This window comes from Hymenobacter cavernae (assembly GCF_014641455.1).
Classification (GTDB): domain Bacteria; phylum Bacteroidota; class Bacteroidia; order Cytophagales; family Hymenobacteraceae; genus Hymenobacter; species Hymenobacter cavernae.
This window is the reverse complement of record NZ_BMHT01000001.1, coordinates 632,913-688,061: the sequence shown is the minus strand read 5'-3', so window position 1 is coordinate 688,061 and position 55,149 is coordinate 632,913. Positions and strand designations below refer to the sequence as shown.

Genomic DNA, 55,149 nt, shown 5'->3' with positions numbered 1-55,149 from the left:
GCGACTTCCAGGCCAATGCCCTTGTTTGCGCCGGTTACTAATGCTGACTTCATGGGTTGAACTGATTAAATAGAAGTGAAAAAAATGAACCGGCGAACCCATTCCTACCGGCTGACTATAAGGAATAGCAGTATCCGTGAGACACTTGTCAGTGTCCTGTAAAATGCTCTCTAAGAACATGATGAGCCCTGAAGACCCGACTTGCCCGAGTCTTCTCCCGGAGGCAGGTAGTGCTGCCTTTCGGAAAGCTAGGTGGAGAGTAGCCGGCATGCTTTCCGGGAGCGTACGCGGCATCTGCTTAAGGCATGGGGTCTTAGCTGGTGTTGTTATAAATTGTTGTTTACTAGCAGAGTGGTGCCTACTGGCTCCGTTGGCTCTTCATCTCAATCACCTGCCGATGGGTAGGTAGCTCTTTTGCCAGCCAAGGCGGTTGGGGGATAGCCAAACTGCTTTTTAAACGCATGCGAGAAGTGGGCTAGGTTTTCAAAGCCCACCTCCAAGTAAAGCTCCACAGGCTTTCTTCTTTTTTCTACTAATTGATAATGTGCCAGCGCCAACCGTTTCTGCGTGAGCCAGCGCTGTGGGCTAAGCAGAAAAGCTTTCTTAAAGTCTCGTTTGAAGGTAGTTAGGCTGCGGCCGGTCAGGTAGCTAAAGGTGGTCAGGGGCATATTGAACATATAATTCGCCTCCATGAACTCAACCAGATTGATTTTTCCTGGCTCGGAAAAATCGGCCAGCACCTCGTCGCTGTGCTCGTCGAGGTTGCGCAGGATCTCAATCACCTCCGTTACCTTGACGGCCAAGAGCTTTTCCGGCAAGCGGTGCTCTAGCTCCAGGTAGGGCAGCAAGGAGGCAAAGAGGCTCTGTAGCAGCGGGCTTTTCGAGAAGAGTAGCATGCCGGTAGCAGCCAGTCGGACTGGCGTCGGGATATTCTCCGCATAATAGGCCCGCACAAGCGCCGTGGGCAGCTTCATGACCACAGCCTGATACGCTACGCCGTCTTTCGGATACTTCAGCAGGGTTATGGGTTGCTTTCTGGGCAACAGCAGCGTATCACCTGGCCCGCAACTGAGAGTACGGTCGGCTTGCACCACTTTTAGCTCGCCCGCCAGCACTCCTACCAGGGTATGATCATCCGAGGCTAGCTCTCCTCGGTAGCGCTGGTCGCCTCGACAAGCTACTACCATTTCCGCGTAGCGGTTGAATTGCTTAAATGCCATAGGTACTTGCATCTCAATGTTTGTCAAGTGCCATGCTCCAAGGTGAAGCGCAGCTTGACCATACAAAAGTAAGCAGCCCTCAACCGTCGCGTTTTGTTCAAAAGTCCGAATTTACTTTGCTCAGCAGTCCACCTAGCCATTGCGGGTGCTAGGTAGGAGCGGACAAGGAATTTAGGAAAATACAACAAAGCCTTCGACCCTACGAGCTAAATAGGAGCTCACGCACGACTGTTGTTCTTGCAAGTAAGCTGGCTACGCTTTTGCCGGCGTCAAGTGAGTAGATTACTTGGGTTACTCTCCATCATTCATTCGAGCTGCACTTGAAAACCAAGCTATGCTAGTTCACGGCCCCTTCTTACGGTACTACTCAAATCTTTGCTATAGAAACAACTCGACAAAGATTGACTTCTGTAACAGGCACTGTCAGCTAAAAACAAATCAGCCACCTAGCAGTAATGCTAGGTGGCTGATAATGAATGAGCGAGAAACGAGGCTCGAACTCGCGACCCTCAGCTTGGGAAGCTGATGCTCTACCAACTGAGCTACTCTCGCGGAGGAAATTGGTAAGCCAAAAATACACAGCAAAAATCAAATTGCAACTGCGGAGCTTGCCTGACAAGCGCTAACAGCTCAGCGGGCCAGACCTAGGTTCAGCTTTCTTTCAGCCATTAACGTAAAACTGCCGTGGCCGAAGCGCATTTATGCGACTTATCCACGCTCATCCGCTGCTTTTTATCTTGACTCATGGCTTCTTCCAACCGTAACCGGGGCACTCTTTACCTAGTAGCAGGGCTGCTTTTGCTGGCTGTACAGCTTTACCGAATGCCAGGCTTCTATGCTGATTGGCAGGTGAAAAACCTCGACACGCCCCGCTTCTTTCTTAGCCTGGTGATTCTGGTCGGTGCCTTGTTTATGTTGCGGGCCGGGTGGCGCATGTGGCGGGGCGGCCACACCATCGATTAACGGAAAAGCTAGGTTTTTCCGGCACGCCGAAAGGAGAGAGCCTGTACCTTTGCGCCCTTCTGCCAATATTTCTCTGATGTCTCATCCTCTTCGCATTACCATTGCTAAGCGTACTGCCGCTGTGGCGGCTCAGCTTGCTGCCTTCGGGCGCCAGACGTTTTATGACACCTTCGCGGCCGACAATACGCCGGAGGATATGGCGGCGTACCTGGAGGAAAGCTTCGGAGAGGAAAAACAACTCGCTGAGCTACAAGATCCTAATACCGTGTTTTTGCTGGCGCAAATGCAGCAGGAGCTGGTCGGCTCGGCGAAGCTGCGCTTTGGCTCGAACCTAGGTCTGGCTCCCGGCAAAGCAGCGGATACGCAGGTGGAAATCTCGCGGCTCTACGTGCGGCAGGATTGGATCAGGACGGGGCTGGGGGCGGCGCTGATGCGGCGGATTATTGAAGAAGCTAAGGCAAAAGGTTGCCGCAGCATCGTGCTGGGTGTGTGGGAAAAGAACGAGCGCGCCCTTGTATTTTACCAGCGGTTTGGCTTCAAAATTATTGGTAATACCGCCTTTAAGCTAGGTCAGGACCTGCAAAACGATCTGATTCTGCGCAAGGGTTTGTAGCAAGCCTAGGTAAAGGCTGCTTGCCTTATTGGCCGGTTCACGATGATAAAGCACGGCTGCATTACTTTTGAGCCCGATATACATCAATCTGCTTGTCATGCGCTTGAGTCAGTTCCCTTGTCTGCCTTTGCTGCCCCGCGTGGCCGGATGGCTGCTGCCGTGCTTGCTCGTGGTGGAAGGGTGCTCGTCGGGGGAGCGGTCGGCGGGACCGTTGCCGACCGGCCACTACGAAGGTCCTGTTACGTATCAGGGCACCGAGCAGCGAGTCGTGCTTGATTTGCGGGAAGACGCCACCGGGCGGTTGGAGGGTGACCTGCAGTTTGCCAACAAGGAAGGCCTAGGTTTTCCGGCCGCCAACCTGCGCTACAATGCCCCGATGCTGCACTTCGAGCGCCAAGCCGGCGCACCCGATAACATGATCGTGGAAGCCATTCGGGAAGGTGATTTTTGGCGCGGAACCCTAACCACCGATAGCGCCCAAGCCGAGCTGCTGCTCGTGCGGCGTGGCAAAGCTGACCCGCGCCCTTATGGCACGCAGGGCCTGACCATTCGCTACGGCACGCAAAACATGCGGAGTACGTTGCGGCTTCCCGACGATACCGTGCGGCGGCACCCGGCCGTGGTGCTGCTCCCCGACTCGGCGACGAACCTGAATCAGGTGGCCGATCTGCTGGCCCGGCAAGGATTTGCTACGCTCATTACCCAGCCCGCACCCACTACGCCCGACTCCGCGGCCGGGCAGATGGCGCAAGCCGCCCTTGCCACCTTACGCGCCACGCCCAGCGTCGACACGACTCACGTAGGACTGTGGGTGACAGGCAAAAACGCGCCGAGGGCGCTTGCCCTAGCTACTCGTGGCAAAGCTAGCCCTGCTTTCGTGGTGGTACAGGCCGTACCGGTAAGCTCAGCGGAGGCGCAGCAGCCTTTTCGTGCGCTGGCTCGCCAGCGTATTCCGGTGCTGGCTCTTTATGGCGGCAATGACACGACTGTAGACGTGCGCGAAAGCTCCCGGCGTTTGCGTAGTGCGCTGGGCGGCCGGGCCGCCACGGTGCGGGTGTACCCAAATGCGAACCACAATCTGGCCCTCCCCGGCGGCACCCGCGCCGATGGCAAGTGGGAATGGTCGCGCCCCGCTACTGGCTATGTAGAGGATTTGTTGGCTTGGCTGCGGGCTAGGTTATAAGGCTGCTGTAGCGACCAGCGCTAAAAAGCTAGGTTCTCTAAAACAGCAGCAATCCTTTTTCGCGCAACAGCAGCCACGTTGGCGAGGCCAGGAAGCTTTCGAACGAAAGCCCGGCTACTTTAGCAGGAAACGTGCTGGCCGCTTCTTTCAGCAACACCTTCGTGTCGTAGTCGGCTGTGAGCTGGGTAAGAAGCGCGTGCAGCCACTCGCCAATGACCGGAGCAGTTTTGACCTCGAAATCTTCGGCTTGCTCGTAGAAGGTGAGTACTGCGCGTGCGCCTTTTTTCGCTTGCTCCAACCGCAGCTCCGGCGCATTGCCTAGCCAGAAAAGCCGCAGGTTTTGCTTTGCGAACTCTGGTTTGCCGGGCTCTTGCAGCGCTTGCTGAATGAGGTGGCGCGGTACTGTGGAGCGCGGTACTTTGAAATCAAACCAGAATTGCAGCGGCTCTTGCAAGGCCACGCTGTGCATATAGTTGTACAAGGCTTTGGCGAGGCCGGGGCCAAACTGCTCGTGGTCGGCGCCGGTGGGGTCGTCGTGCCAGAGGTCGTTCCAGGCAAAGTCGCCGGGCTCGGGGCCGACGGCTACCACGTTGTACTTCGCGGGGTTTTTGCCTACGGGCGAGTGCGCCGTCATGGAAAAGCGGTGCCAGTAGCCCGATTGCACAATGCCCGCCCCAAACAGCTGCCGCACCACCTCCAACGAATCGACGGTTTCCTGCGCCGTTTCGGTCGGGAAGCCGTACATCAGGTAAGCGTGCACCATGATGCCCGCCTGGGTGAAGCCATCCGTCACGCGGGCGACCTGCGCGATGGTCACGCCTTTTTCCATTAGCGCCAGCAGTCGATCTGACGCTACCTCCAGGCCGCCGGAAACGGCAATGCAGCCCGCCGCGGCCAGCAAGCGGCACAAGTCGGGCGAGAAGGTTTTTTCGAAGCGGATATTACCCCACCATGTAATATTGACGCGGCGCTTAAGCAGCTCAATAGCCAGGTCGCGCAGGGCCAGGGGAGGGGCGGCCTCGTCCACGAAGTGAAAGCCCGTCTGCCCGGTTTGCCGCACAATCTGCTCGATGCGGTCGACGAGCAGCGTGGCGGGCGCCGTCTCGTAGCGGCTGATGTAGTCCAGCGTGACGTCGCAGAAGGAGCAGCGCTTCCAGTAGCAGCCGTGGGCAATGGTGAGCTTGTTCCAGCGTCCGTCGCTCCAGAGCCGGTGCATCGGATTTAGGACTTCAATAACCGAAAGATATTCGGCCAGGGGCAAATCGGAGTAATCCGGGGTGCCTACCTCGGGGTGCGGAATATCAGCGAAAGGCTGGTTTATGTACTGAACTTGGCCGTTAGTATCCCGCAAAAAGGTTCGTTGGAATTGGGGTGGCGCTTGTTCCGGCAGAACGTCATGCGGAGCCTGTCGAAGCATTTCTGCCGCGGTAGTAAAGGAATACCTTGGCGGGAGAGATGCTTCGACAGGCTCCGCATGACGTTCTTTTTGGCTACCTAGGTATTCCAGCAACCGCAACCACGGCCCTTCACCATCATCAAGCGTCAGATAATCAATGTAGTCGAAGAAGCGCGGCTCCTTGATCTGGCGAAGTTCGGTGTTCGGGTAGCCACCACCCATCAGGGTTTTAGTCTGCGGGCGGAGTGCTTTCACGCGGCCCGCCAAGCGCAGCGCCCCATACAAGTTGCCGGGAAAAGGCACCGTGAAGCCCACCACATCCGGCTGCACACGCTCCACCAACTCATCGAGCAACTCCAGCAGCACCTGATCCACAAGATTGGGCGCGGCTTGCAGGGCTTCGTACAGCGGCTCGAAGCTGGTGGCCGACAAAGCTAGCTTTTCGGCGTAGCGCGAAAAGCCAAACTGCGGCCCCACGGTTTCCTTGATCAAATCACCTAGGTCTTCGAGGTACAGCGTGGCGAGGTGACGGGCCTGGTCGGTGAGGCCCATTGTGCCGAAAGCACTTTCTAGGTCGGCCACGTTGTCGAAGCGGGCAGCTTCGGGCAGGAAGCGGCTGTGGCAGATGCGCGGAGCCAGGGTATTATCCTTGTTCTGCAAAAACCGGATGACCGGCTCGATGGTACTGATATAGCTGCGTTGCAGACGTACCATGCGGCGCGCATTGTCGCTGAGGTTGTAGCCACCCTGTTCAATTTCGGCGAAGATGCGCTTCAGGCCGGCGGCCGAAAACATCTTCAGCACCAGCTCCAAACCTAGGTCGGCCTGCGTAACGGCGTAGCCGCGCCCACCCAAAAAGCCTTTTATATAAGCCGTGGCCGGGTACGGCGTGTTGAGCTGAGTCAGCGGGGGCGTGATGAGCAGGATGCGGAGCGTAGACACGAGGGCACAACAAAAAAGCGGACCACAAAGATACGAAAGCGCTTAGCCAGTGCGGTCGGCGTCCATTCTTATATAGTATAGTGGCAACGTAACCTAGGTTGAGGCTGGTAAAGTTTCCTCCGAGTTGCTTCTGTTTCTTACTGTCCATTGTTCAACGATATGCGAAGCGCAGGCTTCGCGCTACAACTACTTACATCTTCATCCCACTCATCCTCATCAGTGGCGCGTTCAGCCGCACGTACACCTCCGCTGACACCGGCGTTTTGCCATAGTAGCCACGGATCTGATCATCGGGGCGGTACACGCTGCCTTGCGCGCCGATGTGCAGCTCAGGGCCGTGCTGCCCGAGTTGCGTGAAGCGGTAGCTGGCACCTAGGGTCAGGGCATGGATATTATAGATGGGATGCTCGCCGGCAGTGTGCGGCACCTCAAGTTCTTCGGGGTCTTTCTGCAAGAATTCGTAGCGACCATAGAACGTAGGCCGACCTAGGGTAACGTTCGTTTCGGCCAGCACGGCGTGCTCGTTGCCGAAGGTGTAGTGGTTCATGCCCCAGATGAGCGACGAAGCAATGTAGTGGTAGTCGCCCCACTGGCGGCTGTGCATCAGGCCGGCCGTGGTGCGCTGCACGTTTTCGTCGGGGTGCAGCTCCTCCGGGCTTTTCACCCACGCCTGCCCGACTTGCAACGACAGCTCGTTGGTGGGGTTCCACATGAGGCGCGCGGCCCAGGAGTCGGCCCGCGGCCGGTCGAAGCCGTAGCGGTATTCGTTGGGCTCCCGGCCGGTGAAGTTGGAGCCTTCCAGCTTAAACTGCTTGTAGCGCAAACCTAGGGTCGCGACGCCGAAGGTGATGTGCGTGGCATCAACCCAGTGGTGGCCGAGCGGCGCATCGGGGTTGGGCATGGCCGAGATGCGGTGCATGAAGGCCGTTGGCCCCACGGCCGGTTCGCCGGGATAACCTAGGTACAAGGTCATGTCGACATCCTGCGAGAAGGCGTGCGTGTAGCCGACGCTCAGCCCCGAAAACAAATCGTGCGGGTGCTGACGGTCGATCAGCGGGCGGCCTTTGTACGCTTCACCCGATTGAAAGAGCAGCGGGTAGCCGTTCTTGCCTTCCGTGAGTGGGTCGAGCGAAATCATCAGCGTGAGGTTCAGCAGGCCGCGTTGGCCGATGTTACGCTGGGCCATGGTCATAAACCAGTTCGGCGCATCGAAGGTGCGGCCGCCGCGCTGGCCATTTTCACGACCTAGGTTCTGGTTGGTGTAGCGCCCAAAAACCGCCCCGTGATACATCAGCATCCACGGTCCTTTGTGCTGCATCCACATGTACATGGGCGTGGCATCGGGCTGCCAGGCCGTGCCCGAGCCGTTGCGTGACATTGGCAAGTAGCGCGAGTAAGCGTGACTCATGCTATGTTGTAGCTGATTGACGTGCAGTGGACTAGCATGACCAGTTAACGGCATGTCGCCCATCTGCATACCAGCGTGCGAGGTATCGGTGCTCATCGAATGTTGGGGCATCGAGTGCTGCGCAACTGTTTGATGAACAAGGCCTAGACCTAGGATTGTGAAAAGAATGTAGCCGATTTTCTTCATAAAAACGAAGCGGAGTACCCGCCATAAATTTCTCTTGGCAAGTACTCCGCTTTGTAGAAAAAAGATAGTGCAGTATTTCGCTGACGACGTGTAAACTTTCGCTTACCGTCGCTTAGCCAGACCTAGGCTAGCTCATCCAAGGACAAGCGCTTGGGCATCAGCTCGCGGCGGAACTCGCTCACGGAGCGGCCCGTCACTTGCCGAAACTGGTTGCTCAGGTGCTGACCGCTGCTGTAGCGCATCTGGTCGGCAATTTCGCTGAGCGTCAGCTCGCCGTAGCTCAGCATTTCCTTCACGCGCTCAATCTTGAGGCGAATCAGGTATTTCTCAATCGTCAGGTTGGCTGTGCGCGAAAACACCTTGCTCAGGTGCGAGTACGTAGCGGCAAACCGATCAGTGAGAAAAGCAGAAGTCGTGAGTGGCATCCGCGCGGTGCGCAGGTGCTCCAGGTATTCCGCCAGCGAAGCCTTGATCTGCTCGGTGAGCTGCTCGGCCCGGCCCGTAAGCACATCAAAACCAGCCTCCCGCAGCAACGGCGCTACCGCTACCGGGTCGGCGGGCGTAGTCTGGTCGAGCTGGGCCTGACCTAGCTGTACGCTGGTCGGCTTGTAGCCAGCTTGTTCAAGAAGGTGGCGTACCGCCTCGACGCAGCGCGGGCACACCATGTTTTTAATATGGAGCAAGGTTGTTTTCACGGGCGGGGTATGGTTACGGATACTGAGTTAATTCAACCGTTTAGTAGTACCTGATGTTTTAACATTTGGCGCCTTGCGAGTAGCCGACGAGCTAGCCGCAGGACTAGTACGAGACTTTTGGCGGGAAGATGCAGCCGTTATTTCCGACCAGCCTTTGCCGAACCAGTTGGCCGCCGCCCAATTAACAAAGGGTACTACCCCTAAAAATGTTACAGCCAGCAGCCAGAAAAATACGAAAAAAGCGCCAAAAAGTCGGGTGAAGAAGGCGTCGCTGGTGCCGAACAGATAGGCGACCAACAGCAAGGCTAGCCCAAAGCTGACGCTAGCCAACACGGCAGCTCGGCGCAGGAGCATTTGATAAGGAGCAGGAAGAAAGGTAAACCGTAGCATACTGAATCGGTGAATAGCAAATATATTGGTTGCGTGCGGCTTCGCGGAGCCTAGTGCTTTTCACGCGCAAAGCTAGGGGTTCTGGCTAGTGCTCCGGATGGTGAATGATAACCTAGGTTCGTTATCTGGGCTAGCTTTCCGTTGGTGGTCAACCATAAATTAGGGTGTACGCAAAAACCGTTGGGCTGATCAGCCGTAGAGGCTACTTGCAGTTGTCCCTATCCAGTTTTAGCCTCTCTGATTATGAAAACCACACATTTGCTTCGCCCACTAGCCTTTGCTTTTTTGGTGGCCGCAGCTTCGCTTACTGCTTGCAGCACGGGTACCGACTCTGGTGATACCAACGTAGAACGCGGCGCCAGCAAATCGGATGCGCCGATGCAGGAAGGCCCTGCCAGCGCAGGATCTGACTCTACTACCGCAGGCTTGCGGCCCGATTCGGTGCAGCACCCTACCGGCAAACAACTCTACGACCACGCCGCCGATGCCCACGACCGTGACCGGGATGGTCTTGAGGATGAGCCTCAGAACCCAACGCAGAAGTAATCAGCGACCGAGCATCTACTACGCACAAGGCCTCTTTCCGCAATGGAAGAGGCCTTTTTAGTAAACTATTTGAGAATGAAGCTAGCCACTGCTTTTTACCGCCAACCCGACGTTGTACAAATCGCCCGTGACCTGTTGGGTAAATACCTGTTTACCAACATTAATGGCGTTATGACCGGTGGCCGCATCGTCGAAACGGAAGCGTATGCGCACATCAATGACCAGGCCTGTCACTCGCACCTAGGTCGCTTCACCAAGCGCACCCGCGTGATGTACGAAGCTGGCGGCGTGGCCTACGTTTATCTGATCTACGGCCGCTACGCTTTGTTCAACATCATCACCAACGAGGCCGGCAAAGCCGATGCGGTTCTGATTCGGGGCTTAGAACCCGTGGAAGGCATCCCCGAAATGCTCCTGCGCCGCGGCCTCCCGACAGTTTCCCCCAAGCTCACCGCTGGCCCCGGCCTGCTTACCCAAGCTCTGGGCATCAGCATTCCGCACTACGGCACCGACCTGACCGGCGACCTAATCTGGCTCGAAGACCGCGGCGACGTTGTTCCTGATGAATTGGTGCTCGCCAGCCCCCGCGTCGGAATTGATTACGCCGGTGCCGACACCGCCTTGCCGTGGCGCTTCCGCCTGAAAGGCAGCAAGTGGACCAGCCCAGCGAAATAGGAACGCGCCACGGCGCGTTCTGACATTGGACAACCTAGGTATTCCAGGTGCTCGCACGCCAGAACGCGCCGTGGCGCGTTCCTAAAACTGCTTGGCTATTAATTGCTCTTCTCGCACACGAGCACCATGGGGCGGCCGCGCAGATCAGTTGTAGCAAAAAGGTAAAGGTCGCCGCCTTCGCGAATACCCGTGCGGGCTCGAAAATCAGCTACCGAATCGGGGAAGTTGCGGGTGGTTACGTGCGCTCGCGCTTCCGGACCTAGGTGTGCTCGTAGCGCATCGCCATCGTAGCGCTCAGCGGCAATAATGCGGAAGATGCGGCCCGGAAATTCGGGGCGCAGCACATCAGAGGTGTATAAGTGACTGTGCTGGTGCAGCTTCAGCAGCTCGAAAGCCGTACCGATGCTGCGGAAGCCACCAGCTTTCAGGATGGCGACATTCGGCTCGTAGAGGTATTGTTGCGGCTCCGCGTAGCGCGATATGGCGCGGGCCTCACGGGCTTTGTTCAGCCGGAACTCCTGCTGTTGCCCATTGCGGAGCAGGTTAACCGTGTAGCGCTCCGGGTCCACAGCCGGCTCCGGACCTAGCTCGTACAGTACCTCTTTGCACTCATTATCCACTGACACTACCCACAGGCGGCGCACTTGTTTCAGCTCCAGCAGCGCCTGCTCGATGTCGAGCATAGGCGAGGTCTTGAGCAGCACGCGTTGCGCTTTGTGCAGTAGCAGCGGCATAATGCGCAACACATCCGGCTCGCAGTCCTGCAAGCGGTAGATCTTGCGGGCAGCCGTATCGCGCCGGGCCGGGTCGAGGTAAAGCCAGTCGAACGTCTGATCGGTATTCTTCAGAAAGCTCACGGCATCACTGGCGTGGCAGATAATGTTCGATTGCCCTAACTGCTCCAGATTGTAGCGCACCACGGCTACCAGCGCCGGGTCGCGCTCCACGTAGTGCACCTCCGGAATCTGGCGGGCGAAGTAACTGGCATCTACCCCAAAGCCGCCGGTCAGGTCGGCGAGCCGCTCGCCGCTTACAAGGTTAGCTTTGAAAGCGGCCGTGCGGGCCGACGAAGCCTGTTCCACCGACAAAGCGGGCGGAAAAATCAGGTCGGGGTTGTTGGCCCATTCGGGCAATTTGGTCCGGGCTTTCTGGCGTGCCTGAATCTGGCGCACCAAATCGGGCACGGGCAGGCTAGGAAAACGGCGCGCTTGCAACGCCAATTGAGCGGGGTCTTCGTGCAGGTGATCAGCAACATACTGCCGAGCCGCTGCCGGGAGCGGAAATTCCATGAAATACTCCTACGAAAAAATCGGAAGTTTAGTGCAAACTCCAACGTATTGCAAGCTGTGGCCGGCCAGTAGGAGCCGTGAAGCCAACAGCGGTGGGAGAAAGTCGCCGCAACAAGTTATGATAGCTGGTGGGAAGACCACTATTATATTCTTCCACGGCGCGCTTGAAGTGCTGGTTAGTGTTGCGTGAGATAAAGATGTTAGCGAGCAAGCTAGCCGCGGCCACGCCCACAATCACCTTCTGCTTGTCATTGAAGTACACCTTCGCATCGCCAGCTAGCACCTGCTGCGCATAAAACCCTACTGACCCAGCAAAAACCAGTCGCTCGCCCAGGAACAAGGCCTTCTGCCGACGGTAGCTATTCAGATAACCTAGGGCCGCGGAGTTGCCAGCCAAGTAAGGCCGCAGGCGCTGGCCGAAAAAGCCGGCATTCTGATAATCAGTGCTTTTACCGACGGCAAAGTAGAAGTTAGACTGCTCGCCACCTAGGTCCCGATCTTTATCTTCCGGGCTCAGCGTGATAATGGACTTGCTAGGCTGTGCATTTTGAGCGTGCGCAGCGCCAAAGAACAATAGAAATGGCAGCAAAAAGGTGAAACGGCGGCTGCGCGAAGCCGGAGCTTGAGGTAAGAAATGGGACATAAAAAAGTGGCAAGCGGCTGCTTGGTGTAGCGTAACCGCCGTGATAGAAAGCTCGCTATCAGGGCTCAACAAAACGCACGAGCCTTACGTTCGGATGAGTAGGATATAGTCCTTTTCGAATAATAGCAAAGACGGTGCTAGTCCTGGGCGCGTGATTGTGTCGTTTCGGCCAGCGGGAGAAATGATGGCTGGCTCTTAGCAGAAGAGAATAACATTCCGTACCCAGCTTATGCCTAGCTTATTAAGGAGGCAAGAACAAACTAGCTACCTTTGCAGTTGAATCGCAAAATGCTACTGATATGGTTGAGACAACCTTCGTTCCCTACAAAGTAAAAGACATCTCGCTGGCCGAATGGGGCCGCAAGGAAATTCGGTTGGCGGAAGCCGAGATGCCGGGACTCATGTCCCTGCGCGCCGAGTTTGGCCCGTCGCAACCGCTCAAAGGTGCCCGTATTGCTGGCTGCCTGCACATGACGATTCAGACGGCTGTGCTTATCGAGACCCTCATTGCCCTAGGTGCTCAGGTAACCTGGTCGTCGTGCAATATCTTCTCGACGCAAGACCACGCCGCCGCGGCTATTGCTGCTGCCGGTATTCCGGTGTACGCCTGGAAAGGCATGAACGAGGAGGAGTTCAACTGGTGCATCGAGCAGACGCTGTACTTCGGCGAAGAGCGCCAGCCGCTGAACATGATTCTCGACGACGGCGGTGACCTGACTAACATGGTGCTGAATCAGTACCCCGAGCTAGCAGCTGGCATCAAAGGCATTTCGGAGGAAACTACCACCGGCGTGCTGCGCCTGCTGGACCGCGTGAAAAACGGCACATTGCCCATTCCCGCCTTCAACATTAACGACTCGGTTACGAAGTCGAAGTTCGATAACAAGTACGGCTGCAAAGAGTCGGCGGTGGACGCCATCCGTCGGGCTACCGACGTGATGATGGCCGGCAAGATTGCCGTAGTGGCCGGCTACGGCGACGTAGGCAAAGGCACCGCGGCTTCGTTGCGCGGCGCTGGTGCGCGGGTTGTCGTGACGGAAATTGACCCAATCTGCGCCCTGCAAGCTGCTATGGATGGCTACGCGGTGAAGAAAATGTCGAACGCCATTAAAGAGGCTGACATCGTGGTAACGGCTACCGGCAACTGCGACATCATCACGGAAGAGCATTTCCGTGCGCTGAAGGACAAGGCTATCGTGTGCAACATCGGCCACTTCGATGATGAAATCGACATGGCTTGGCTGAACACCAACTACGGCCACACGAAAGACACCGTGAAGCCGCAAGTTGACCTCTACAACATCGACGGCAAGGAAGTTATCATCCTGGCGGAAGGCCGCTTGGTAAACCTAGGTTGCGCCACTGGTCACCCTTCGTTCGTGATGTCGAACTCCTTCACCAACCAGACTCTAGCGCAGCTGGAGCTGTGGCAGAACTCGGACCAGTACGAGAACAAGGTATACACGCTGCCCAAGCATCTCGATGAGAAAGTAGCTCGCCTGCACCTAGCTAAGATTGGCGTGGAGCTAGATGAGCTGAAGCCGAAGCAAGCGGAGTACATCGGTGTCGATGTACAAGGCCCATTCAAGTCGGATCTGTACCGTTACTAGGTCGCTTTAACTCAAAAAGCCGCAAGAAAAAGCCGGCTCTGCATCGTGCAGAGTCGGCTTTTTTTATGGGCCGGAAGCTGGTGTTACTGGTTTTACATAGACATGGCGCCGCTGAACTCTTCCGTCTGCGTGAATACTTGCACACCTAGCAAATTCCAATTATGCGTCAGAAATGTATGATAACGTAGGTGTCTGCCGCTCTGCTCCAAGAAGCCACCGTTGGGCTGCCAAGTATGACCTACCATGAAGCCAGACACGGTGGCGTACAATCCGCGTGGCCGGACCTTGCCGTTCTCCTGATAATATTCAGCTCGTAACTCCAGCTTATTACTACCACCTAGGTTGATGGCTTGATGTGAACTGGCATTCCCTAAGGGAGCGTCTTTGGGAATGTGAGAAAGTAGGTTACTAGAAGCAATTTGCTGCTTAGTAGATTTTCCGCAGCCGATTAAGAGTAAACCGAATACAAAAAACAGGGCCGTTCCCGAACCTATATGCTGCCTCACCAACTGTGTGGCTTGGAACGAAGTATATAACAGACCTAGCACTAGGGCTAGGTTCAGCGCAGACCAGAGTAAGTTCGTCATCTAATTTGTTGCTTTGTAAGAACTACGAGAAGAAGTGAATACGACCACATGCTAATGGTATAACGAAAGCAATTTATTTAGAAGATGAAAATTACTTAGAGGTGTATTATTAATATCTGACTTGCTTATAAATTATCAGACGTAACTTCTGCGTGGTGCCAGCCAGCATCAAAGTAAAACAGTTGTTTTCTATTATTTCGTCCTTGGTAAGTGATAATGCCTTTACGCGAGTCAAAGGTTAAATTTCCTTGTACCAGATAATCATCCTGCTGTAAGGAGGCAAGCTTATGTAAAGATTCAATCTGCCACCTCTTACCTCGGCGCAAAGCACGATAAAGCTCATTATCCTTACCTTGGTAGAATACTTCTTCTTCCGGCATCATTGGGTTCACTGCCACTGCACCTGCTGTCGGACTTACATCAGGGAGTGCTGCTTTTAGTGAATTATTAATGTTATCAACGTTCTTTGTGTAGCTTACCGTATAGTCATTATTGTTCGGCTTCAATACCCGGATATAATCAATATCCATATGCGCTTTTTTTACAGAGGCATCGTAGTTTTTCATCTGTAAAGTAGCGAGTAACATGCCCGCGCAGCGGTTCGTTGCAACAGCGGTATCATCAACATCATACAGGTGATGGCCATTGAAGAAAAATGACACGCGCGTAGGTGTCCATACCGCAGTATAGGTGTTAAAACCAGCGGACAGCGACGGGCCATAAGGCTTATTGAATATAGCTTCGCTCGCTACATGCGCTGACGAATCTTTTGGCGAAATTTTTCGCCAGTCAATAACATTCGACTGAATAACATTATCAGGATCGGGTTTTAGATTATCAATCACATCAATTTCGGTAGCACTGGAAAGAAACCAGAAAGTGGGCCACACACCATTATGACCATAAGGCAACTTACATCGAATTTCAAACATCCCGTAAGTGAACCCCTGGTACATACCGTCGCAATTGGGAGTGCCATCCATATCAACGATTGACTCTATCTTACCTGAAGCGAAAAGCTTATTGCCGTGCTCACGTGCTTCAGCTTCTGCTAAGCGCTTTGCAGAGAGCCGAAGCAATCCGGTACGGCGATGTTTCCCGTCGGAGCGGAGGGTTACCTGCTCCGGTGCAAAGTATTCATCGCCCCAACCTTGATTAGGATCATTGGGGTTGACGAAGCGCCAGTTCTTCGCTAGCTCTTCTCGCTCTGTATAGGTGAAGTCGTCCCTGAATATTTCATGATAATTCTTGTAATCTAAAATTGATTGTGCTGATAACTTGTTAATAGTAAACAAGTTGAATAGCGAAATTAGATAAAGTGTAATTCGCATAAAGGTTAAATTGAAGCAAGCACTCAAACGGGGTCTGGTGCGCTGAAAGGAGTAAGCGTGAAGGAAATTAGAAGGCGCAAAGGGGCAGAAATCCTGCCACAGGCTACCTTTTCAACCTTCAATTCTTAGTCTAGGTTGTTAGCACAAACCTCATTTATGAGAGAAGTGTGCCTACCTGAATACGTGATTATGCGTCAAGAGCCTAATTGCATTGCTGGTAAAATCCGGATATTTACGGCTCTATGCCTATTCCGCTCTCGGTCGTCATTATTACCTACAACGAAGAACAGAACATTGGTCGTTGCCTGCAAGCCTTGCAGGAAGTGGCCGACGACGTGGTGGTAGTCGACTCCTTTTCCACTGACCGCACCGTTGAAATCTGCCATCAGCATAAGGCTAGGGTAATACGGCACGCTTTCGAAGGATACGTCGAGCAGAAGAACTTTGCCACGGCCCAGGCGCGCTACGACCATGTGCTCCAGCTCGATGCTGACGAAGTATTGACGGAGGAACTACGCCGTAGCATTCGGCAGGTGAAAAATGACTGGCAAGCCGCCGGCTACACGTTGGCGCGCCTCACGAACTATTGCGGCACCTGGGTGCGGCACGGCGGCTGGTACCCTGACCGCAAGCTGCGCCTCTACGACCGACGCTTAGGCAAGTGGGAGGGCTTGCTGCTGCATGAGCGCTACGAGTTACTGCCAGGGCAACAGGTGGCTGACCTAGGTGGTGATTTGCTGCATTACTCGTACGATTCAGTTGAGCAGCATATCACGCAGCTCAACCGCTTCACCAGCATTGCCGCTAACGAGCTAGCGTTACGTGGTAAGCATCAGGTTACGTTGTTTCACCTGCTCCTAAAGCCGTGGTGGAAGTTTGTGCACGGTTACTTTCTGCGGCTGGGTCTGCTCGACGGCTTCGCTGGATTGTGTATTGCTGTTATTTCGGCCTGGGGTGTTTTTCTCAAATTTGCTAAGCTGCGCACCAAGCTACGGCATTCTCCAGCCGCCTCATGAAGACGTTTTTAGTCAGCCGAACCGACGCCATTGGCGATGTGGTGCTTACCTTGCCTGTGTGCGGTCAGCTAAAGCTGCTGGTGCCGGGTTGCCGTGTGGTGCTGTTAGGGCGTACATATACCCAAGCCGTAGCAGAAGCCTGTCCGTGGGTAGATGCGTTTCTGAACTACGACGAGCTAAAGTTGCTAACAGAGAAGGAGCAGTTAACGCGTCTGCGTGCGCTACGCGCTGATGCTGTTCTTCATATTTTTCCTAATAAGCACCTAGCCCGGCTAGCACGAAAAGCAAGTATCCCGATACGGATCGGGACAAGCAGCCGTTGGTTTCATTGGCTTACCTGCAATCGGCTGGTGCGCCTGAGCCGTCGTCACTCACCTTTGCATGAAGCCCAGCTTAATCTGATGCTACTGCAGCCCTTGGGTTATGAACAGGCACCAGCACTAGCTCAAGTGGCTGAGTTGGTACAGTTACAGCCGATGGAGGCGTTGGCACCAGCGTGGCAGCAACTGCTAGCCGCTCGCAGTCCTCAACAGTTCAACATTATCTTGCATCCTCGCTCAAGAGGTAGTGCCCGCGAGTGGGGGCTTGAGCATTTTGGCAAGCTAGCTCAGTTGCTGCACCAAGCCGGCCATCGGGTATTCGTGACGGGTACAGCCGCGGAAGGGGAGGAACTGCGGCCCTGGCTAGGGACGCACGCCGCTCTGCTAGCTGGTGACTTAACGGGTAAGCTGACCCTGACCCAACTACTCGCGTTCATTGCCGCCGCCGATGGCCTAGTAGCCGCCAGCACCGGACCGCTGCACTTGGCGGCAGCGCTAGGACGGCATGCCCTAGGTTTATACCCGCCGATGCGGCCTATTCATCCAGGGCGGTGGGCGCCGCTCGGCCTGCATGCCGAATACCTAGTGTTTGATCGGCCTGATTGCGTCGCTTGCCGAGAGCAGCCTGCTAGCTGTACCTGTATTAAGGCCCTAACACCTAGTCAGGTGTTAGGCCGTATTTTAAAGTGGCAGCGCCTGTCCGTTGCTACTTCCTGACTTCGCATCGTTCGTTTTTCACCTTGTTATGAGTTCATCCTCGCTGGGAGTTGCATTGCGGCAAGCTTACCGAACCGGCTACCTTTCCCAGCACCTGCTTCTGCTAGCGTGCACTGCTGGCGTAATTGGATTGCTCGCAGCTCGTGCATTGGTTGCTCTAAGTCCCTTAGTAGGGCTCTTGGCAGCGGCTACCAACCCAGATTGGCGAGTGGCGCTAGCTAGTTGGTGGCGCAACCCGGCAGCGTGGTTTGCTGCTTTACTTTATGCCGTGCTGCTGGTTAGTGGCTTATATACTGTCGAGTGGGCCGTGTGGCGGCACGAGCTGTTTCGGCAATTGCCGCTCCTTGGTGTGCCGTTGGCTTTTGCCGTTGCAGCTCCCCTGAGTAGTCGCCAACGCTTCCTCGTGGGCTGCACCTTTGTGCTAGGTACAGCATCATTAGGCACGGATACCCTGATCCGCTACCTGCTCACCGCGCGGGAAGTACACGAGATGTTCAATACTGGCCAGAACATTCCGACCATCACGGGGGTGTTCCATATCCACTTCAGCGTAATGCTGGCTCTGGCTTTTTATTTCGGCATCTTTCTGCTGCGCACTACTAATGCCACTCGTCCTTGGCGGTGGCTTTTGTCGCTGGCAGTGTTGCTGATTGTGGTAGTGCTACATATGCTGGCATACCGAACTGGTCTGCTCGTGTTCTACAGCGCGCTGCTGGCTGATGCTATCTTGCTGATAGTGGCCCGCCGTCAATTTGTATTAGGCTTAGGATTGCTCTTGGTATTCGTGGCCTTGCCTTGGCTCGCCCACAAAACGCTTGAGCCGGTACAAGCTAGGGTGAACGGCACGTACTATGACTTAGAGCAATTCGAGTTCAACCACGACATAAACGATTTTTCGCTCTCTAAGCGCCTCGCTGCCTGGCAAACAGCGCAGGCGGTTATCACAGAGCATCCTTGGTTCGGTGTAGGGCTGGCTGACACTGAAATGGCAATGATGGAACAGTATAGCTACCGTGACTTCGGCTTATTGCCGGCTAACCGCGTAATGGTTCATAACCAGTATTTACATTACCTGCTAGGCAGTGGCATAGTAGGACTGTTTGTCTGGCTACTTGTTTTGCTAGGGCCATTAGCGCAACCTAGAGTACGTCGTAACCCGTACGTGATACATTTCCTACTCATTATGGGTGTAGCAATGCTTACAGATTCAATGCTACAGCTTCAGATTGGTTTCAATCTTTTTGTTTTTCTCTATGGCTTTTTGGTAGTAAATGCCGAGCGGCAAGTCCAACTGTTACCAGACAAAATTGCTTAAGTCAGGTTGATGAACCACCTGATTATTTGATCAATGGCTCTTTTTTTACAATTTTAGCCATCTACACCTAGCGCCATGAGCGAATCTCCCGAACGGGTTCCTAAGCTGAGCAAAGAAGAAAAAGACCGCCGGTTCCAAGCCGAACTGATGCCGGTGCTGGATCCTTTGTACAACTTCGCCTACCGCCTTACTCTTGATGAAGACGACGCCAATGACCTCGTTCAAGAGACGTATTTAAAGGCATATCGATTCTTTGAATATTTCGAGCCGGGAACCAACGCAAAAGCGTGGTTGTTTCGCATCTTGAAAAACTCGTTCATCAACGACTTTCGAAAAAAAAGTAAGCAGCCTGCTAAAGTCGATTACAGCGAAATAGAAGGCTACTACAATACGGAAGACGTAGAAGCCGAGGGCGACGTGGGAAGCACGTCGTCGGACATGCGGCAGCAGGCCGTGCGCGACCTCATCGGTGATGAGGTGGCCAGCGCACTAAACTCGCTGCCCGTCGATTTCCGGACCGTCATCATCCTCTGCGACCTGGAAGGGTTTACCTATGAGGAGATGGCAAAAGTGCTTGACATTCCAATCGGGACTGTCCGCTCGCGCCTCCACCGGGCACGAAATTTCCTGAAGGAAAAACTAGAGAAATACGCCAAGTCGATGGGGTACGGCAGCGAAGAAGATGCCGATGCTGCCATGACTGGCGATGACGATAACGACTAAACCATGATTTCATTATGAAAGCTACGTCTACAACACCAACCAACCAGACCGCGGCTGCTAACGGCCCCGACTGTGAACGCGTGACGACAATTCTCGACCAACTCATCGTGGGCCAAGCGCCCAGCGAGGAAGATGAAGACTATTTCATCAACCACGCCGAAGACTGCTCCCCTTGCTTCGATAGCATTGATAAGCAGCGCCTTTTCGTTGGATTCCTGGCGCAGTATGTAGGCCGTAAAGGTGCTCCTAACTCGCTGCCCGATACAATTATGGCGCGGCTTAAGACAGAAATGGCCTAATTTTGCCCGATGCAGGGTAAAATTATCGTGTTTTCGGCTCCTTCCGGGGCCGGCAAAACCACCATCGTTCATCGGCTGCTGGATCGTATTCCGGAGCTAAGCTTTTCCATCTCGGCTTGCACGCGCGATAAGCGCGGCCGCACCGAAGCCAACGGCAAAGACTATTACTTCATCTCCATCGAAGAATTTCAGGAGAAAATCCGCCACGATGAATTCGTGGAATGGGAGGAAGTATACGCCGGCAACTTCTATGGCACGCTTAAGTCCGAGATTGAACGCATCTGGGCCAGCGGCAAGCACGCTATTCTGGATGTGGATGTGAAGGGTGGCTTGAGTATCAAGGAGTTCTACCAGGATCGGGCCTTGGCTGTCTTCGTAAAGCCGCCATCCCTGGAAATACTGGAAAGCCGGTTGCGCACGCGTGCCACCGACTCAGAAGCTAGCATTTCGGGGCGCGTTTACAAGGCTAAGTTTGAGCTGACGTTCGAAGATCGGTTTGACGTCGCCATTGTCAACGACAACCTGGAGGAAGCTTACGCACAAGCTGAAAAGCTGGTGCGAGACTTCCTGGCACAAGCCTCGGGTGCTTTGTGAGTGCGCCGCGTAAAGTAGGATTGCTGTTTGGCTCCTTCAACCCGATTCACAGCGGGCATCTGATCCTAGCGCACTTCATGGCCACGCACACCGACCTAGATGCTGTATGGCTCGTTGTGTCGCCTCAGAGTCCCTTCAAGATCGACCAGGAACTGCTGCCGGAGCAGGAGCGATTCAACTTGGTGCAGTTGGCTATTGCTGGTAATGACCGGCTGCGGGCTTTGGATATAGAGTTTGCTATGCCCAAACCTAGCTACACAATTGATACCCTTGATGCGCTTCGGTTGCAGCATCCTGATCATCAGTTCGTGTTGCTGATGGGCGAAGACAACCTAGGTGGGCTGCCGCGCTGGAGAGAAGCGGACCGAATCTTGGCCGAGAATACCATCTACGTTTACCCACGTTCCGGAGCCACTACGTTGCCTGTTGTACCTGCCCAGGTTCAAATCGTTGAAGCGCCTTTTCTCGATATCTCGGCTACATTTATTCGTAGCTGCGCTCGCGCTGGCAAATCCATCCGTTATCTAGTGCCGGCTGCCGTCGAGAAAGAAATCCTTGAAAAAAGACTCTGGCAGTGACCTAGGTCTTAGTTATACAAAAAGCCCCGCCTGCTAGCTAGCAGGCGGGGCTTTTTTATGGCGCTACCACTTACTCAGATCGTCATGATTTCAGCTTCTTTCTTGCTCATCAGATCATCAATCTTGCTGATGTAGCTGTCAGTTGCTTTCTGCACTTTCGCTTCAGCATCTTTCACGGCATCCTCTGCGGCGCCTTCTTTTAGGAGCTTCCGCAGCGATTCGTTCACATCCTTGCGAATACCGCGGATGCGGACTTTGCCGCTCTCAGTTTCGTTCTTTACCTGCTTCACTAGGTCGCGCCGCCGCTCCTGCGTCATGGGCGGGATGTTGAGCCGAATCCCTTCCGCATCAGACTGCGGGTTAAGACCTAGGTCGCTGTTCTTGATAGCCTTTACAACTTCACTGATGATGTTCTTCTCCCACGGCTTGATAAACAGCGTGCGAGCATCAGGCACTGAGATGTTGGCTACCTGACTTACCGGGGTAGGAGTGCCGTAGTAATCTACACGCAGGCTTTCCAACATAGCCGGCGAAGCCTTACCTGCCCGAATGCGGCTTAGCTCTACACTGGTGTGCTGTAGGGCCTTCGCCATTGATTCTTCCCCTTCGCTTAAATAAAACTGAATTTCTTCGTCCATTTCCTGGAATTCTGAATGTTAAAAGTTGAATGCTGTGCCGAGGATAGTATGGCTCAATAACACCTGGCGCAGCTGTTTAAGATCCAAATGGCTAGGCTTGCCCAGTTGGCGTATCTAGGCTTGACTGTAAGCTGGCTTGCTTTGAGTTAAGCTGCTCACTATCTGAGCTGAACATAACCACGCGCGTGCCAATATCTTCCCCGTCGATGAGCCGTTGTAAATTGCCGGCCGTGTTCATATCGAACACAATAATGGGTAGGTTATTTTCCTTGCACAGCGTGAAAGCGGTCATATCCATCACGTTGAGGCCTTTCTCGATAACCTCATCGAAGGTGATTTCTGGAAAGCGCGTGGCCGTTGGGTCTTTCTCCGGGTCAGCAGTATAGATGCCATCGACGCGTGTGCCTTTCAGTACCACATCCGCCTCAATCTCGATGGCGCGCAGCGAAGCGGCCGAATCGGTCGTGAAGTAAGGGGAGCCAATACCAGCCCCAAAGATGACAACGCGGCCTTTTTCTAGGTGCCGTAGCGCGCGCCGCCGCAGGTAAGGCTCACATACCTGCTGAATGGTAAGCCCGGAAAGCAGGCGGGTTTGTACCCCTAGTACCTCAAGCGCACTTTGCAGCGCCATCGAGTTGATGACGGTAGCGAGCATGCCCATGTAGTCGCCTTGTACCCGATCGAGGCCAAAAGCCGCAGCTTGCACCCCCCGGAAGATATTACCCCCTCCAATTACGACAGCTACCTGCGTACCGCTTTCGGCCGCAGCCTTGATTTCCTCCGCATATTGCATCAGGCGGGCTGCATCAATGCCATATTGTTGCTGGCCCATCAGTGCTTCACCGCTTAGCTTCAGCAGAATTCGATTGTACTTCAAAGTAGAGAGAGTTAGGTGGAGAAATCAGTTATAATGCGGCAAGCGTAGAAGCTCATCAAGCAGATAGCTCACCGTTTGCGGCGTATTTCGGTGCTCTGGCTGAGGCGGAGCAGCTTGGGTAGACTGCTGTTGCGTCGCGATGAATTCCTCAAGTCGTTGCAGGCGCTGCTCAACCATGTCGCGCTGAGCTTGCAGCTCCGCTACCATTGCCTCAAGCTTATCCTGCCGCTGTAGCATTAAAACCAGTAAAGCTTCGAGCTGGGCTAGGCGTGTTTTGTCGGTCATAGCATCCTAGGTTTACTTCAAAGACTGATTGGGGTAGTAAGCTCAGCTAAAGGCAAGTAGCACTTGCCCTTTGTTCACGTTATCCCGCATGACCACTTTGATGGCGCTTACAACACCGTCACCGGGTGCTTTCAGGATGTTTTCCATTTTCATGGCTTCGAGAACCAGCAGCGGGTCGCCTTTTTGAACTGCCTGACCTAGCTCCACTCGAATGTCGACGATAAGACCAGGCATTGGCGCTTTCAGCTCATTAACCTTTTGGGCAGTTGCGCCGGACATACCTAGCCTGTCTAATAACAGGTCGAAGCGGTCTTTGGCATGCAATTCGAGCAAGCGGTTATTGACTTTCAGCGAAAATGCTTTCGCTGTGTAATCCGCGCTAACTACCTCAACCGCATACGACCGATCCTGATAAAGCAAATGGTAGCGCCCTTCCTCTAGTCTGATTAAGTCCCAAGTGAATAGCTGGCCATCAACGGTAATCGCGCCGTCAGATTGGTAATCTATCTCCCAGGTTTTGTGAGACTCAGCGCTTATCTGAAGCATAAAGACGGAGTAAAAAGGTCGCGGAAAAGGGCTTAAAGATAGGTCAAATCTGAAATATTTTCGGAAATTTAGCCCACCTTCCCATAGTGTCTGCTATCATGAAATATTCGGTCCTCGGCATTATTGGCCTGGTCCTCACGTGTCATATAACCGCTCCTGCTCAAACGGTTAAATCTACCAAAGCGACATCAACTAAGACAGCAACCCGTAAGAAAACAGCAACCGTACCTGCCCCAGCCGCATCCGAACCCACTGCTACCACATTAATTGTACCTTCCTGGTTGCCGCCTACTACGCCCGTGCGGCCCGCTGCCACTATCCTTACTGATCTACTTGATACCAAGCTGGATATTCGCTTCGATTGGGCTAAACAACAGCTTATAGGGGTCGCTACTGTATCGGTTCGGCCGCATTTCCATACGCAAAATCAGCTGATTCTTGACGCCAAAGGCTTCGATATCAAGAATGTGCGTCTGCTGACCAAAGGCAAGGAGAAGACGCTCAACTATACGTATGATAAGCGTAAGCTCATCGTTGCGCTTGATCGTCAGTACACACGTACGGAACCCTACCAAATACGTATTAATTATGTAGCTAAGCCCTATGAGCTGGCAGCTGGAGGCAGCGCCGCTATTACATCCGATAAAGGCTTGTACTTCATCAACCCCCTAGGTACAGATAAGAACAAGCCGCGGCAAATCTGGACTCAGGGCGAGACAGAGGCAAATTCCTGCTGGTTTCCGACAATTGATAAGCCTAACCAGCGCATGACGCAGGAAATCACGATGACCGTGGACGCGCAGTATAAAACGCTTTCCAACGGCCTGCTGATTTCCTCCAAAACAAACCCGGACGGCACCCGCACGGATGTATGGAAGCAAAGCCTGCCAGCTGCTCCCTACCTGACGATGATAGCTGTCGGGGACTTTGCCGTAGTAAGCGACAAGTGGTGCGATAAGGAGGTAAGCTACTACGTAGAACCTAGGTTCGAGAAAACAGCCCGCGCCGTATTTGGCCGCACGCCCGAAATGATGGAGTTTTTCTCCAGCAAGCTAGGTGTGGCGTTCCCGTGGGAAAAGTATTCGCAGGTAGCTGTCTACGACTTTGTATCGGGGGCAATGGAGAATACAACGGCTACAACGCATCGTCAGGAGGATACGCAGCTCACCCAGCGCGACTTGCTCGACCGCGACGATGATGCCACAATTGCGCACGAGCTGTTCCACCATTGGTTCGGTGATTATGTTACGTGTGAATCGTGGTCGAACTTGCCGCTCAACGAGTCATTTGCTGACTACGCGCAATTTCTGTGGGCTGAACATAGCAAAGGCGCCAATGAGGCTGCCCTGGAGCAGCAAAAAGGCCTGGGCCAATACCTCTACGAAGCCCAGAGCAAGCGAGAGCCGTTAATTCGCTATCATTATGAGAGTCGGGAAGATATGTTCGACTCACATTCCTACAGCAAAGGCGGGCGAGTACTGCATATGCTCCGGAAGTATGTCGGCGATGATGCTTTCTTCGCGGCCTTAAACCATTATCTGACGCAAAACAAGTTCTCCTCTAGCGAAGTCGCTAAGCTTCGCATTGCTTTCGAAGAAGTCACGGGAGAGGATTTGATGTGGTTTTTCGATCAGTGGTTTATGCAGCGTGGGCATCCGGAGCTACACATCACGCATAGCTACGCGAACGGCCAAGTAAACCTGCATGTACAACAGGTTCAGGATACTACGTTCTCCCCGATCTACCGCTTGCCCATCACTGTCACGGTCTGGAATAATAATCAGTCTACTGACCATCGTATTATAATCAGCAAAGCCGACCAGACCTTCTCCCTACCTGCCGCTCAACATCCTAGCTTGGTGAAGTTTGACTCCGAAGGACAGCTACTAGCCCAAGTAGAAGAGGAGCGTACCCAAGACGAATTGCTGTTTCAGTACTATCACGCACGCAACTACTTACAGAAGTATGAAGCAATACAGGAACTCCGCCCCAAGGTAGGTGACCTGGCTGTCAGTGGAATGTTGCGCAACGCCCTGAACGACGATTTCTGGGCAGTGCGACAAAGCGCAGCAGATGCTTTACGCAAGTACAAAGGCCCTGAAGGAGGAGCCATCCGCAAAGATCTTCAGCGTGTCGCATTGAAAGACAGCAGAAGCCAGGTACGAGCATCGGCCCTGACGGCTTTAGCTTCTTTCCCCAACGAAGACTTCAGTGGTGTCTATGCCACCTCCCTCAACGATAGTTCGTATATGGTGATAGGTAGTGCTATCAAGGCACTAGCCAAGAACCCTACGGTCAGTGCACGTGAACGTATCAATCTGTTGCAGGAGACGCGCAATGAAACGCTGCTCACGGCCCTCGCTAACTACTACGCGCTGAACGGTACTGCTGATCAGTATCAGTGGTTCTTACGCCGCATGAATGATGTGAGTGATGAAGATCTATACCAATCTTACTTCGAGAATTTTGCCACGCTCATGCTCCGAATGCCGCCTGTAGAGCGAGACAAGGGGTTGCAGCGCTTGGAAAGCTATGCGCGTACCGGTTCTAAGTTCTACGTTCGTTTAGGTGCATACAAAGCATTAGGTATGTTAGCAGATACTAGTCCTAGTCTGAAAAGCACTATGCGTGATATCCGAGACAAAGAAAAAGACCAGCAAGTGAAAGGCATGTTCAACATGTTGCAATAGAGTACATAAGTCAAATAGCAAGTCAACATACCTAGCTTCCTTATGGCTATGGCTTGCTTCTATACTACAAGCGTTAAACGAAAAATAATTGAATCCTTTTTCGTTTAACGCTTGACTTGCATCATAAACCCATTAATTTTGCAGCTCCTTAAGCCCTCCACCTTAGTGCAAGTAGGAACTTAAGGAAAGAGAACTTTTTAATAATCGATTGAAAAGTTAAATATGGGGGCGTCGCATAGCGGCAATTGCGGGTGACTGTAACTCACCTCCTTCGGGTTCAAAGGTTCGAGTCCTTTCGCCCCCACAGATAATTAGTTGAGCACCTAGGTGGAACTTGCGAAATCTTACCTAGATATTCACTTAGTTTATCTATTTGCGGGAGTAGCTCAGTTGGTAGAGCGACAGCCTTCCAAGCTGTAGGTCGCGAGTTCGAACCTCGTCTCCCGCTCAGAGCAAAGCACAGATCTGTTTAAAAGCAAGTCGCGAGCTTTTGAACGTTCCTTGTGAATTATTTAGTGAAATCAGCCGTTTTAGCTCAGTGGTAGAGCACTTCCTTGGTAAGGAAGAGGTCATGGGTTCAAATCCCATAAATGGCTCCAGTTATAAATAGTGCCAGCGTAGCAGCGCGATTGTAGCGTTGGTTTATCAAGCAAGTAAAAGCGACATGCAGTTTTCCTAGTTTGGTAAAGCTGTGTTTCGCTTTCTTGCAATATAGTCGAGTCGCGTTTTTCCCTCTTACACCACAAAATTCCTCTTAATCTCTTTACAATGGCTAAAGAAAATTTTGATCGTTCCAAGCCGCACGTGAACATCGGTACGATCGGGCACGTGGACCACGGCAAAACCACCCTGACTGCTGCTATCACTACGGTACTGGCGAACAAAGGTCTGGCCGCTAAGCGTGACTTCTCGTCGATCGACAACGCTCCTGAAGAAAAAGAGCGTGGTATCACGATTAACACGGCTCACGTAGAGTATGCAACCGAAAACCGTCACTATGCGCACGTTGACTGCCCTGGTCACGCTGACTATGTGAAGAACATGGTAACGGGTGCTGCTCAGATGGACGGTGCTATCCTGGTAGTTGCTGCTACTGACGGCCCAATGCCGCAAACTCGTGAGCACATCCTCCTAGCTCGTCAGGTAGGTGTTCCTCAACTAGTAGTGTTCATGAACAAAGTGGACATGGTTGACGACCCCGAGCTGCTCGAGCTTGTTGAAATGGAAATCCGTGAGTTGCTCTCTTTCTATGACTTCGACGGCGACAATATTCCGATTATTCAGGGCTCGGCTCTAGGTGGTCTGAACGGCGACGCTAACTGGGTTCCCAAGATTGAGGAGTTGATGGACGCTGTTGATAGCTACATCCCAATTCCTGCTCGTTTAACTGACCTGCCCTTCCTGATGCCAGTTGAGGACGTGTTCTCAATCACAGGTCGCGGTACGGTTGCTACTGGTCGTATCGAGCGTGGTATCATCAACTCAGGTGAGCAAGTAGACATCCTAGGTATGGGTGCTAAGCAAGGTCTGAAGTCGGTAGTTACTGGTGTGGAAATGTTCCGCAAGATCCTTGACCGTGGCGAAGCTGGTGACAACGTAGGTCTGCTGCTCCGTGGCATTGAAAAAGACGATATCCGTCGTGGTATGGTTATTTGCAAGCCAGGTTCAGTAACTCCTCACCAAAAGTTCAAAGCTGAGGTGTACGTCCTGTCGAAAGAAGAAGGTGGGCGTCACACGCCGTTCTTCAACAACTATCGTCCTCAGTTCTACCTGCGTACCACTGACGTTACTGGTATCATCACGCTGCCAGAAGGCGTAGAAATGGTAATGCCTGGTGACAACATCACTATTCAAGTTGAGTTGATCAACAAAGTAGCGATGGAAAAAGGTCTGCGTTTCGCTATTCGCGAAGGTGGTCGTACAGTGGGTGCTGGTCAGGTTACTGAAATTCTTGACTAATTTGCTTTATAGAACAATCCGCCTCTGATTTTTCGGAGGCGGATTTGTTTTATCTATACTTTACATTACCTTTGCACTCCCAATTGAAACCTAGGTTTTGAAGGGAGTGTTTCTACGGGCGTAGTTCAAGGGTAGAATAGAGGTCTCCAAAACCTTTGATGGGAGTTCGAATCTCTCCGCCCGTGCAGAAAAGCCAGCTTGACTGGATTAACTTTTAAAGCCAAACTGGCGCTAAATCATGAGTAAGCTGACGAAATATTTCCGCGATACGACTGAGGAAATGCGTTACAAGGTAACGTGGCCTTCTCTCGAGGAACTACAAAAGAGTGCTGGTTTAGTGCTCATCGGCTCACTCGTATTTGCTGCCGTTGTTGGACTTATGGATGTTGTGTTCAACAAGAGCTTAGAAGTGTTTTACAATTCGTTCCGTTAATCTCTTGATCTGATGGGAGAATTGAAGTGGTATGTTGTTCGTTCGGTGAGCGGACAGGAGAAAAAGGCTAAGCAGTACCTTGAGACTGAGATTGGTCGTCATGGTCTTGCGGACTTAGTACCTCAGGTGTTGATTCCTGCCGAAAAGGTATATGAGATGCGTAATGGTAAGAAGCGCGTGCGTGAGCGTAACTTCTTTCCTGGCTATATTCTTATTCACGCTGATCTTACCCATGGTGAAGTTGACCATATTATCACCAGTACTCCTGGTGTAATTGGTTTCTTGAGTGATAAAGAGGGAAAGAGCACGAATACGAAACCAATCCCATTGCGCTTAGCTGAGGTCAACCGTATCCTCGGAATCGTAGATGAAAGTGAGGAAGAAGTAGCTTCTCTCGAAACGCCATTTATCACCGGTGAAATGGTGAAAGTAGTAGATGGTGCATTTAGTGGCTTCTCAGGTACAGTAAGTGAGGTATTTGAAGAGCGTAAGAAGCTGAATGTAATCGTGAAGATATTTGGCCGTAGTACTCCTATGGAGTTGAGCTACACACAGGTCGAAAAAGAATCATAACATCAAGTAAGTTATCGTCACTAGCTAGCTGCTTCGGGCTGGTGGTGCTTCCACATATTCAGAAGCAATATCTAAAACTGAGAGCTGTTCGTGTTACGACTAACAAGCTCGAAGCCCTTCAAACCAAATGGCCAAAGAAATTAGAGGTTATCTGAGACTTCAGATAAAGGGAGGCGCTGCGAACCCTTCGCCGCCGGTTGGACCTGCACTTGGTAGCAAAGGCCTTAATATCATGGAGTTCTGTAAGCAGTTTAATGCTCGGACCCAAGATAAGGCTGGCCAAGTATGTCCTGTTCTGATCACCATGTACACGGATAAGTCGTTTGACTTCGTGGTGAAAACCCCACCTGCTCCGGTGATGTTGTTAGATGCTGCTAAAATTCAGAGCGGTTCGAAAGAGCCTAACCGGAATAAAGTTGGCTCGGTAACATGGGATCAAATCCGCCAGATTGCTGAAGTGAAAATGCCTGACTTGAATGCTTTCAAGATTGAGTCAGCAATGAAGCTTGTAGCTGGTACGGCTCGTAGCATGGGTATCACGATCAAAGGTGATGCTCCTTTCGCTCAATAACTTTTAAACCAAGAAGAACTCATGGCAAAAGTTAGCAAAAAGCGCAAGGAAGCCCTTGCCAAACATGATCTGACACAAGTACGCTCGTTGGTAGAGGCTGCTAAAGTAGTAAAGGATATTACCTATACTAAGTTTGACTCCTCTGTTGACATTGACGTACGTTTGGGTGTTGATCCACGCAAAGCAGACCAAATGGTACGTGGCGTTGCTACGCTACCTCACGGTACTGGCAAAGTTGTACGCGTGCTCGCACTTGTTACACCTGATAAAGAAGCAGAAGCTACTGCTGCTGGTGCCGACTTTGTTGGTCTAGACGATTACATCGCCAAGATCGAGAAAGGTTGGACAGACATTGACGTAATCATCACGATGCCATCTGTAATGGCAAAGGTTGGTCGTTTAGGTCGTGTGCTAGGTCCTCGTGGTTTGATGCCGAACCCAAAATCAGGTACGGTAACTACCGATGTAGCTAAAGCTGTACAGGAAGTGAAAGCTGGTAAAATCGACTTCAAAGTTGACAAAACCGGTATCATTCACTGCAGCGTTGGTAAAGTATCGTTCGACGATAACAAGCTTGCTGAAAACGCCTTCGAAGTTATTCAAACTTTGAACCGTTTGAAGCCTTCGTCGGCAAAAGGTACTTACATCAAGAGCATCACGCTTTCGAGCACGATGAGCCCAGCGGTACCAGTCGACACGCAAGTAACTTCCGCTTAAGTATAACTAAGACGACGATATGACCCGGGAAGAAAAACAAGCCCTCGTCGACGAGTTGAGCGAGAAGTTTCAATCGCACAACGCGTTTTACATCACCGATGCTTCGGCGATGACGGTAGCGAAAATAAATGAATTCCGTCGCCTGTGCTTCAACCGCGGCATGGAGTTCAAGGTATACAAGAATACGTTGATCCGCAAAGCACTTGACACGCTTGGTGGGGATACAACAGAAATCGATGCTGCGCTGAAAGGTCAGTCAGGTGTTCTGTTTTCTAAAGAGTCAGGCTCAGCTCCTGCTAAGCTTCTACAAGACTTTTATAAGCAGCAAGCTTATGGAAAAGGTGTAGAGCCAAAGCCAGCACTTAAAGGTGCATACGTTGATGCTAGCATCTACCTAGGTGCTAATCAGCTCGAAGCTCTTAGCACTATTAAAGGTAAGCAGGAACTACTTGGTGAAATCATCGGCTTGCTCCAATCGCCTGCCAAGAATGTTATCTCTGCTCTGTCGAGCGGCGGCAGCAAACTGGCTGGTATCCTTAAAACGCTTTCCGAAAAAGAAGAGGTTGCAGGCTAACCGCTGCTCATCTTTTTCACTTTCAACTTATACAACAAACAACTTTTTTAACAATCTACAGAAATGGCAGATTTGAAAGCATTCGCTGAGCAGCTCGTTAGCCTGACGGTGAAAGAAGTAAACGAACTCGCTGGTATCCTGAAGGAAGAGTATGGCATTGAGCCTGCTGCTGCTGCTCCCGTAATGGTAGCAGGTGGCGGTGGCGCTGCTGCTGCTGAAGCTCCTGAAGAGAAGACTTCGTTCGACGTTATCCTGAAGGCTGCTGGCGGCCAGAAACTGGCTGTTGTGAAGCTGGTGAAAGACCTGACCGGCCTTGGCCTGAAAGAAGCCAAAGAACTAGTTGACGGCGCTCCTAAGCCTCTGAAAGAAGGTGTTGCTAAAGACGAAGCTGATTCGTTGAAGAAGCAACTGGAAGAAGCTGGTGCTGAAGTAGAAGTTAAGTAAGCTGCGGCCCACTTTTTCTTTTAGAAACATGGATAGGCCTGGCAACTAAGCCAGGTCTTTTCCTGTTTGTAGACTATAAGGTTTTATTGAATTACTCTCGCGTGCCGCATTGCGGCTTTTTGTGCCTAGGTACGGGAGAGAGTGTGGCAAAAGGTTGCCATTGTTAGATTACGCTTCAGTGTCCATTTCTTAACACCCAAACGCATTGGCTACACCGAAAGCAGAGGCTTTGCAGAAAGCCGACGAGCGAATTAATTTCGCCAAGATTAGGAAAGTTATTGAATACCCAGACTTCCTGGACGTGCAGCTGCAATCGTTTCAGGATTTCTTTCAGTTGGAGACGGCTGCTGAAAGCCGTGCTGACGAAGGTCTGTTCAAGGTATTCGCGGAGAACTTTCCGATTTCGGACTCGCGCGAAAATTTCGTGCTAGAGTTCATTGATTACCACGTTGATCCGCCCAAGTATTCGGTTGACGAATGCATTGACCGTGGCTTGACGTATTCAGTCCCTTTGAAGGCTAAACTGCGTCTGATCTGCAATGATACGGACAATGAGGACTTCGAGACGATTGAGCAAGAAGTTTTCTTAGGGAATATTCCCTACATGACGGAGAAGGGCTCTTTCGTAATCAACGGTGCTGAGCGTGTTATCGTATCGCAGTTGCACCGTTCACCGGGAGTTTTCTTTGCGCAAAGCAAGCACACGAACGGTACTAAGCTCTATTCTGCTCGTATCATTCCGTTCAAAGGCTCGTGGATTGAATTTGCCACTGACGTGAACAACGTGATGTACGCCTACATCGACCGGAAGAAGAAGTTTCCGGTAACGACGCTGTTGCGCGCTATTGGTTACGGCACTGACAAAGATATTCTGGATCTGTTCGGTTTGTCAGAAGAAGTGAAGGCCGATAAGAAGAGTCTGAAGAAAGCAGTAGGCCGTAAGCTAGCTGCTCGGGTGCTACGCACCTGGACAGAGGACTTCGTGGATGAGGATACGGGTGAAGTCGTATCTATTGATCGGAACGAAGTTCTGTTGGAGCGCGACTCTACTATAGAGGAAGAAGACATCGACACGATCCTCAATGCTGGGGCGAAGTCGGTGATCTTGCACCGTGAAAACGTAAACATTGCGGATTTCGCAATTATCTATAATACGCTTCAGAAGGACAACTCCAACTCGGAGAAGGAAGCTGTTGAGCAGATTTATCGTCAACTCCGGAATACGGAGGCACCTGACGAAGAAACGGCTCGTGACATCATCCAAAAGCTGTTCTTCTCGGATAAGCGCTACGACTTAGGTGACGTTGGCCGCTACCGGATCAACAAAAAGCTAGGTCTCGACAAGAACTGGGAGGCTCGGGTATTGACGAATGAGGACATTGTTCTCATTGTGAAATACTTGATTGGTTTGATCAACTCGAAAGCTGTAGTTGACGACATTGACCACTTGTCGAATCGTCGGGTGCGCACGGTAGGGGAGCAGCTCTACGCGCAGTTTGGCGTAGGTCTGGCTCGTATGGCGCGTACTATCAAGGAGCGCATGAACGTGCGTGACAATGAGGACTTCAAGCCGGTTGATCTGATTAATGCTCGTACGCTTTCGAGTGTTATCAACTCATTCTTCGGTACGAACCAGCTGTCACAGTTCATGGACCAGACGAACCCGCTAGCTGAGGTGACGCACAAGCGTCGCGTATCAGCTCTTGGGCCAGGAGGTCTGTCGCGTGAGCGTGCTGGCTTTGAGGTACGTGACGTTCACTACACGCACTACGGTCGTCTTTGCACGATCGAAACGCCGGAAGGACCAAACATTGGTCTGATCTCGTCTCTTTGTGTGCATGCTCGTGTGAACGGCATGGGATTCATTGAAACTCCTTACCGTGCTGTTAAAGAAGGTAAGGTAGATGTAAGCGAGCAGGTGAAATACCTGACTGCCGAAGAAGAAGACACGCACCACATCGCGCAGGCTAACGCTCGTATTGATGAAGAAGGCAACTTCTTGTCGGAACTCGTGAAAGGACGTTTCGAAGGTGACTTCCCGGTAGTAGAGCCCGGTGAGTACTCTTATATGGACGTAGCGCCGAACCAGATTGTGTCGGTGGCTGCTTCGCTGATTCCCTTCTTGGAGCACGATGACGCTAACCGTGCGCTGATGGGCTCGAACATGCAGCGCCAGGCCGTACCGTTGCTCCGTCCACAGGCGCCTATCGTCGGTACTGGATTGGAAGGCCGCACGGCTATTGACTCGCGTACGCTGGTTGTAGCTGAAGGTACAGGGGTTATCGACTACGTTGATGCGAATAGGATCATTGTTAAGTATGATCTAACGCCAGAAGACATTCTGGTAAGCTTCGACGCTGAGCGTGTAACTTACGACCTCATCAAGTTTCGTCGTACCAACCAAGATACTTGCATCAACCTCACGCCGATTGTAAAGCGCGGTCAGCGGGTTGAGAAAGGCCAGCCGTTGTGCGAAGGTTATGGCACCAACAATGGTGAACTAGCCCTAGGTCGTAACATGCAGGTTGCTTTCATGCCGTGGCAGGGTTACAACTTCGAGGATGCTATTGTAATCTCGGAGAAAGTAGTACGCGACGACATCTTCACCTCAATTCACATTGAGGAGTTTGAGCTAGAAGTACGTGAGACCAAGCGCGGCGAGGAAGAACTAACGTCGGAGATTCCGAACGTAAGTGAAGAAGCCGTTCGCAACCTCGACGACAACGGTATTATCCGCTTAGGTGCTGAGGTGAAGGAAGGCGACATCCTCATCGGTAAGATCACGCCGAAAGGTGAGACGGATCCGACGCCGGAAGAGAAGCTACTCCGCGCCATCTTTGGTGACAAAGCTGGTGATGTGAAAGACGCTTCGCTTAAGGCGCCACCCTCACTGAATGGTGTGGTTATCGGTACGAAGCTGTTCTCGCGGCCCAAGAAAGATAAGAACCTACGTGCCAAGTCGAAGAAGGAAGTAGAAGAGTTGAAAGACCGCTACGCCCAGGAGCTTCGTGGTGTGAAGTCAGTGATGGTTGACAAGCTAGTGCAACTGCTGGAAGGTAAAACGTCGCAAGGCGTTAAGCACAAGTTCGGTGACGAAATCTTGTCTAAAGGCGCCAAGTTCGGTAAGAAGAACATCACGGAGGCTCTCTTCCCCGAGAAGAACCCTTACAAAGATGAGAGCAACTACGCTGTGCCGGAGGAGGTGAACATGTTCAAGGACCTTATCTTGGAAAACTGGACGGCTGACGAGAAAGTGAATGGCATGGTGCTGCAACTGGTAAAGAATTATACCAAGCGCCGCAACAACATCACAGCTCGCTTCAAGCGTGACCGGTTTACCCTAGAGGTAGGTGATGAACTGCCCGCTGGCATTGTGCAGCTTGCAAAAGTGTACATCGCGAAGAAGCGCAAGCTGAAAGTGGGTGACAAGATGGCCGGCCGTCACGGTAATAAAGGGGTTGTAGCTCGTATCGTTCGCGATGAGGATATGCCCTTCCTGCCCGACGGAACTCCGATGGACATCGTGCTCAACCCGCTGGGTGTACCTAGCCGTATGAACATTGGCCAGATCTACGAGACCGTATTAGGCTGGGCTGGTCTGAAGCTAGGTCGTACGTATGCTACTCCTATTTTCGATGGTGCTACCGAAGAGGAAGTATCCAAAGAACTTACGGAAGCAGGTCTGCCAACCTTTGGCCGTGCTTACCTACACGATGGTCTGTCGGGTGACCGTTTCGACCAACCTGTAACGGTAGGTGTAATTTACATGCTGAAGCTAGGTCACTTGGTTGACGACAAGATGCACGCTCGTTCTATCGGACCATACTCGCTCATTACGCAGCAGCCGCTGGGTGGTAAAGCGCAGTTCGGTGGTCAGCGCTTCGGCGAGATGGAAGTGTGGGCACTGGAGGCCTTCGGTGCTTCTAACGTACTGCAGGAAATCCTGACGGTGAAGTCGGACGACGTGATTGGCCGTGCCAAAGCGTACGAGGCTATCGTGAAGGGTGACGTGCTTCCCAAGCCGAATATCCCTGAATCATTCAACGTGCTCATTCACGAGCTACGTGGTCTGGCTCTGGAAATTACGCTTGATTAGACAGAGTAAGGTACGACTCAGCTTCCATACGATGGAACGAGTCGTACCTATTCTAGTGTTACCCTAGGCTGCAAGGCATATTTTCTTCCGACATAAGTTTTTAGAGAAACGACAGCATGGCGTTTGCAAAAAATAAAAAACTGGTGCAGGACTTCTCGAAAGTCACTATTTCGCTGGCTTCGCCCGAATCCATCTTGGAGCGGTCGAACGGTGAGGTAGTGAAACCCGAGACGATCAACTACCGGACGTACAAGCCTGAAATGGGTGGCTTGTTCTGCGAGCGGATTTTCGGTCCTGTGAAGGATTGGGAATGCCACTGCGGCAAGTACAAGCGCATTCGCTACAAAGGCATCATCTGCGACCGTTGCGGCGTAGAGGTGACCGAAAAGAAGGTGCGTCGTGAGCGGATGGGCCACATCGAGCTGGTGGTGCCCGTTGCGCACATCTGGTATTTCAAGTCTTTGCCCAATAAAATCGGCTACCTGCTGGGCCTGCCCACCAAGAAGCTAGATCAGATTATCTACTATGAGCGGTACGTAGTTGTTCAGCCCGGCGTACTGGCTGAAGAAGGTGTACAGCAACTCGACTTCCTCACCGAAGACGAGTACCTCGACATCATCGATAAGCTCCCCCGGGAGAACCAGATGCTGCCGAATGAGGATCCTAATAAATTCATTGCCCGGATGGGTGCTGATGCGCTGCAACTCCTGCTGGAGCGCACCAATCTAGATGAGCTTTCTTATTCGCTCCGCGACTCTGCCGCACACGAGACTTCGCAACAGCGTAAAGCTGAAGCGTTGAAGCGCCTGCGTGTAGTAGAAGCGTTCCGCGATGCAGCTACCCGCATCGAGAACAAGCCGGAGTGGATGGTAATCCGCATGGTGCCGGTGATTCCGCCGGAATTGCGCCCACTCGTTCCGTTGGATGGTGGCCGTTTCGCTACTTCCGACTTGAATGACCTGTACCGTCGCGTAATTATCCGTAACAACCGCTTGAAGCGCTTGATCGAGATCAAAGCGCCGGAAGTGATTCTGCGGAATGAGAAGCGCATGTTGCAGGAAGCTGTTGACTCACTCTTCGACAACTCGCGTAAGGTAAACGCCGTGCGCGCCGAAGGTAACCGTGCGCTGAAGTCGCTGTCTGATATGCTGAAAGGCAAGCAAGGCCGCTTCCGTCAGAACCTGCTCGGTAAGCGTGTTGACTACTCTGGCCGTTCGGTTATCGTTGTTGGTCCTGAGCTGAAGCTGCACGAGTGCGGTTTGCCCAAGAACATGGCTGCTGAACTGTTCAAGCCGTTCATCATCCGTAAGCTCATCGAGCGCGGCATTGTGAAGACGGTGAAATCAGCGAAGAAGATCGTTGACCGCAAAGATGCCGTGGTATGGGACATCCTGGAGAACGTGTTGAAAGGACACCCTGTCCTGCTGAACCGTGCTCCTACGTTGCACCGCCTAGGTATCCAAGCTTTCCAGCCGCGTCTGATCGAGGGTAAAGCTATTCAGCTGCACCCGCTCGTTTGTACGGCTTTCAACGCTGACTTTGACGGTGACCAGATGGCTGTGCACGTTCCTTTAGGACCGGCCGCTATTCTGGAAGCTTCGATGCTCATGCTAGCTTCGCACAACATCCTGAACCCAGCCAACGGCGCGCCTATCGCGGTACCGTCGCAGGACATGGTTCTAGGTCTGTACTATGTAACGAAAGGCAAGCGCAGCACCGACGATGAGAAGGTGCAAGGTGAAGGTCGCATTTTCTACTCCGATGAGGAAGTAGTAATTGCCATCAACGAAGGCCAGCTTTCAAAGCACGCTTACATCAAGGTGCGGACGAAAGTGCGTGATGAAAATGACGAACTCGTAACAAAAGTTATCGAGACTGTTGCTGGTCGCGTGCTGTTCAACCAGCTCGTACCGGAGGAAGTAGGCTTTGTTGACGAGTTGCTGACGAAGAAAAAGCTTCAGCAAATCATCTCGTTGGTGTTCAAGCGTTCGGGTATGGCTCGCACCGCTCAGTTCCTCGACGACATCAAGACCCTAGGTTTCCAGTCTGCTTACAAAGGTGGTCTGTCGATGGGCCTAGGTGATATCCAGATTCCAAAGGAAAAGGATGCGCTGATTGCCCAAGCTCAGGCCGATGTAGCTGCCGTAACGCAGAACTACCAGATGGGTCTGATTACGGATAACGAGCGCTACAACCAGGTTATTGACATTTGGACGCGCATCAACAACCAGATCACGGAGACGCTGATGGGTCGCCTCGAAAAGGAGAACCAAGGCTTCAACTCGATCTACATGATGATGCACTCCGGTGCGCGTGGTTCGCGTGAGCAAATCCGTCAGCTTGGTGGTATGCGGGGTCTGATGGCTAAGCCGCAGAAGTCGCTGCAAGGCTCGGTTGGTGAGATTATCGAAAACCCAATTCTGTCTAATTTCAAAGAAGGCCTGGACGTTATCGAGTACTTTATCTCAACCCACGGTGCTCGTAAAGGTCTGGCCGATACTGCTCTGAAGACGGCTGACGCAGGTTATCTGACCCGCCGTCTGGTAGACGTGTCGCAGGACGTAATCGTGAACGAAGTAGACTGCGGTACGCTGCGTGGCCTCGAAGTTTCGGCTTTGAAGGACAACGAAGATATCGTAGAGTCTCTGGCTGAGCGTATCCTAGGTCGCGTAGCTGTTCACGATGTGGTTCACCCAGTAACAGATGAAATCATTCTGCCGGCTGGTGAGGAAATCACAGAAGAGTACACGCGCCTGATTGACAACGCTGGTATTGAAACGGTGGAAATCCGCTCGGTACTGACTTGCGAATCGAAGCGTGGTATCTGCGCTAAGTGCTACGGCCGTAACCTGTCTTCTGGCCGCATGGTACAGAAAGGTGAGGCAGTAGGTGTTATCGCCGCACAATCTATCGGTGAGCCTGGCACTCAGCTGACGCTGCGTACCTTCCACGTAGGTGGTACAGCTTCTAACATCGCTGTTGAAGCTAGCATTCGTGCTAAGTTCAACGGGGTAGTAGAGTTCGAGGACATCCGCACCGTTGACAGCACCAATGCTGAAGGCGAGAAGGTGAAAGTCGTGATGGGGCGCTCGGGTGAAATCCGGATTGTGGAGCCTAACACGGGTAAAGTATACATCTCGAACCACGTGCCTTACGGCTCGTTCCTCTACGCTGACGAAGGTCAGCAAGTGGAAAAAGGGTTCGTGATGTGTAACTGGGATCCGTATAACGCAGTCATCCTTTCGGAATTCGATGGTACTGTTCAATACGATGCTATCACAGAAGGGGTCACATATCGTGAAGAGTCGGACGAACAAACCGGTCACCGCGAGAAGGTTATCATCGAGTCGCGAGACAAGACGCAGAACCCTTCGATCATTGTGAAGCCCGGTAAGTCAGGCGACACCGAAGGTCAGAAAGGGTATAGCATCCCAGTTGGTTCGCACATCAACGTTGAGAACGGTGACAAGATCAAAGCTGGTCATATCCTAGCTAAGATCCCGCGTGCTGTAGGCAAAACTCGTGATATTACGGGTGGTCTGCCCCGCGTTACCGAACTGTTCGAAGCGCGTAACCCATCGAACCCGGCTGTAGTGTCGGAAATCGACGGTGTGGTAACCTACGGTACCGTTAAGCGTGGTAACCGTGAAATCTTCGTTGAGTCGAAAGACGGCGTGAAGAAGAAGTACATGGTGCCGCTGTCCAAGCACATCTTGGTACAGGACAACGACTTCGTACGCGCTGGTATGCCGCTTTCCGATGGTGCTATTACGCCAACTGACATCCTGAACATTCAGGGTCCGGGTGCGGTGCAAGAATACCTCGTGAATGAGATTCAGGAAGTATATCGCCTGCAAGGTGTGAAGATCAACGACAAGCACATTGAGGTGGTAGTTCGCCAGATGATGCAGAAAGTAGTCATCCTTGATGCCGGTGATACAACCTTCCTGGAAAACCAGGTAATCGACAAGATTACGTTCATGGAGGAAAACGATACCATCATCGACATGAAGGTGGTTACCGAAGCAGGTGATTCTCCGAACTTGAAGCCTGGTCAGATTGTGAGTGCTCGTCGCCTGCGTGACGAAAACTCCAGTCTGAAGCGTCGGGACCTCAAGCTGGTGCAGGTACGTGAGGCGCAGCCTGCTGTATCACGTCCGACACTACAAGGGATCACGCAAGCTTCGCTTGGCACGCAGTCGTTCATCTCGGCCGCATCCTTCCAGGAAACTACGAAGGTGCTTTCGGAAGCTGCCATCCGTGGCAAAGCTGACGAACTACTCGGTCTGAAGGAGAACGTAATTGTGGGCCACCTCATCCCGGCCGGTACTGGTCTGCGTGAATACACGCGTCAGGTAGTAGGATCGAAGGAAGAGTTGGCAGCTCTGCAAGCAGCAAAAGCTGAGGCTCCCGAGCCAAAGCGTGCTTCGCGAGCTAGCAAGCGGGAAACTTCTGTACAGGAGTAGTATTCCGATTCGTGTTTAAATAGGAAAGCCGACTGGGATAACCAGCCGGCTTTTTCTTTTTAGTAGTTTAGCAGATCATCTAGTCCCAAACAGAACTACACACCATGGAACAAGAGCCTTCTGACTTGAATAATCCTCAAGATCCTAACGCCATCAATATTGAATTGCCAGAGGCTATTGCAGAAGGCGAGTACGTAAACCTAGCTATGATAGCTCATAGCAGTAGTGAGTTCGTCATTGACTTTATCCGCTTAATGCCTGGAGTGCCAAAAGCGAAAGTGAAGTCACGTATCGTACTCACGCCGGAGCACGCCAGACGCTTGCTAAGTGCCCTAAGTGACAATATCACTCGCTTCGAACAAACATTTGGAGTTATCAAACAGCATCCGGATGTACCTAGCTTTCCAATGAACTTCGGTGGAACAATGGGTGAAGCTTAAGAGGAGCACTGAGGGTAAAGACTAAACTGATCGAAATACCAGCTACAGACACATTACATGCAAGGTTCATTGCTACCGTTGAAGCAACAGTTGAGTATCTAACGAGCTACTCCTGGGATTTATTAGGATCAAATATTGTTGTACGCCTCAGTTACCCTAAGCTAGGTAGGAACAGGATATAAGAAGGTCAGGTAACAAAAAGTATACTGATACATACTATTGAACTCTGTTCGTAGCATCTCGAAGGTATTGAGTGAGTCACATTTAGCGCTTAAAAGCACTGGAAGAACGTCTTTGAGTTTCTATAAAATAATCTATTTCAACCTGTTTGCTATTCTAGATTAGAACATCTACCTTTGCAAGCCTAATTTTTTGGGAGAGAACCCCCCTCGACAAACCATTCTATAGATGCCAACCATCAATCAATTAGTACGAAAAGGAAGAGAGAAGCTGACGACCAAGTCGAAGTCGCCTGCTCTCGATTCTTGCCCGCAGCGCCGTGGCGTGTGCACCCGTGTATACACCACTACGCCTAAGAAGCCGAACTCGGCCATGCGTAAAGTCGCTCGTGTGCGCCTCACCAATGGCAAAGAAGTCAACGCCTACATTCCAGGCGAAGGCCACAACCTGCAGGAGCACTCTATCGTGCTGATTCGCGGTGGCCGTGTAAAAGATTTGCCAGGTGTACGCTACCACATCATCCGTGGTGCTCTTGACACCGCTGGTGTAAATGGCCGTTTGCAGCGCCGCTCTAAGTATGGAGCTAAGCGTCCGAAGCCAGGTCAGCCCGTAGCAACTGGCAAAGGCGGCAAACCAGCCCCCGGTAAGAAAAAATAAGCTAGTAGGGAGTGATTGGTATTGAGTATTGAGACCTGTTCTCTTCTCAATACTTAATACTCAGTACCTAATACTAACCATGAGAAAGTCAAAACCAAAAAAGCGCATTCTCCTGCCTGATCCCAAGTACAAGGAGACGCTAGTTACCCGTTTCGTAAACTACATGATGTACGACGGGAAGAAGAACCTAGCATACACCATTTTCTATGACGCTTGCGAGCTAGTAGAGCAACGTACGAAGGAAAATGGCTTGGAGCAGTGGCGCAAGGCTCTGAACAACGTGATGCCTAGCGTAGAAGTAAAGAGCCGCCGTGTAGGTGGTGCTACCTTCCAAGTGCCGATTGAAGTACGTGCTGATCGTAAGATTTCGGTTGGTATGAAATGGATGATTCAGTATGCTCGTCGTCGTGGTGAAAAGACCATGAAGGATAAGCTAGCTGGTGAAATCATCGCCGCCGCTAAAGGTGAAGGTGCTTCTGTTAAAAAGAAAGACGATACCCACCGGATGGCTGAAGCTAACAAAGCTTTCTCGCACTTCCGATTCTAGTATTAGCAATTTTTGGAAGCTAGGGGACTTACTGTTCTAATTCTGTGTTCATACAATAATTAGGACTCTGAGTCCCCTAGCTTCTAAGATCCAACAAGAAAATGGCTAAGCAAGACCTTAAATACCTCCGCAACATTGGAATTATGGCGCACATTGACGCCGGTAAGACCACAACTTCGGAGCGCATTCTTTATTATACGGGCAAAACCCATAAAATCGGTGAGGTGCACGAAGGTGCAGCTACGATGGACTGGATGGAGCAAGAACAGGAGCGAGGCATCACGATTACTTCGGCTGCTACTACTACGTTCTGGAACTATCCTACTGACGAGAAAGGCGACCCAACCCCGGAGACAAAGCAGTATAAGATCAATCTGATCGATACTCCTGGTCACGTAGACTTCACGGTAGAAGTAGAGCGCTCATTGCGAGTACTTGATGGAGCAGTTGCTCTGTTCTGCGCTGTATCTGGAGTTGAGCCTCAATCAGAAACTGTGTGGCGTCAAGCTGATAAGTACAAGGTGCCACGTATCTGTTTTGTTAACAAAATGGACCGCGCTGGTGCTGACTTCTTCAAAGCTGTTACTGAGATTAAGGATAAACTAGGTGCTAACCCTGTGCCTCTGCAAATTCCTATCGGCGCTGAAGACACTTTCAAAGGTGTTGTAGATTTGCTTACAGGTAAGGCTATTGTGTGGGATGATGCTACGCAAGGTAAGTCATACCACGAGATTCCAGTACCGGAGGATCTAGTAGAAACCGTAGCAGAGTGGCGTCAAAAACTAGTAGAAAGCGTAGCTGAATATGATGATGCGCTGCTCGAGAAGTTCTTTGATGATCCAGATAGCATCACTCGTGAGGAAATGATGGTGGTAATCCGCAAAGCGGTTATCGACATGAAATTCTCGCCTGTAATGTGCGGTTCGGCATTCAAGAACAAAGGTGTTCAATCAATGCTGGATGGTGTAATGGCCTATTTGCCTTCGCCGTTGGACATGCCTCCTATCATTGGTACCAACCCAGATACCAACGAAGAAGAAGTTCGTCAGCCTACTACCGATGCTCCTTTCTCAGCGTTGGCATTTAAAATTGCTACGGACCCATTTGTAGGACGTTTGTGCTTCTTCCGCTGCTACAGCGGAGTGCTAGAAGCTGGTTCGTATGTGTTCAACAACCGTACGGAGAAGAAGGAACGCATTTCGCGCTTGATGCAAATGCACTCCAACAAACAAAATCCAATCGACCGTCTAGAGGCTGGTGATATTGGAGCGGGTGTTGGTTTCAAAGACATCAAGACAGGTGACACGTTGACCGATGAGAAGAACAAACTAGTTCTTGAGTCGATGAGCTTCCCAGAGCCAGTTATCGGCTATGCTATCGAGCCTAAAACTCAGGCTGACGTAGACAAAATGGGTATGGCAATTGCTAAATTGGTTGAGGAAGACCCAACCTTGACAGTACAGACTGATCCTGAAACTGGGCAGACGGTACTTCGTGGTATGGGAGAGCTACACCTTGAAATTATCATCGACCGTATGCGTCGTGAATTTAAGGTGGAGATTAACCAAGGTGCACCCCAGGTTGCTTATAAGGAGGTACTGACTAAAAAGGTAGAGCACCGCGAAACTTATAAGAAGCAGACCGGTGGTCGTGGTAAGTTCGGTGACATTGTCTTTGAACTAGGACCAAAAGAAACTGAACCAGAGAAGCCTGGTTTTGAGTTTGAGAATGCTATTGTAGGTGGTGTAATTCCCCGTGAATTCATTGCTCCTATCCAGAAAGGATTCGAGGAAGCTATGAAGAACGGACCACTTGCTGGCTTCCCTGTGGAAGGTATGAAAGTGCGTCTGTTCCATGGTTCCTACCATGATGTTGACTCCGACGCTCTGTCCTTCGAACTTGCAGCACGCGGCGGCTTCCGTGAAGCTGCTCGTCAAGCTGGTCCTAAACTTCTTGAGCCTATCATGGCGGTAGAGGTTGTTTGCCCAGATGAGTATACCGGCCCTGTAACTGGTGATCTTAACCGTCGTCGTGGTTTGATGAAAGGTATGGATACAAAGGCAGGTGCTCAGCTTATCAAAGCAGATGTGCCTCTCTCTGAGTTGTTCGGTTACGTAACGGATCTACGTACAATCTCTTCGGGCCGTGCTTCTGCTTCGCTTACGTTCTCGCACTATGAGCAAGTTCCCCAGAACTTAGCAGAAGGCATTATCGCTAAAACAAAAGGCAACGCTGTCCGCTAACTGCTTTCAGACTAAGAAAAATGAACCAGAAAATTCGTATCAAACTTAAGTCCTACGATCATAACCTCGTGGACAAGTCGTCCGAGAAGATCGTGAAAGCGGTTAAGGCTACGGGCGCCATAGTAAGCGGTCCTATTCCGTTGCCGACCAATAAAGAGAAGTTCACCGTGCTTCGCTCGCCCCACGTGAACAAAAAGTCGCGTGAGCAGTTTCAGCTTTGCACCTACAAACGTCTTGTAGATATCTATTCGACTTCATCGAAGACAGTAGATGCATTGATGAAGCTAGAGTTGCCAAGCGGCGTTGATGTAGAAATTAAGGTTTGATAAGAGAGCTTATCTAATTAGGAATACCCTCCGGTTTAACTATCGGAGGGTATTTTTTTGTTTTATCATTATCAACAAGAGATAAACTTAGGTTACTTGCAAGCACAAGATATTTGACGCCCTATCATTCTTCGGCATGCCTAACCTATCTATACCCCATATTCAAAGAGCTGCTGCTGTATTTTGTGGACTAACTATAATAGGGTTGTTTACACATGATTTTCTGCCCTATATTTCGAATGTAGGCATAGCTGGCCTAGCTCTGACAGCCTTATTTTATTTTATTACACAAGAACGAGCCCCAGTAGCAAAACCTTATAGGGTAATTTATATTTCATTAACAGGTGTTTTTCTCGTTCACCTAGCTTCTGGTCTTAATACCGAGGTGGTACACCAAGAAGCGTTTTTGGAAGATGTAGTTATGCAGCTGCCGTTTTTATTGCTGCCTCTATCCTTCACATTATTGCCGGCATGGCCTGCAACTTACCTGCGGCGCTTATATCTTTTGTTCTTCAACTTAGTGCTTGTATCTGCCCTAAGTAGCACAGGGTATTATCTATTACACGCGGCTGAGATCAATGAATCGTATTCTCGATCGAAGATAATGCCCACGGTACCCGACTATATACGGTTCAGTCTGATGGTGGTATTTGCTACATCGATAGGAATATTTTTTACTAAAGACAAGTTAGTAAGCAGGTATAAGCGTTGGACTATACTGATTGGCACTGCCTTCCTGGTTCTATATACCTATTTGCTGGCGGTACGTAGTGGGCTGCTTTCCTTCAATGCAATAGGTTTGCTCGTTGTCGGATGGTTGATCATAAAACAAAAGAGCTACAAACAAGCTATAATAGTTACATTGCTGTTGATAGCATTACCAGTAGTAAGCTTTGTATGCTTTCCTACTTTCCGGCATAAATACTACAACACCCAATATGATGTTAGTCAAGTGCAGACTGCAAGCTCGGCCAACAACTTATCTTTAGTTGGAAGATTCTATTCTTATGAAGTAGGATTGCAGTTGGTACGCCAAAATCCATGGTTTGGTGTAGGGAAGGCAGACATGGAGCAGGAGGTAGGACGCTTTTACAAGAGAGACTTTCCTTCGATTGAGTCTACATCCTATCTAATGCCTCATAATCAATTTCTCTACTATTGGGTAGCGTTTGGTGGTGTTGGATTGCTAGCTTTTCTATGTTCATTTTATTACCCGTTGTATAGAGTTTGGAACCGAGTACCACCATTGTTGCTTGTTCAATATTCAATAGTTACTTTATCCTTTATAGCTGAATTTACTCTGGATCAGAAGAACCAGGTGGGGCTTACTTACAGCCTGCTATTTATACTGGTGTCTCTCGCTGAAGCTAGTAGTATTTCCCCAAAATCGTCCAGTTCAGATACATCAGGATAGTCTGTTCACACCCATATGTTCAGCAATAAGATGATCACAGTTTCCTATACAGTTAACTGGCTTTGGGCATGTGAAAACACCTTGCCTTCCTACAGGGTTGCTAAACTTGCAACAAGAAGGTGATTAGTGAGCCTCCCAGTTTGCATACATATTGATTCTTAGGCATTAACATATTGTAGCGCTTGTGCGGAGTACTATAAAATATTTGAAGGCGGCTCTAGGATAATAGCCAACAGTTTCCTAGCTTTGCACTCCCATTACGAAAACGCTATTTGGGCGTTTTCACTGTGTCTTTCAATTAAATATAAAACGAATGCCTGGCATCATCGGTAAGAAAATCGGTATGACAAGCCTCTTCACTCCGGACGGGAAGAATATTCCTTGCACGCTCATTGAAGCGGGTCCGTGCGTAGTGACGCAGGTGAAAACGCTAGAGAATGACGGCTACACAGCTGTTCAGCTCGGTTACGGCGAAAAAAAAGCCAAAAACACGACCAACGCCTTAGTTGGCCATTTTGCTAAAGCTGGTACTACTCCCAAAAAGAAACTTGTAGAGTTTCGTACGGATGAAGTAGCGAGCTACACAGCTGGTAGCGAGATTAAAGCAGACCTTTTCGAAGAAGGTGAGTTTGTAGATGTAGTAGGTACCTCAAAAGGTAAAGGCTTCCAAGGTGTAGTTAAACGCTATAACTTCGCTGGGGTAGGTGGCCAAACACACGGTCAGCATAACCGCCTACGTCACCCTGGTTCTATTGGAGCTTGCTCCTGGCCTTCTCGCGTGTTTAAAGGCATGCGTATGGGCGGCCGCATGGGTGGTGATCGGGTAAAAGTGCAGAACCTGAAGGTGATGCGTATAGTAGCTGATAAGAACTTGATTCTGGTTAGCGGCTCTATTCCTGGCGCTAAGAACTCTTACGTAGTGCTGGAAAAATAACGCGAGATGGAACTGTCAGTATATAACATTAAAGGGGAAGACACTGGCCGGAAGGTTACGCTGTCAAATGCCATTTTTGGTGTAGAACCCAACGAGCACGTGATGTATCTCGACGTGAAACAGTACTTGGCTAATCAGCGCCAAGGTACGCACAAGTCGAAGCAGCGTAACGAAGTGCATGGCACTACGAAGAAGCTCAAGAAGCAAAAAGGGACAGGTGGAGCTCGTGCAGGTAGCATGAAGTCGCCTGTGTTCATAGGCGGGGGACGTGTATTTGGTCCTCAGCCTCGTGATTATGGCTTTAAACTCAACAAAAAGACCAAGCGTTTAGCTCGTCTCTCTGCTCTGAGCACGCTGGCAAACGAAGGCAAAGTAGCATTAGTAGAAACTATCACGCTGGATACGCCTAAGACTAAAGAATTTGCCTCGATTTTAGCTGGTCTGAAACTAAACAACGGTAAGAAAACCTTGCTCGTGACTGGTGAAGCCAATAAAAACGTTCTGCTGTCGGCCCGCAACATTCAGCGAGTGAAAGTTGCTACCCCAGTTGCCTTAAACACGCATGATCTGCTTAATACAGATACGTTACTGTTGTCGGAAGACGGTCTGAAGTCGCTGGAACAACTCTACACCACTGCTGAGTAATGAGCACGCTGAAGAAACCCATTGTGACCGAAAAGGCCACGGCTCTGAATGAAAAAGGCCAGTACGCTTTCGAAGTAGAGCGCACTGCTAATAAAGTTCAGATCAAAAAAGATATTGAGCAGTTATATGGCGTGACGGTAACTGGCATCAGCACGGTCCGCACTCAAGGCAAGCTCAAGTCGAAGTTTACAAAAGGTGGTGCCGTATCAGGCCGCCGTGCTTCGATCAAGAAAGCCATTGTAACCGTGAAAGAAGGAGATGTTATCGACTTCTATAACGGAATCTAAGCAGATAGTCTGCAAAGGCACATTTTAAGGTAAAATGGCACTCAAAAAATTAAGACCAACATCACCGGGTCAACGATTTCGTATCGCCCCGGCCTTCGACGAGATAACCACGTCGACGCCGGAGAAATCGTTGTTGGCACCCATGGAAAAATCCGGTGGCCGTAACAACTCGGGCAAAATGTCTAATCGCTATATTGGCGGTGGGCACAAACAAAAGTATCGTATTATCGATTTCAAGCGTGACAAAGCTGGTGTTCCAGCCACGGTGAAGACGATCGAATATGATCCAAACCGCACTGCTCGTATCGCACTGCTCAACTATGTCGATGGGGAAAAGCGCTACATCATTGCGCCAGCTGGTTTGGAGGTAGGTACGACAGTTGTTTCGGGTCCCGGTGTTGCCCCTGAAGTAGGCAATGCTCTCACTCTGCGCGAAATTCCGTTAGGTACTATCGTTCACAATATTGAATTGATGCCTGGTGGTGGAGCTTCTATTGCTCGCTCAGCTGGTACTTATGCACAACTAGTAGCTCGTGAAGACAAATACGCTACTTTGAAACTGCCATCTGGCGAAATGCGCATGGTACTCGTTACCTGCATGGCTACAGTTGGTACAGTATCAAATGGTGACCACATGAATGTACGCCTTGGCAAAGCTGGCCGTAACCGTTGGTTAGGCCGCCGTCCACGCGTACGTGGTGTCGCAATGAACCCAGTGGATCACCCAATGGGCGGTGGTGAAGGCAAGTCGAGCGGTGGTCACCCACGTAGCCGCAACGGCATCTTCGCAAAAGGTCAGAAGACCCGTAATAAAAATAAGTATTCCGAGCAGCTCATCGTTAACCGTAAAGGGAAGAAATAACCAATGGCACGTTCGCTAAAAAAAGGGCCGTACATTGACTTCCGGCTCGAGAAGAAAGTTTCGGCTATGGATGAGTCCGGCAAGAAATCAGTGGTAAAGACTTGGTCGCGCCGCTCGATGATTTCTCCAGATTTCGTTGGCCACACCTTCGCTGTTCACAACGGCAATAAGTTCATCCCGGTATACGTGACCGAAAACATGGTTGGTCATAAACTCGGTGAGTTTGCACCTACACGCAACTTCCGTGGTCACGTTGCCAAGAAAGATAAAGGCAAGCGCTAAGATGGAAGCTACTGCTAAACTCCGTAACGTGCCTACCTCGCCTCGTAAGATGCGCCTGGTAGCCAATCTGGTTCGCGGTCAGAAAGTAACTCGCGCCTTAGGCTTGCTGAAGTTCGAGGCGAACTCGGGTGCTGAGAAAATCGAAAAGCTGCTCTTGTCAGCACTAGCTAACTGGCAGCAGAAAAACGAGAACGAGCGTATTGAAGATGCCAACCTTTACATCAAAGAAATCTTTGTTGACGAAGGCCGCCAGTTAAAGCGTTTGCGTCCTGCACCTCAGGGTCGTGGCCACCGTATCCGTAAGCGTAGCAACCATGTGACATTGGTAATCGATTCGAAAGTAGAGCCTCTAGGTAGCAAAGCTGCTATTCAGCAGGCTACGGAAACTAATTCGTCTCAAGCTAATGTTACTCGCACTCGTCGCGGTTCTTCTAAGAAAACTACCACTGAAAATACGGCTGAAGCCACCGCATAAGCACTATGGGACAGAAAGTAAATCCGGTTGGCTTCCGTCTAGGTGTCATCAAAGGATGGGACTCGAACTGGTATGGTGGTAAGGATTTTGCCGACAAGCTGGTTGAGGACGAAAAAATCCGTAAATATATTCTTGCTCGTATCCCGAAAGGCGGTATCTCCCGCATCGTGATTGAGCGTACCTTGAAGCGTATCACTATTACCATCAATACAGCTCGTCCTGGTGTGGTAATTGGTAAAGGCGGTCAAGAAGTAGATAAGATCAAGGACGAACTAAAGCAGATCACTAGCAAGGACGTTCAAATCAATATTTTCGAAATCAAGCGTCCTGAACTTGATGCTAAACTGGTAGGTGAGAGCATTGCTCAGCAGCTACAAGCTCGTATCTCGTTCCGACGCGCTATGAAGCAAGCTATCCAAGCTGCTTTGCGTGTTGGTGCTGAAGGCATCAAAGTACAGTGCGGTGGTCGCTTAGGTGGGGCTGAAATTGCTCGCTCTGAGCAATATAAAGAGGGTCGTACACCGTTACATACGCTGCGAGCTGACATCGATTATGCTTTGTCAGAGGCACAAACGGTTTACGGTAAAATCGGCATCAAGGTGTGGATTATGCGTGGCGAGATTTTCGGCAAGCCTGATCTCTCCCCAAATCAGCAGCCAGCTAACCAAGGTGGTGACAGCCGTGGCGACCGTAATGACCGTGGTCCTCGCGGTGAGCGTGGTGACCGTAGTAATGACCGTGGCCCACGTCGCGACCGTAACGATCGGGGCGGTGAAAACCGTGGCGACCGTGGTGGTGATAACCGAGGTGGTCAAGGTGGTGGCCAACGTCGTGGCGGTGCAGGTGGACAAAACCGTGGTCCACGTCGCTAGCCCTTTTCTCTTTTCGAATTTTTATTTTCGATAACTCATGTTACAACCGAAAAGGACCAAGTATCGGAAGATGCAAAAGGGTCGCGTTACAGGCCTAGCCTACCGCGGCAGCTCCATTGACTTCGGTTCATTTGCTATCAAGTCGCTGGAAACTGCGTGGATTACGGCTCGCCAGATTGAGGCCGCTCGTATCGCAATGACCCGTGCTATGAAGCGTGAAGGCCAAGTATGGATCCGAATTTTCCCAGATAAGCCTATCACCAAAAAGCCTGCTGAGGTGCGTATGGGTAAAGGCAAAGGCTCTCCAGAGTACTGGGTAGCTATTGTACAACCCGGTACCATCATGTTTGAATCTGATGGTGTTTCGCTAGAGGTGGCTCAGGAGTCGTTGCGTCTTGCGGCGCAGAAATTGCCCGTAAGGACGAAGTTTGTTGTTCGTCGTGACTACGTAGAAAGCTAGGAAGATGAAAAACAATGATATCCGTAACCTCTCTTTGGAGGAGCTGAAGAATCAGATTAAGACTGAACAAACCAATGGCCAATCGTTGCGCTTTGCACACGCTATTTCGCCTTTGGAAAACCCGATTCGCCTGAAGCAAAACCGCAAGAACGTAGCCCGTCTGAAGACTGAGCTTACCCGTCGCGAACAAGAGCAGGCTAATCAAACTGCTAAATAAACGATGGCAAGTAACGAAGAGCAGCAGGCTACTAACGCTGTAGAGCGTAATCTGCGAAAAGAAATCATCGGGCGCGTAGCCAGTTCCAAAATGGATAAGTCCATTACGGTGGTGGTAGAGCAGAAGCAAAAGCACCCGATCTATGGTAAGTTCGTGAGCAAGACAACTAAGTTTATGGCTCATGACGAAAACAACGAATGTGGCGAAGGCGATACGGTTCGGATTATGTCTACCCGTCCTCTTAGCAAAAACAAGCGTTGGAGATTGGTAGAAATTGTAGAGCGCGCCAAGTAAGATGATCCAGCAAGAATCCCGTCTAACCGTCGCTGATAATAGCGGCGCTAAGGAAGTGCTCTGTATTCGTGTTCTAGGTGGCACGGGTAAAAAGTATGCTAGTGTAGGAGATAAGATCGTTGTATCGATTAAGTCTGCTATTCCTTCTGGCAACGCTAAAAAAGGCACTGTATCGAAAGCAGTAGTAGTTCGCACAAAGAAAGAAGTACGTCGTAAAGACGGCTCATACATTCGCTTCGACGATAACGCTGCTGTATTGCTCAATAATAATGATGAGCCCCGCGGTACTCGTATCTTTGGACCAGTAGCTCGCGAGTTACGTGAGCGCCAGTTCATGAAGATTGTTTCACTGGCCCCTGAGGTTCTGTAAGCATAGTAGCACATGGCAACGAAAGCAAAAGACCAAAAGCCCGCGAAACTGCATGTGAAAACCGGTGACACTGTAACAGTGATTGCTGGTGATGAGAAGGGTAAAACCGGCACTATCAAGTCGGTTAATCGCTTGACTCAACGCGTTATCGTGGAAGGCCTAAACTTGGTGACTAAGCACAATAAACCTAGTGCAAAGAATCCCCAGGGTGGCATCACTAAGATCGAAGCTGGCATTCACGTGAGCAACGTGAAGCGCGTAGAGTCGACCAACGCCTAACCTGTTCACGACAATGGCTAGACTTAAAGAAGTATACCAAAAAGACGTAGTACCTGCTCTCCAGGAGAAATTCCAGTTTAAGAGCATAATGCAGGTTCCACGCATTACCAAAATCTGTATCAACCGCGGTATCGGATCAGCTGTAGCTGACAAGAAGCTAGTTGATAACGGTGTGGACGAACTAACGATTATTACTGGTCAGAAAGCTGTTCCGACTATTGCTAAGCGTTCTGTTTCGAACTTCAAACTCCGTGAAGGTATGCCCATCGGCGCTAAGGTTACTTTGCGTGGCGAGCGGATGTACGAGTTCATGGATCGCCTGTTAACGGTTGCTCTTCCACGTGTACGTGACTTTAAAGGCATCAACGATAAAGGCTTTGATGGTCGTGGTAACTATACCCTCGGCATCAAGGAGCAAATCATTTTCCCAGAGATTTCGATCGATAAGATCAAGTCAATTTCTGGTATGGACATTACCTTCGTAACGACTGCCGAAAACGATGAGCAGAGCTATGAGCTCCTAAAAGCATTCGGTATGCCGTTCACCAACGCCAAGAAACAAAACAATGGCTAAGGAATCCGTCAAAGCAAGAGAAAGAAAGCGTATTGCTACAGTAGCCCGTTACGCTGAGAAGCGCAAAGCGCTAAAAGCTGCTGGCGATTACGAAGGTCTTGATAAGTTGCCTCGCAACGCTTCACCCGTACGTATTCACAATCGTGATAAGATCAACGGTCGTCCTCGTGGCTATATGCGTAAGTTCGGCATCAGCCGTGTTACATTCCGTGAGATGGCTTTAGCTGGGAAAATCCCGGGTGTCACTAAAGCAAGTTGGTAAAGTTAAGAAGAGAGGAGTAGCTTTGTGTCAGCTCTCCTCTCATTAGCAGCTGTTACATACCAGCGATTTACTTGGCAGGTCGCCAAAAGAAACCATTGGCTGTGTCATCACTGAGCAAGCCAAGTAGTCTTAACTGAAAATTTCGTCATTGCTTTTTGCAGCGGCGAAATTTTCATATCTTTGCGCTCCCGAAAAAGGAGCGACTATTCTCTACATCAAATGAATACAGATCCAATTGCCGACTACCTTACCCGGTTGCGCAATGCCATAAAGGCAAACCACCGGGTGGTGGAAATACCGGCTAGCAACATCAAAAAAGAGATCACAAAGGTGCTCTACCACAAGGGTTACATTCAGAGCTACCGTTTTGATGATTCGGCTGTACAAGGCACGATCAAAATCGCACTGAAGTATAACCCTGCTACTAAGCAACCAGCTATAACTAAGCTGGAGCGTGTTAGCACGCCAGGCTTGCGTAAGTACGCGCATGTTGAAAACCTGCCCCGCGTATTAAGCGGGCTAGGTATTGCAATTCTGTCAACATCAAAAGGTGTTATGACAGAGAAAGAGGCAAAAACTGAGAACGTAGGCGGCGAAGTGCTGTGTTACGTTTACTAAGCGAGTAGAGAAACTATGTCACGCATTGGTAAATTGCCGATCAGCCTGCCCGCTAATGTTCAGGTTGAAATAAATCAGGAAAATACGGTGACTGTGAAAGGCCCAAAAGGTTCGCTCACTACTCCCGTTGACCGTGATATCACCGTTGAGACGGCTGATGGACAACTAGTAGTAACTCGTCCGACTGAGCAAAAACGTCATAAGGCTATGCATGGTCTTTACCGTTCGCTCATCAACAACATGGTTGTAGGGGTGAGCAATGGTTATGAAGAAAAGTTGGAGTTAGTAGGTGTAGGTTACAAAGCTACTGTAGCTAGCAATACACTAGAACTCTCATTGGGTTACTCACACAATATCTTTTTAGCGCTACCAAAAGAAGTTACTGCTACAGCAGTAACGGAGAAAGGTAAAAACCCAATTGTTACACTGAACAGCATTGATAAGCAACTTCTGGGTCAGGTAGCAGCTAAAATTCGCTCACTGCGTAAAGTTGAGCCTTATAAAGGTAAGGGCGTACGCTTCGTGGGTGAGCAAATTCGTCGCAAGGCTGGTAAAACAGCTTCGAAATAACTTCACATCATGGCTTTCGATAAAGCATCTAGAAGAAAACGGATCCAGCGCATTATCCGCACTAAGGTTGCTGGCACGTCCGAGCGCCCGCGTCTGTCGGTGTTTCGTAGCAATACGGGTATTTATGCCCAGATTATTGACGATACTACTGGTCACACGTTAGCGTCTGCTTCCTCGAAGCACGTATCGGTGGAGGGGGGTAACGGAGTCGCCCTCGCTGCCGCAGTTGGTAAAGAACTTGCCTCCCGTGCTCAAGGTAAAGGCATTACGAAGGTGGTATTTGACCGTTCCGGTTACCTCTACCACGGCCGCGTAAAATCATTGGCAGAAGGAGCCCGCGAAGGCGGCCTTAATTTCTAAATCATCATGGCAGAATTTAACAACAGCAACCGTGGTGGCAATGACCGTGGCGGTAACGATCGCCGGGGTAGTGGCAACGACCGTGGTGGTAACCGAGACCAACAAGCTCCACGTGCTGGTGACACCGATCTGAAAGAGAAGGTTGTTGCTATCAATCGAGTTGCTAAAGTAGTAAAAGGCGGTCGTCGTTTTAGCTTTTCGGCAATCGTAGTAGTAGGAGATGGTAATGGCACGGTAGGTTACGGCTTAGGCAAAGCCAATGAAGTTACTGATGCTATTGCAAAGGGAATTGATGATGCTAAAAAGAACTTGGTCAAAGTTCCCTTGTACAAGCATACTGTTCCTCATGTAATGGAAGGAAAGTACTCAGGAGGTTATGTTCTTGTTCAGCCGGCAGCAGCTGGTACAGGGGTAATTGCAGGTGGTGCTATGCGTGCTGTATTTGAAAGTGCAGGGATCAAAGATGTTCTTGCTAAATCAAAAGGCTCTTCAAACCCGCACAACGTAGTGAAAGCGACTTTTGATGCGCTTAATAAGATGCGTGATCCTATGCAGATTGCACAACAGCGTGGTATCTCTCTTCAACAAGTCTTCAATGGTTAAGTGAGATGACACAGATCAAAATCAAGCTTGTAAAAAGTGTTATCGATCGTCCTGAGCGGCAAAAGCGCACAATAAAAGCGTTGGGCTTAGGTAAGTTGGGTAGCGTGACGGAGAAAGAAAATACTCCGCAAATTGCTGGTATGGTAGCTGCTGTTCAGCATTTAGTAGAAGTAACAGAACTCTAGAATTTAGTCGATATGAATCTCAGCAATTTAAAGCCTGCTAACGGTGCTACACGCAATGAAAAGCGTATAGGTCGTGGTACAGGTT

Annotated in this window: 63 protein-coding genes and 5 tRNA genes (2 of these 68 running past the window's edge); 53 read left to right on the top strand and 15 right to left on the bottom strand. The window is 51.0% G+C overall.

The annotated features are described in order from the left end of the window. From IEX74_RS02975 to IEX74_RS02965, 3 genes are all read right to left on the bottom strand, one after another. Positions 1-53, bottom strand: the 5' end (the start) of a protein-coding gene (locus IEX74_RS02975) for an SDR family oxidoreductase (RefSeq protein WP_188810757.1). The gene continues 685 nt to the left of window position 1, outside the view; 53 of the gene's 738 nt are visible here — the first part of the coding sequence; it begins with the start codon at positions 51-53; its stop codon lies off the left edge, out of view. A 330-nt stretch (positions 54-383) separates the two neighbouring features. Further along, positions 384-1,220 carry an AraC family transcriptional regulator gene (locus IEX74_RS02970; protein WP_188810755.1) on the bottom strand — a complete coding sequence of 279 codons (837 nt, stop codon included), beginning with the start codon at positions 1,218-1,220 and terminating at the stop codon, positions 384-386. A 479-nt stretch (positions 1,221-1,699) separates the two neighbouring features. Then, positions 1,700-1,772, bottom strand: a tRNA-Gly gene (locus IEX74_RS02965). Positions 1,773-1,964: 192 nt separating this feature from the next. Between IEX74_RS02965 and IEX74_RS02960 the strand changes: the two genes are divergently transcribed. The 3 genes from IEX74_RS02960 to IEX74_RS02950 all read left to right on the top strand — a co-directional run bounded on the left by IEX74_RS02960 (position 1,965) and on the right by IEX74_RS02950 (position 3,979). Next, positions 1,965-2,183, top strand: a complete 219-nt coding sequence (locus tag IEX74_RS02960) for a hypothetical protein (protein ID WP_188810753.1) — start codon at positions 1,965-1,967, stop codon at positions 2,181-2,183. Between the two features lie 76 nt (positions 2,184-2,259). Then, on the top strand, positions 2,260-2,796 hold the full coding sequence (locus IEX74_RS02955) for a GNAT family N-acetyltransferase (RefSeq protein ID WP_188810751.1): 537 nt from the start codon (positions 2,260-2,262) through the stop codon (positions 2,794-2,796). A gap of 97 nt (positions 2,797-2,893) precedes the next feature. Next, positions 2,894-3,979, top strand: a complete 1,086-nt coding sequence (locus IEX74_RS02950; RefSeq protein ID WP_188810749.1) for a dienelactone hydrolase family protein — start codon at positions 2,894-2,896, stop codon at positions 3,977-3,979. Positions 3,980-4,016: 37 nt separating this feature from the next. On the opposite strand, the gene IEX74_RS02945 is transcribed toward IEX74_RS02950, so the two are convergent. The 4 genes from IEX74_RS02945 to IEX74_RS02930 all read right to left on the bottom strand — a co-directional run bounded on the left by IEX74_RS02945 (position 4,017) and on the right by IEX74_RS02930 (position 8,960). Further along, positions 4,017-6,317, bottom strand: a complete 2,301-nt coding sequence (locus IEX74_RS02945; protein ID WP_188810747.1) for a B12-binding domain-containing radical SAM protein — start codon at positions 6,315-6,317, stop codon at positions 4,017-4,019. A 190-nt stretch (positions 6,318-6,507) separates the two neighbouring features. Beyond that, on the bottom strand, positions 6,508-7,911 hold the full coding sequence (locus IEX74_RS02940; RefSeq protein ID WP_188810746.1) for a hypothetical protein: 1,404 nt from the start codon (positions 7,909-7,911) through the stop codon (positions 6,508-6,510). Between the two features lie 122 nt (positions 7,912-8,033). Beyond that, complete coding sequence (locus IEX74_RS02935) at positions 8,034-8,606, bottom strand: AraC family transcriptional regulator (RefSeq protein ID WP_188810744.1); 573 nt, start codon at positions 8,604-8,606, stop codon at positions 8,034-8,036. Positions 8,607-8,633: 27 nt separating this feature from the next. Continuing rightward, on the bottom strand, positions 8,634-8,960 hold the full coding sequence (locus IEX74_RS02930; protein ID WP_188810742.1) for a hypothetical protein: 327 nt from the start codon (positions 8,958-8,960) through the stop codon (positions 8,634-8,636). 279 nt (positions 8,961-9,239) lie between these two features. Here IEX74_RS02930 and IEX74_RS02925 point away from each other — a divergent pair, with 279 nt between their 5' ends. Both IEX74_RS02925 and IEX74_RS02920 read left to right on the top strand, forming a co-directional pair. Continuing rightward, positions 9,240-9,542, top strand: coding sequence for a hypothetical protein (locus IEX74_RS02925; RefSeq protein WP_188810740.1), 303 nt, complete (start codon positions 9,240-9,242; stop codon positions 9,540-9,542). A 75-nt stretch (positions 9,543-9,617) separates the two neighbouring features. Continuing rightward, entirely contained in the window at positions 9,618-10,217 is a 600-nt protein-coding gene (locus tag IEX74_RS02920; RefSeq protein ID WP_188810738.1) for a DNA-3-methyladenine glycosylase, read from the top strand. 98 nt (positions 10,218-10,315) lie between these two features. On the opposite strand, the gene IEX74_RS02915 is transcribed toward IEX74_RS02920, so the two are convergent. Both IEX74_RS02915 and IEX74_RS02910 read right to left on the bottom strand, forming a co-directional pair. After that, on the bottom strand, positions 10,316-11,506 hold the full coding sequence (locus IEX74_RS02915; protein ID WP_188810736.1) for a class I SAM-dependent methyltransferase: 1,191 nt from the start codon (positions 11,504-11,506) through the stop codon (positions 10,316-10,318). Between the two features lie 28 nt (positions 11,507-11,534). Further along, positions 11,535-12,149 (bottom strand): hypothetical protein, encoded by a 615-nt coding sequence (locus tag IEX74_RS02910; RefSeq protein ID WP_188810734.1) that lies wholly within the window; start codon positions 12,147-12,149, stop codon positions 11,535-11,537. A 299-nt stretch (positions 12,150-12,448) separates the two neighbouring features. Between IEX74_RS02910 and ahcY the strand changes: the two genes are divergently transcribed. After that, on the top strand, positions 12,449-13,759 hold the full coding sequence (gene ahcY / locus IEX74_RS02905; protein WP_188810732.1) for an adenosylhomocysteinase: 1,311 nt from the start codon (positions 12,449-12,451) through the stop codon (positions 13,757-13,759). A 92-nt stretch (positions 13,760-13,851) separates the two neighbouring features. Here ahcY and IEX74_RS02900 read toward each other — a convergent pair whose 3' ends face one another. Next, on the bottom strand, positions 13,852-14,346 hold the full coding sequence (locus IEX74_RS02900) for a hypothetical protein (RefSeq protein WP_188810730.1): 495 nt from the start codon (positions 14,344-14,346) through the stop codon (positions 13,852-13,854). Positions 14,347-14,471: 125 nt separating this feature from the next. After that, entirely contained in the window at positions 14,472-15,677 is a 1,206-nt protein-coding gene (locus IEX74_RS02895) for a glycoside hydrolase family 16 protein (protein ID WP_188810728.1), read from the bottom strand. Between the two features lie 242 nt (positions 15,678-15,919). On the opposite strand from IEX74_RS02895, the gene IEX74_RS02890 reads away from it, so the two are divergent. From IEX74_RS02890 to nadD, 7 genes are all read left to right on the top strand, one after another. After that, positions 15,920-16,693, top strand: coding sequence for a glycosyltransferase family 2 protein (locus IEX74_RS02890; protein WP_188810726.1), 774 nt, complete (start codon positions 15,920-15,922; stop codon positions 16,691-16,693). Then, on the top strand, positions 16,690-17,730 hold the full coding sequence (locus IEX74_RS02885; protein WP_188810725.1) for a glycosyltransferase family 9 protein: 1,041 nt from the start codon (positions 16,690-16,692) through the stop codon (positions 17,728-17,730). Before IEX74_RS02890 ends, IEX74_RS02885 begins: the two co-directional genes overlap by 4 nt. A 178-nt stretch (positions 17,731-17,908) precedes the next feature. Further along, positions 17,909-19,045, top strand: coding sequence for an O-antigen ligase family protein (locus tag IEX74_RS02880; protein ID WP_188810723.1), 1,137 nt, complete (start codon positions 17,909-17,911; stop codon positions 19,043-19,045). Between the two features lie 75 nt (positions 19,046-19,120). Next, entirely contained in the window at positions 19,121-19,768 is a 648-nt protein-coding gene (locus IEX74_RS02875; protein WP_188810721.1) for a sigma-70 family RNA polymerase sigma factor, read from the top strand. 14 nt (positions 19,769-19,782) lie between these two features. Continuing rightward, positions 19,783-20,067 (top strand): hypothetical protein, encoded by a 285-nt coding sequence (locus tag IEX74_RS02870; protein ID WP_188810719.1) that lies wholly within the window; start codon positions 19,783-19,785, stop codon positions 20,065-20,067. 9 nt (positions 20,068-20,076) lie between these two features. Beyond that, complete coding sequence (gmk, locus tag IEX74_RS02865) at positions 20,077-20,661, top strand: guanylate kinase (RefSeq protein ID WP_188810717.1); 585 nt, start codon at positions 20,077-20,079, stop codon at positions 20,659-20,661. Beyond that, positions 20,658-21,239: a nicotinate (nicotinamide) nucleotide adenylyltransferase gene (gene nadD, locus IEX74_RS02860; protein ID WP_188810715.1), complete on the top strand. Its 582-nt coding sequence runs from the start codon at positions 20,658-20,660 to the stop codon at positions 21,237-21,239. Before gmk ends, nadD begins: the two co-directional genes overlap by 4 nt. Positions 21,240-21,313: 74 nt before the next feature. Here nadD and frr read toward each other — a convergent pair whose 3' ends face one another. The 4 genes from frr to IEX74_RS02840 all read right to left on the bottom strand — a co-directional run bounded on the left by frr (position 21,314) and on the right by IEX74_RS02840 (position 23,585). Continuing rightward, on the bottom strand, positions 21,314-21,877 hold the full coding sequence (gene frr / locus IEX74_RS02855) for a ribosome recycling factor (RefSeq protein WP_188810713.1): 564 nt from the start codon (positions 21,875-21,877) through the stop codon (positions 21,314-21,316). Between the two features lie 91 nt (positions 21,878-21,968). After that, the gene (gene pyrH, locus IEX74_RS02850; protein WP_188810711.1) at positions 21,969-22,754 is read right to left on the bottom strand and encodes a UMP kinase; all 786 of its coding nucleotides are present in this window, start codon (positions 22,752-22,754) and stop codon (positions 21,969-21,971) included. Positions 22,755-22,778: 24 nt separating this feature from the next. Next, entirely contained in the window at positions 22,779-23,039 is a 261-nt protein-coding gene (locus IEX74_RS02845) for a hypothetical protein (protein WP_188810709.1), read from the bottom strand. A 42-nt stretch (positions 23,040-23,081) separates the two neighbouring features. Beyond that, the gene (locus IEX74_RS02840) at positions 23,082-23,585 is read right to left on the bottom strand and encodes an acyl-CoA carboxylase biotin carboxyl carrier protein subunit (RefSeq protein WP_188810708.1); all 504 of its coding nucleotides are present in this window, start codon (positions 23,583-23,585) and stop codon (positions 23,082-23,084) included. Between the two features lie 281 nt (positions 23,586-23,866). On the opposite strand from IEX74_RS02840, the gene IEX74_RS02835 reads away from it, so the two are divergent. The 40 genes from IEX74_RS02835 to rplO all read left to right on the top strand — a co-directional run. Beyond that, the gene (locus IEX74_RS02835; RefSeq protein ID WP_229755093.1) at positions 23,867-26,275 is read left to right on the top strand and encodes a M1 family metallopeptidase; all 2,409 of its coding nucleotides are present in this window, start codon (positions 23,867-23,869) and stop codon (positions 26,273-26,275) included. Positions 26,276-26,499: 224 nt separating this feature from the next. Then, a tRNA-Tyr gene (locus tag IEX74_RS02830) sits at positions 26,500-26,579 on the top strand. A 71-nt stretch (positions 26,580-26,650) separates the two neighbouring features. Next, positions 26,651-26,723: transfer RNA gene (locus tag IEX74_RS02825), tRNA-Gly, on the top strand. A gap of 76 nt (positions 26,724-26,799) precedes the next feature. Continuing rightward, positions 26,800-26,874: transfer RNA gene (locus tag IEX74_RS02820), tRNA-Thr, on the top strand. A 169-nt stretch (positions 26,875-27,043) separates the two neighbouring features. Beyond that, the gene (gene tuf, locus IEX74_RS02815) at positions 27,044-28,234 is read left to right on the top strand and encodes an elongation factor Tu (protein WP_086592724.1); all 1,191 of its coding nucleotides are present in this window, start codon (positions 27,044-27,046) and stop codon (positions 28,232-28,234) included. Between the two features lie 114 nt (positions 28,235-28,348). After that, positions 28,349-28,419: transfer RNA gene (locus IEX74_RS02810), tRNA-Trp, on the top strand. Between the two features lie 53 nt (positions 28,420-28,472). Then, entirely contained in the window at positions 28,473-28,667 is a 195-nt protein-coding gene (secE, locus tag IEX74_RS02805) for a preprotein translocase subunit SecE (RefSeq protein ID WP_086592725.1), read from the top strand. Positions 28,668-28,679: 12 nt separating this feature from the next. Next, positions 28,680-29,240, top strand: a complete 561-nt coding sequence (nusG, locus tag IEX74_RS02800; RefSeq protein ID WP_188810705.1) for a transcription termination/antitermination protein NusG — start codon at positions 28,680-28,682, stop codon at positions 29,238-29,240. Between the two features lie 127 nt (positions 29,241-29,367). Continuing rightward, positions 29,368-29,811 carry a 50S ribosomal protein L11 gene (gene rplK, locus IEX74_RS02795; protein ID WP_086592727.1) on the top strand — a complete coding sequence of 148 codons (444 nt, stop codon included), beginning with the start codon at positions 29,368-29,370 and terminating at the stop codon, positions 29,809-29,811. A gap of 21 nt (positions 29,812-29,832) precedes the next feature. Continuing rightward, positions 29,833-30,528 (top strand): 50S ribosomal protein L1, encoded by a 696-nt coding sequence (gene rplA, locus IEX74_RS02790; protein ID WP_188810703.1) that lies wholly within the window; start codon positions 29,833-29,835, stop codon positions 30,526-30,528. A 19-nt stretch (positions 30,529-30,547) separates the two neighbouring features. Next, positions 30,548-31,102 (top strand): 50S ribosomal protein L10, encoded by a 555-nt coding sequence (rplJ, locus tag IEX74_RS02785; RefSeq protein WP_188810701.1) that lies wholly within the window; start codon positions 30,548-30,550, stop codon positions 31,100-31,102. A gap of 63 nt (positions 31,103-31,165) precedes the next feature. Further along, positions 31,166-31,546: a 50S ribosomal protein L7/L12 gene (gene rplL / locus IEX74_RS02780; protein ID WP_086592730.1), complete on the top strand. Its 381-nt coding sequence runs from the start codon at positions 31,166-31,168 to the stop codon at positions 31,544-31,546. Between the two features lie 229 nt (positions 31,547-31,775). Then, positions 31,776-35,642, top strand: a complete 3,867-nt coding sequence (gene rpoB, locus IEX74_RS02775; protein WP_188811371.1) for a DNA-directed RNA polymerase subunit beta — start codon at positions 31,776-31,778, stop codon at positions 35,640-35,642. 116 nt (positions 35,643-35,758) lie between these two features. After that, positions 35,759-40,108, top strand: coding sequence for a DNA-directed RNA polymerase subunit beta' (gene rpoC / locus IEX74_RS02770; RefSeq protein WP_188810700.1), 4,350 nt, complete (start codon positions 35,759-35,761; stop codon positions 40,106-40,108). A 104-nt stretch (positions 40,109-40,212) separates the two neighbouring features. Beyond that, positions 40,213-40,548 carry a DUF3467 domain-containing protein gene (locus tag IEX74_RS02765; RefSeq protein WP_188810698.1) on the top strand — a complete coding sequence of 112 codons (336 nt, stop codon included), beginning with the start codon at positions 40,213-40,215 and terminating at the stop codon, positions 40,546-40,548. A 408-nt stretch (positions 40,549-40,956) separates the two neighbouring features. Continuing rightward, entirely contained in the window at positions 40,957-41,385 is a 429-nt protein-coding gene (gene rpsL / locus IEX74_RS02760) for a 30S ribosomal protein S12 (protein WP_054410986.1), read from the top strand. Between the two features lie 79 nt (positions 41,386-41,464). Next, positions 41,465-41,932 (top strand): 30S ribosomal protein S7, encoded by a 468-nt coding sequence (gene rpsG, locus IEX74_RS02755; protein WP_086592733.1) that lies wholly within the window; start codon positions 41,465-41,467, stop codon positions 41,930-41,932. Between the two features lie 101 nt (positions 41,933-42,033). After that, positions 42,034-44,175 (top strand): elongation factor G, encoded by a 2,142-nt coding sequence (gene fusA, locus IEX74_RS02750; RefSeq protein WP_188810696.1) that lies wholly within the window; start codon positions 42,034-42,036, stop codon positions 44,173-44,175. Positions 44,176-44,195: 20 nt separating this feature from the next. Then, complete coding sequence (gene rpsJ, locus IEX74_RS02745; protein WP_044515480.1) at positions 44,196-44,501, top strand: 30S ribosomal protein S10; 306 nt, start codon at positions 44,196-44,198, stop codon at positions 44,499-44,501. 136 nt (positions 44,502-44,637) lie between these two features. Continuing rightward, a complete protein-coding gene (locus IEX74_RS02740; RefSeq protein WP_188810694.1) occupies positions 44,638-45,915 on the top strand; it encodes an O-antigen ligase family protein in 1,278 nt (425 codons plus the stop codon). A 313-nt stretch (positions 45,916-46,228) separates the two neighbouring features. Next, positions 46,229-46,849: a 50S ribosomal protein L3 gene (rplC, locus tag IEX74_RS02735; protein WP_188810692.1), complete on the top strand. Its 621-nt coding sequence runs from the start codon at positions 46,229-46,231 to the stop codon at positions 46,847-46,849. 6 nt (positions 46,850-46,855) lie between these two features. Further along, on the top strand, positions 46,856-47,494 hold the full coding sequence (rplD, locus tag IEX74_RS02730; RefSeq protein WP_188810690.1) for a 50S ribosomal protein L4: 639 nt from the start codon (positions 46,856-46,858) through the stop codon (positions 47,492-47,494). Beyond that, entirely contained in the window at positions 47,494-47,781 is a 288-nt protein-coding gene (gene rplW, locus IEX74_RS02725) for a 50S ribosomal protein L23 (RefSeq protein WP_188810688.1), read from the top strand. Before rplD ends, rplW begins: the two co-directional genes overlap by 1 nt. 34 nt (positions 47,782-47,815) lie before the next feature. Beyond that, positions 47,816-48,643 carry a 50S ribosomal protein L2 gene (rplB, locus tag IEX74_RS02720; protein ID WP_188810686.1) on the top strand — a complete coding sequence of 276 codons (828 nt, stop codon included), beginning with the start codon at positions 47,816-47,818 and terminating at the stop codon, positions 48,641-48,643. 3 nt (positions 48,644-48,646) lie between these two features. Beyond that, positions 48,647-48,925, top strand: a complete 279-nt coding sequence (gene rpsS, locus IEX74_RS02715; RefSeq protein ID WP_188810684.1) for a 30S ribosomal protein S19 — start codon at positions 48,647-48,649, stop codon at positions 48,923-48,925. A 1-nt stretch (position 48,926) separates the two neighbouring features. After that, positions 48,927-49,400: a 50S ribosomal protein L22 gene (gene rplV, locus IEX74_RS02710; protein WP_188811369.1), complete on the top strand. Its 474-nt coding sequence runs from the start codon at positions 48,927-48,929 to the stop codon at positions 49,398-49,400. 5 nt (positions 49,401-49,405) lie between these two features. Next, a complete protein-coding gene (gene rpsC / locus IEX74_RS02705; protein WP_188810682.1) occupies positions 49,406-50,272 on the top strand; it encodes a 30S ribosomal protein S3 in 867 nt (288 codons plus the stop codon). Positions 50,273-50,309: 37 nt separating this feature from the next. Beyond that, positions 50,310-50,732 carry a 50S ribosomal protein L16 gene (gene rplP / locus IEX74_RS02700; protein ID WP_188810680.1) on the top strand — a complete coding sequence of 141 codons (423 nt, stop codon included), beginning with the start codon at positions 50,310-50,312 and terminating at the stop codon, positions 50,730-50,732. A gap of 4 nt (positions 50,733-50,736) precedes the next feature. Next, positions 50,737-50,949 carry a 50S ribosomal protein L29 gene (gene rpmC / locus IEX74_RS02695; protein WP_188810678.1) on the top strand — a complete coding sequence of 71 codons (213 nt, stop codon included), beginning with the start codon at positions 50,737-50,739 and terminating at the stop codon, positions 50,947-50,949. 3 nt (positions 50,950-50,952) lie between these two features. Next, on the top strand, positions 50,953-51,243 hold the full coding sequence (gene rpsQ, locus IEX74_RS02690) for a 30S ribosomal protein S17 (RefSeq protein ID WP_188810676.1): 291 nt from the start codon (positions 50,953-50,955) through the stop codon (positions 51,241-51,243). Between the two features lies 1 nt (position 51,244). Further along, positions 51,245-51,613, top strand: a complete 369-nt coding sequence (rplN, locus tag IEX74_RS02685) for a 50S ribosomal protein L14 (RefSeq protein ID WP_073107059.1) — start codon at positions 51,245-51,247, stop codon at positions 51,611-51,613. A 12-nt stretch (positions 51,614-51,625) separates the two neighbouring features. Next, positions 51,626-51,892, top strand: a complete 267-nt coding sequence (gene rplX / locus IEX74_RS02680; RefSeq protein ID WP_188810674.1) for a 50S ribosomal protein L24 — start codon at positions 51,626-51,628, stop codon at positions 51,890-51,892. A gap of 13 nt (positions 51,893-51,905) precedes the next feature. Beyond that, entirely contained in the window at positions 51,906-52,466 is a 561-nt protein-coding gene (gene rplE, locus IEX74_RS02675; protein WP_188810672.1) for a 50S ribosomal protein L5, read from the top strand. Next, a complete protein-coding gene (gene rpsN / locus IEX74_RS02670; RefSeq protein WP_086592748.1) occupies positions 52,459-52,728 on the top strand; it encodes a 30S ribosomal protein S14 in 270 nt (89 codons plus the stop codon). Before rplE ends, rpsN begins: the two co-directional genes overlap by 8 nt. 219 nt (positions 52,729-52,947) lie before the next feature. After that, positions 52,948-53,346 (top strand): 30S ribosomal protein S8, encoded by a 399-nt coding sequence (rpsH, locus tag IEX74_RS02665; protein WP_188810670.1) that lies wholly within the window; start codon positions 52,948-52,950, stop codon positions 53,344-53,346. A 15-nt stretch (positions 53,347-53,361) separates the two neighbouring features. Next, the gene (rplF, locus tag IEX74_RS02660; protein WP_188810668.1) at positions 53,362-53,916 is read left to right on the top strand and encodes a 50S ribosomal protein L6; all 555 of its coding nucleotides are present in this window, start codon (positions 53,362-53,364) and stop codon (positions 53,914-53,916) included. 9 nt (positions 53,917-53,925) lie between these two features. Then, positions 53,926-54,276 (top strand): 50S ribosomal protein L18, encoded by a 351-nt coding sequence (gene rplR, locus IEX74_RS02655; protein ID WP_188810666.1) that lies wholly within the window; start codon positions 53,926-53,928, stop codon positions 54,274-54,276. Between the two features lie 6 nt (positions 54,277-54,282). Further along, on the top strand, positions 54,283-54,879 hold the full coding sequence (gene rpsE, locus IEX74_RS02650; protein WP_188810664.1) for a 30S ribosomal protein S5: 597 nt from the start codon (positions 54,283-54,285) through the stop codon (positions 54,877-54,879). Between the two features lie 5 nt (positions 54,880-54,884). After that, positions 54,885-55,064 carry a 50S ribosomal protein L30 gene (gene rpmD / locus IEX74_RS02645; protein ID WP_188810662.1) on the top strand — a complete coding sequence of 60 codons (180 nt, stop codon included), beginning with the start codon at positions 54,885-54,887 and terminating at the stop codon, positions 55,062-55,064. A gap of 12 nt (positions 55,065-55,076) precedes the next feature. Further along, positions 55,077-55,149, top strand: partial view of a 50S ribosomal protein L15 gene (rplO, locus tag IEX74_RS02640; protein ID WP_188810660.1) — the beginning only. 374 nt of this gene lie beyond the right edge of the window; the window shows 73 of its 447 coding nt (coding positions 1-73); its start codon is at positions 55,077-55,079; its stop codon lies off the right edge, out of view.

Coding starts and splice junctions, on each gene's coding strand:
- IEX74_RS02970 (WP_188810755.1), bottom strand. CDS start 1,220: ATGGCATTTAAGCAATTCAACCGCTACGCGGAAATGGTAGTAGCTTGT.
- IEX74_RS02960 (WP_188810753.1), top strand. CDS start 1,965: ATGGCTTCTTCCAACCGTAACCGGGGCACTCTTTACCTAGTAGCAGGG.
- IEX74_RS02955 (WP_188810751.1), top strand. CDS start 2,260: ATGTCTCATCCTCTTCGCATTACCATTGCTAAGCGTACTGCCGCTGTG.
- IEX74_RS02950 (WP_188810749.1), top strand. CDS start 2,894: ATGCGCTTGAGTCAGTTCCCTTGTCTGCCTTTGCTGCCCCGCGTGGCC.
- IEX74_RS02940 (WP_188810746.1), bottom strand. CDS start 7,911: ATGAAGAAAATCGGCTACATTCTTTTCACAATCCTAGGTCTAGGCCTT.
- IEX74_RS02930 (WP_188810742.1), bottom strand. CDS start 8,960: ATGCTCCTGCGCCGAGCTGCCGTGTTGGCTAGCGTCAGCTTTGGGCTA.
- IEX74_RS02925 (WP_188810740.1), top strand. CDS start 9,240: ATGAAAACCACACATTTGCTTCGCCCACTAGCCTTTGCTTTTTTGGTG.
- IEX74_RS02920 (WP_188810738.1), top strand. CDS start 9,618: ATGAAGCTAGCCACTGCTTTTTACCGCCAACCCGACGTTGTACAAATC.
- IEX74_RS02915 (WP_188810736.1), bottom strand. CDS start 11,506: ATGGAATTTCCGCTCCCGGCAGCGGCTCGGCAGTATGTTGCTGATCAC.
- IEX74_RS02910 (WP_188810734.1), bottom strand. CDS start 12,149: ATGTCCCATTTCTTACCTCAAGCTCCGGCTTCGCGCAGCCGCCGTTTC.
- ahcY (WP_188810732.1), top strand. CDS start 12,449: ATGGTTGAGACAACCTTCGTTCCCTACAAAGTAAAAGACATCTCGCTG.
- IEX74_RS02900 (WP_188810730.1), bottom strand. CDS start 14,346: ATGACGAACTTACTCTGGTCTGCGCTGAACCTAGCCCTAGTGCTAGGT.
- IEX74_RS02895 (WP_188810728.1), bottom strand. CDS start 15,677: ATGCGAATTACACTTTATCTAATTTCGCTATTCAACTTGTTTACTATT.
- IEX74_RS02890 (WP_188810726.1), top strand. CDS start 15,920: ATGCCTATTCCGCTCTCGGTCGTCATTATTACCTACAACGAAGAACAG.
- IEX74_RS02885 (WP_188810725.1), top strand. CDS start 16,690: ATGAAGACGTTTTTAGTCAGCCGAACCGACGCCATTGGCGATGTGGTG.
- IEX74_RS02875 (WP_188810721.1), top strand. CDS start 19,121: ATGAGCGAATCTCCCGAACGGGTTCCTAAGCTGAGCAAAGAAGAAAAA.
- IEX74_RS02870 (WP_188810719.1), top strand. CDS start 19,783: ATGAAAGCTACGTCTACAACACCAACCAACCAGACCGCGGCTGCTAAC.
- gmk (WP_188810717.1), top strand. CDS start 20,077: ATGCAGGGTAAAATTATCGTGTTTTCGGCTCCTTCCGGGGCCGGCAAA.
- frr (WP_188810713.1), bottom strand. CDS start 21,877: ATGGACGAAGAAATTCAGTTTTATTTAAGCGAAGGGGAAGAATCAATG.
- IEX74_RS02845 (WP_188810709.1), bottom strand. CDS start 23,039: ATGACCGACAAAACACGCCTAGCCCAGCTCGAAGCTTTACTGGTTTTA.
- IEX74_RS02840 (WP_188810708.1), bottom strand. CDS start 23,585: ATGCTTCAGATAAGCGCTGAGTCTCACAAAACCTGGGAGATAGATTAC.
- tuf (WP_086592724.1), top strand. CDS start 27,044: ATGGCTAAAGAAAATTTTGATCGTTCCAAGCCGCACGTGAACATCGGT.
- secE (WP_086592725.1), top strand. CDS start 28,473: ATGAGTAAGCTGACGAAATATTTCCGCGATACGACTGAGGAAATGCGT.
- nusG (WP_188810705.1), top strand. CDS start 28,680: ATGGGAGAATTGAAGTGGTATGTTGTTCGTTCGGTGAGCGGACAGGAG.
- rplK (WP_086592727.1), top strand. CDS start 29,368: ATGGCCAAAGAAATTAGAGGTTATCTGAGACTTCAGATAAAGGGAGGC.
- rplA (WP_188810703.1), top strand. CDS start 29,833: ATGGCAAAAGTTAGCAAAAAGCGCAAGGAAGCCCTTGCCAAACATGAT.
- rplJ (WP_188810701.1), top strand. CDS start 30,548: ATGACCCGGGAAGAAAAACAAGCCCTCGTCGACGAGTTGAGCGAGAAG.
- rplL (WP_086592730.1), top strand. CDS start 31,166: ATGGCAGATTTGAAAGCATTCGCTGAGCAGCTCGTTAGCCTGACGGTG.
- rpoC (WP_188810700.1), top strand. CDS start 35,759: ATGGCGTTTGCAAAAAATAAAAAACTGGTGCAGGACTTCTCGAAAGTC.
- IEX74_RS02765 (WP_188810698.1), top strand. CDS start 40,213: ATGGAACAAGAGCCTTCTGACTTGAATAATCCTCAAGATCCTAACGCC.
- rpsL (WP_054410986.1), top strand. CDS start 40,957: ATGCCAACCATCAATCAATTAGTACGAAAAGGAAGAGAGAAGCTGACG.
- rpsG (WP_086592733.1), top strand. CDS start 41,465: ATGAGAAAGTCAAAACCAAAAAAGCGCATTCTCCTGCCTGATCCCAAG.
- fusA (WP_188810696.1), top strand. CDS start 42,034: ATGGCTAAGCAAGACCTTAAATACCTCCGCAACATTGGAATTATGGCG.
- rpsJ (WP_044515480.1), top strand. CDS start 44,196: ATGAACCAGAAAATTCGTATCAAACTTAAGTCCTACGATCATAACCTC.
- IEX74_RS02740 (WP_188810694.1), top strand. CDS start 44,638: ATGCCTAACCTATCTATACCCCATATTCAAAGAGCTGCTGCTGTATTT.
- rplC (WP_188810692.1), top strand. CDS start 46,229: ATGCCTGGCATCATCGGTAAGAAAATCGGTATGACAAGCCTCTTCACT.
- rplD (WP_188810690.1), top strand. CDS start 46,856: ATGGAACTGTCAGTATATAACATTAAAGGGGAAGACACTGGCCGGAAG.
- rplW (WP_188810688.1), top strand. CDS start 47,494: ATGAGCACGCTGAAGAAACCCATTGTGACCGAAAAGGCCACGGCTCTG.
- rplB (WP_188810686.1), top strand. CDS start 47,816: ATGGCACTCAAAAAATTAAGACCAACATCACCGGGTCAACGATTTCGT.
- rpsS (WP_188810684.1), top strand. CDS start 48,647: ATGGCACGTTCGCTAAAAAAAGGGCCGTACATTGACTTCCGGCTCGAG.
- rplV (WP_188811369.1), top strand. CDS start 48,927: ATGGAAGCTACTGCTAAACTCCGTAACGTGCCTACCTCGCCTCGTAAG.
- rpsC (WP_188810682.1), top strand. CDS start 49,406: ATGGGACAGAAAGTAAATCCGGTTGGCTTCCGTCTAGGTGTCATCAAA.
- rplP (WP_188810680.1), top strand. CDS start 50,310: ATGTTACAACCGAAAAGGACCAAGTATCGGAAGATGCAAAAGGGTCGC.
- rpmC (WP_188810678.1), top strand. CDS start 50,737: ATGAAAAACAATGATATCCGTAACCTCTCTTTGGAGGAGCTGAAGAAT.
- rpsQ (WP_188810676.1), top strand. CDS start 50,953: ATGGCAAGTAACGAAGAGCAGCAGGCTACTAACGCTGTAGAGCGTAAT.
- rplN (WP_073107059.1), top strand. CDS start 51,245: ATGATCCAGCAAGAATCCCGTCTAACCGTCGCTGATAATAGCGGCGCT.
- rplX (WP_188810674.1), top strand. CDS start 51,626: ATGGCAACGAAAGCAAAAGACCAAAAGCCCGCGAAACTGCATGTGAAA.
- rplE (WP_188810672.1), top strand. CDS start 51,906: ATGGCTAGACTTAAAGAAGTATACCAAAAAGACGTAGTACCTGCTCTC.
- rpsN (WP_086592748.1), top strand. CDS start 52,459: ATGGCTAAGGAATCCGTCAAAGCAAGAGAAAGAAAGCGTATTGCTACA.
- rpsH (WP_188810670.1), top strand. CDS start 52,948: ATGAATACAGATCCAATTGCCGACTACCTTACCCGGTTGCGCAATGCC.
- rplF (WP_188810668.1), top strand. CDS start 53,362: ATGTCACGCATTGGTAAATTGCCGATCAGCCTGCCCGCTAATGTTCAG.
- rplR (WP_188810666.1), top strand. CDS start 53,926: ATGGCTTTCGATAAAGCATCTAGAAGAAAACGGATCCAGCGCATTATC.
- rpsE (WP_188810664.1), top strand. CDS start 54,283: ATGGCAGAATTTAACAACAGCAACCGTGGTGGCAATGACCGTGGCGGT.
- rpmD (WP_188810662.1), top strand. CDS start 54,885: ATGACACAGATCAAAATCAAGCTTGTAAAAAGTGTTATCGATCGTCCT.